General features: G+C 40.6%; 53 protein-coding genes and 5 pseudogenes (2 of these 58 cut by a window edge). 37 read left to right on the top strand and 21 right to left on the bottom strand.

Features of this window, described 5'->3' with window-relative positions:
* The 4 genes from VTAP4600_RS10460 to VTAP4600_RS10475 form a co-directional block, all read left to right on the top strand.
* A protein-coding gene (locus VTAP4600_RS10460) for a site-specific integrase (RefSeq protein ID WP_102522749.1) crosses the window boundary here: on the top strand, nucleotides 1-298 show its final stretch. The gene continues 929 nt to the left of window position 1, outside the view; 298 of the gene's 1,227 nt are visible here — the last part of the coding sequence; its start codon lies off the left edge, out of view; its stop codon occupies nucleotides 296-298.
* Nucleotides 288-1,160, top strand: coding sequence for a hypothetical protein (locus tag VTAP4600_RS10465; RefSeq protein WP_102522750.1), 873 nt, complete (start codon nucleotides 288-290; stop codon nucleotides 1,158-1,160). Before VTAP4600_RS10460 ends, VTAP4600_RS10465 begins: the two co-directional genes overlap by 11 nt.
* A gap of 149 nt (nucleotides 1,161-1,309) precedes the next feature.
* Entirely contained in the window at nucleotides 1,310-2,590 is a 1,281-nt protein-coding gene (locus VTAP4600_RS10470; RefSeq protein WP_102522751.1) for a hypothetical protein, read from the top strand.
* A gap of 17 nt (nucleotides 2,591-2,607) precedes the next feature.
* Nucleotides 2,608-4,431, top strand: a complete 1,824-nt coding sequence (locus VTAP4600_RS10475) for a hypothetical protein (RefSeq protein WP_197708642.1) — start codon at nucleotides 2,608-2,610, stop codon at nucleotides 4,429-4,431.
* Between the two features lie 8 nt (nucleotides 4,432-4,439).
* Here the strand turns inward: VTAP4600_RS10475 and istB (VTAP4600_RS10480) are convergent, their stop codons facing one another.
* On the bottom strand, nucleotides 4,440-5,189 hold the full coding sequence (gene istB, locus VTAP4600_RS10480; protein WP_102522752.1) for an IS21-like element helper ATPase IstB: 750 nt from the start codon (nucleotides 5,187-5,189) through the stop codon (nucleotides 4,440-4,442).
* Entirely contained in the window at nucleotides 5,189-6,679 is a 1,491-nt protein-coding gene (istA, locus tag VTAP4600_RS10485) for an IS21 family transposase (RefSeq protein ID WP_102522753.1), read from the bottom strand. The genes istB (VTAP4600_RS10480) and istA (VTAP4600_RS10485) overlap by 1 nt, the downstream gene beginning before the upstream one ends.
* Nucleotides 6,680-6,811: 132 nt before the next feature.
* On the opposite strand from istA (VTAP4600_RS10485), the gene VTAP4600_RS10490 reads away from it, so the two are divergent.
* Together VTAP4600_RS10490 and VTAP4600_RS10495 are read left to right on the top strand one after the other, a co-directional pair.
* On the top strand, nucleotides 6,812-7,798 hold the full coding sequence (locus tag VTAP4600_RS10490; RefSeq protein ID WP_231897786.1) for a hypothetical protein: 987 nt from the start codon (nucleotides 6,812-6,814) through the stop codon (nucleotides 7,796-7,798).
* The gene (locus tag VTAP4600_RS10495) at nucleotides 7,779-8,336 is read left to right on the top strand and encodes a hypothetical protein (RefSeq protein ID WP_102522754.1); all 558 of its coding nucleotides are present in this window, start codon (nucleotides 7,779-7,781) and stop codon (nucleotides 8,334-8,336) included. The genes VTAP4600_RS10490 and VTAP4600_RS10495 overlap by 20 nt, the downstream gene beginning before the upstream one ends.
* A gap of 212 nt (nucleotides 8,337-8,548) precedes the next feature.
* On the opposite strand, the gene VTAP4600_RS10500 is transcribed toward VTAP4600_RS10495, so the two are convergent.
* The 3 genes from VTAP4600_RS10500 to VTAP4600_RS10510 form a co-directional block, all read right to left on the bottom strand.
* Complete coding sequence (locus VTAP4600_RS10500; protein WP_231897787.1) at nucleotides 8,549-9,025, bottom strand: hypothetical protein; 477 nt, start codon at nucleotides 9,023-9,025, stop codon at nucleotides 8,549-8,551.
* Nucleotides 9,026-9,275: 250 nt separating this feature from the next.
* Nucleotides 9,276-9,482, bottom strand: a complete 207-nt coding sequence (locus VTAP4600_RS10505) for an antitoxin Xre/MbcA/ParS toxin-binding domain-containing protein (RefSeq protein ID WP_102522755.1) — start codon at nucleotides 9,480-9,482, stop codon at nucleotides 9,276-9,278.
* Between the two features lie 297 nt (nucleotides 9,483-9,779).
* Nucleotides 9,780-9,992: a helix-turn-helix domain-containing protein gene (locus VTAP4600_RS10510; protein WP_004735221.1), complete on the bottom strand. Its 213-nt coding sequence runs from the start codon at nucleotides 9,990-9,992 to the stop codon at nucleotides 9,780-9,782.
* Nucleotides 9,993-10,093: 101 nt separating this feature from the next.
* Here VTAP4600_RS10510 and VTAP4600_RS10515 point away from each other — a divergent pair, with 101 nt between their 5' ends.
* The 3 genes and pseudogenes from VTAP4600_RS10515 to VTAP4600_RS26235 form a co-directional block, all read left to right on the top strand.
* A complete protein-coding gene (locus VTAP4600_RS10515; protein WP_004735222.1) occupies nucleotides 10,094-10,627 on the top strand; it encodes a VspR family transcription factor in 534 nt (177 codons plus the stop codon).
* Complete coding sequence (locus VTAP4600_RS10520) at nucleotides 10,624-12,036, top strand: DEAD/DEAH box helicase (protein ID WP_004735223.1); 1,413 nt, start codon at nucleotides 10,624-10,626, stop codon at nucleotides 12,034-12,036. Before VTAP4600_RS10515 ends, VTAP4600_RS10520 begins: the two co-directional genes overlap by 4 nt.
* Before the next feature lie 459 nt (nucleotides 12,037-12,495).
* Nucleotides 12,496-12,792, top strand: a pseudogene (locus VTAP4600_RS26235) (regulator); the annotation flags it as partial.
* 29 nt (nucleotides 12,793-12,821) lie between these two features.
* On the opposite strand, the gene VTAP4600_RS10530 reads toward VTAP4600_RS26235, so the two are convergent.
* From VTAP4600_RS10530 to VTAP4600_RS10540, 3 genes are all read right to left on the bottom strand, one after another.
* Nucleotides 12,822-14,033 carry an IS256 family transposase gene (locus VTAP4600_RS10530; protein ID WP_102521929.1) on the bottom strand — a complete coding sequence of 404 codons (1,212 nt, stop codon included), beginning with the start codon at nucleotides 14,031-14,033 and terminating at the stop codon, nucleotides 12,822-12,824.
* 180 nt (nucleotides 14,034-14,213) lie between these two features.
* On the bottom strand, nucleotides 14,214-15,656 hold the full coding sequence (locus VTAP4600_RS10535) for a TIR domain-containing protein (RefSeq protein WP_172443116.1): 1,443 nt from the start codon (nucleotides 15,654-15,656) through the stop codon (nucleotides 14,214-14,216).
* Between the two features lie 417 nt (nucleotides 15,657-16,073).
* Nucleotides 16,074-16,973, bottom strand: a complete 900-nt coding sequence (locus VTAP4600_RS10540) for a DUF6236 family protein (protein ID WP_145958576.1) — start codon at nucleotides 16,971-16,973, stop codon at nucleotides 16,074-16,076.
* 635 nt (nucleotides 16,974-17,608) lie between these two features.
* Between VTAP4600_RS10540 and VTAP4600_RS10545 the strand changes: the two genes are divergently transcribed.
* The 4 genes from VTAP4600_RS10545 (at nucleotide 17,609) to VTAP4600_RS10560 (ending at nucleotide 21,640) form a co-directional block, all read left to right on the top strand.
* Nucleotides 17,609-18,550, top strand: a complete 942-nt coding sequence (locus VTAP4600_RS10545) for a retron St85 family RNA-directed DNA polymerase (RefSeq protein WP_102522759.1) — start codon at nucleotides 17,609-17,611, stop codon at nucleotides 18,548-18,550.
* On the top strand, nucleotides 18,543-20,225 hold the full coding sequence (gene ptuA / locus VTAP4600_RS10550; RefSeq protein WP_102522760.1) for a retron Ec78 anti-phage system effector ATPase PtuA: 1,683 nt from the start codon (nucleotides 18,543-18,545) through the stop codon (nucleotides 20,223-20,225). Before VTAP4600_RS10545 ends, ptuA begins: the two co-directional genes overlap by 8 nt.
* The gene (gene ptuB, locus VTAP4600_RS10555; protein ID WP_102522761.1) at nucleotides 20,222-20,866 is read left to right on the top strand and encodes a retron Ec78 anti-phage system effector HNH endonuclease PtuB; all 645 of its coding nucleotides are present in this window, start codon (nucleotides 20,222-20,224) and stop codon (nucleotides 20,864-20,866) included. The genes ptuA and ptuB overlap by 4 nt, the downstream gene beginning before the upstream one ends.
* Nucleotides 20,867-21,265: 399 nt before the next feature.
* Nucleotides 21,266-21,640 (top strand): regulator, encoded by a 375-nt coding sequence (locus VTAP4600_RS10560; RefSeq protein WP_102523962.1) that lies wholly within the window; start codon nucleotides 21,266-21,268, stop codon nucleotides 21,638-21,640.
* Between the two features lie 95 nt (nucleotides 21,641-21,735).
* On the opposite strand, the gene VTAP4600_RS26695 is transcribed toward VTAP4600_RS10560, so the two are convergent.
* Nucleotides 21,736-21,966 carry an HNH endonuclease signature motif containing protein gene (locus VTAP4600_RS26695; RefSeq protein ID WP_102522762.1) on the bottom strand — a complete coding sequence of 77 codons (231 nt, stop codon included), beginning with the start codon at nucleotides 21,964-21,966 and terminating at the stop codon, nucleotides 21,736-21,738.
* Between the two features lie 199 nt (nucleotides 21,967-22,165).
* Between VTAP4600_RS26695 and istA (VTAP4600_RS10570) the strand changes: the two genes are divergently transcribed.
* The gene (istA, locus tag VTAP4600_RS10570; RefSeq protein WP_102521770.1) at nucleotides 22,166-23,698 is read left to right on the top strand and encodes an IS21 family transposase; all 1,533 of its coding nucleotides are present in this window, start codon (nucleotides 22,166-22,168) and stop codon (nucleotides 23,696-23,698) included.
* 9 nt (nucleotides 23,699-23,707) lie between these two features.
* A complete protein-coding gene (gene istB / locus VTAP4600_RS10575; RefSeq protein WP_012397030.1) occupies nucleotides 23,708-24,448 on the top strand; it encodes an IS21-like element helper ATPase IstB in 741 nt (246 codons plus the stop codon).
* A gap of 2 nt (nucleotides 24,449-24,450) precedes the next feature.
* On the opposite strand, the gene VTAP4600_RS10580 is transcribed toward istB (VTAP4600_RS10575), so the two are convergent.
* From VTAP4600_RS10580 to VTAP4600_RS10590, 4 genes are all read right to left on the bottom strand, one after another.
* Nucleotides 24,451-24,654, bottom strand: a complete 204-nt coding sequence (locus VTAP4600_RS10580) for a hypothetical protein (RefSeq protein WP_102522763.1) — start codon at nucleotides 24,652-24,654, stop codon at nucleotides 24,451-24,453.
* A gap of 407 nt (nucleotides 24,655-25,061) precedes the next feature.
* Nucleotides 25,062-25,571 carry a group II intron maturase-specific domain-containing protein gene (locus VTAP4600_RS26240; RefSeq protein WP_231897788.1) on the bottom strand — a complete coding sequence of 170 codons (510 nt, stop codon included), beginning with the start codon at nucleotides 25,569-25,571 and terminating at the stop codon, nucleotides 25,062-25,064.
* A gap of 2 nt (nucleotides 25,572-25,573) precedes the next feature.
* Nucleotides 25,574-26,275, bottom strand: a complete 702-nt coding sequence (ltrA, locus tag VTAP4600_RS26245) for a group II intron reverse transcriptase/maturase (protein ID WP_231897789.1) — start codon at nucleotides 26,273-26,275, stop codon at nucleotides 25,574-25,576.
* A gap of 887 nt (nucleotides 26,276-27,162) precedes the next feature.
* Entirely contained in the window at nucleotides 27,163-28,317 is a 1,155-nt protein-coding gene (locus VTAP4600_RS10590; protein WP_102522764.1) for an HNH endonuclease, read from the bottom strand.
* Between the two features lie 522 nt (nucleotides 28,318-28,839).
* Here VTAP4600_RS10590 and dinB point away from each other — a divergent pair.
* A pseudogene (dinB, locus tag VTAP4600_RS10600) lies at nucleotides 28,840-29,908 on the top strand (DNA polymerase IV).
* A gap of 165 nt (nucleotides 29,909-30,073) precedes the next feature.
* On the opposite strand, the pseudogene VTAP4600_RS10605 reads toward dinB, so the two are convergent.
* From VTAP4600_RS10605 to VTAP4600_RS10620, 4 genes and pseudogenes are all read right to left on the bottom strand, one after another.
* Nucleotides 30,074-30,925, bottom strand: a pseudogene (locus VTAP4600_RS10605) (flagellin); the annotation flags it as partial.
* Between the two features lie 392 nt (nucleotides 30,926-31,317).
* Nucleotides 31,318-32,451, bottom strand: a complete 1,134-nt coding sequence (locus VTAP4600_RS10610) for a flagellin (RefSeq protein WP_102522767.1) — start codon at nucleotides 32,449-32,451, stop codon at nucleotides 31,318-31,320.
* Between the two features lie 137 nt (nucleotides 32,452-32,588).
* Nucleotides 32,589-33,488: a Dyp-type peroxidase gene (locus tag VTAP4600_RS10615; protein WP_102522768.1), complete on the bottom strand. Its 900-nt coding sequence runs from the start codon at nucleotides 33,486-33,488 to the stop codon at nucleotides 32,589-32,591.
* 82 nt (nucleotides 33,489-33,570) lie between these two features.
* Nucleotides 33,571-34,029, bottom strand: coding sequence for a DUF2919 domain-containing protein (locus VTAP4600_RS10620; RefSeq protein ID WP_102522769.1), 459 nt, complete (start codon nucleotides 34,027-34,029; stop codon nucleotides 33,571-33,573).
* A 63-nt stretch (nucleotides 34,030-34,092) separates the two neighbouring features.
* Between VTAP4600_RS10620 and VTAP4600_RS10625 the strand changes: the two genes are divergently transcribed.
* Both VTAP4600_RS10625 and VTAP4600_RS10630 read left to right on the top strand, forming a co-directional pair.
* The gene (locus VTAP4600_RS10625; RefSeq protein ID WP_102522770.1) at nucleotides 34,093-34,443 is read left to right on the top strand and encodes a DUF2956 domain-containing protein; all 351 of its coding nucleotides are present in this window, start codon (nucleotides 34,093-34,095) and stop codon (nucleotides 34,441-34,443) included.
* Nucleotides 34,443-34,772, top strand: a complete 330-nt coding sequence (locus tag VTAP4600_RS10630; protein ID WP_102522771.1) for a DUF4156 domain-containing protein — start codon at nucleotides 34,443-34,445, stop codon at nucleotides 34,770-34,772. Before VTAP4600_RS10625 ends, VTAP4600_RS10630 begins: the two co-directional genes overlap by 1 nt.
* Nucleotides 34,773-34,870: 98 nt before the next feature.
* Here the strand turns inward: VTAP4600_RS10630 and VTAP4600_RS10635 are convergent, their stop codons facing one another.
* A complete protein-coding gene (locus VTAP4600_RS10635; RefSeq protein ID WP_102522772.1) occupies nucleotides 34,871-35,152 on the bottom strand; it encodes a winged helix-turn-helix domain-containing protein in 282 nt (93 codons plus the stop codon).
* A 332-nt stretch (nucleotides 35,153-35,484) separates the two neighbouring features.
* On the opposite strand from VTAP4600_RS10635, the gene VTAP4600_RS10640 reads away from it, so the two are divergent.
* The 4 genes from VTAP4600_RS10640 to VTAP4600_RS10655 are packed head-to-tail and all read left to right on the top strand — an operon-like array spanning nucleotide 35,485 to nucleotide 37,886.
* Complete coding sequence (locus tag VTAP4600_RS10640) at nucleotides 35,485-35,832, top strand: ArsC family reductase (protein WP_102522773.1); 348 nt, start codon at nucleotides 35,485-35,487, stop codon at nucleotides 35,830-35,832.
* Nucleotides 35,833-35,847: 15 nt separating this feature from the next.
* Nucleotides 35,848-36,984, top strand: a complete 1,137-nt coding sequence (gene dapE / locus VTAP4600_RS10645; RefSeq protein ID WP_102522774.1) for a succinyl-diaminopimelate desuccinylase — start codon at nucleotides 35,848-35,850, stop codon at nucleotides 36,982-36,984.
* A 33-nt stretch (nucleotides 36,985-37,017) separates the two neighbouring features.
* Nucleotides 37,018-37,695, top strand: coding sequence for a M15 family metallopeptidase (locus VTAP4600_RS10650; RefSeq protein WP_102522775.1), 678 nt, complete (start codon nucleotides 37,018-37,020; stop codon nucleotides 37,693-37,695).
* The gene (locus VTAP4600_RS10655; RefSeq protein ID WP_102522776.1) at nucleotides 37,695-37,886 is read left to right on the top strand and encodes a DUF2897 family protein; all 192 of its coding nucleotides are present in this window, start codon (nucleotides 37,695-37,697) and stop codon (nucleotides 37,884-37,886) included. The genes VTAP4600_RS10650 and VTAP4600_RS10655 overlap by 1 nt, the downstream gene beginning before the upstream one ends.
* Before the next feature lie 56 nt (nucleotides 37,887-37,942).
* On the opposite strand, the gene bamC is transcribed toward VTAP4600_RS10655, so the two are convergent.
* On the bottom strand, nucleotides 37,943-38,971 hold the full coding sequence (bamC, locus tag VTAP4600_RS10660) for an outer membrane protein assembly factor BamC (RefSeq protein WP_102522777.1): 1,029 nt from the start codon (nucleotides 38,969-38,971) through the stop codon (nucleotides 37,943-37,945).
* 51 nt (nucleotides 38,972-39,022) lie between these two features.
* A complete protein-coding gene (dapA, locus tag VTAP4600_RS10665; protein ID WP_102522778.1) occupies nucleotides 39,023-39,901 on the bottom strand; it encodes a 4-hydroxy-tetrahydrodipicolinate synthase in 879 nt (292 codons plus the stop codon).
* Between the two features lie 235 nt (nucleotides 39,902-40,136).
* Between dapA and VTAP4600_RS10670 the strand changes: the two genes are divergently transcribed.
* The 15 genes and pseudogenes from VTAP4600_RS10670 to VTAP4600_RS10740 all read left to right on the top strand — a co-directional run.
* Complete coding sequence (locus VTAP4600_RS10670) at nucleotides 40,137-40,679, top strand: glycine cleavage system transcriptional repressor (RefSeq protein ID WP_102522779.1); 543 nt, start codon at nucleotides 40,137-40,139, stop codon at nucleotides 40,677-40,679.
* Between the two features lie 24 nt (nucleotides 40,680-40,703).
* Nucleotides 40,704-41,030 (top strand): annotated as a pseudogene (gene bcp / locus VTAP4600_RS10675) (thioredoxin-dependent thiol peroxidase); the annotation flags it as partial.
* A gap of 96 nt (nucleotides 41,031-41,126) precedes the next feature.
* The gene (locus tag VTAP4600_RS10680) at nucleotides 41,127-42,527 is read left to right on the top strand and encodes a tyrosine-type recombinase/integrase (protein WP_102522780.1); all 1,401 of its coding nucleotides are present in this window, start codon (nucleotides 41,127-41,129) and stop codon (nucleotides 42,525-42,527) included.
* Between the two features lies 1 nt (nucleotide 42,528).
* A complete protein-coding gene (locus VTAP4600_RS10685) occupies nucleotides 42,529-44,883 on the top strand; it encodes a hypothetical protein (RefSeq protein WP_102522781.1) in 2,355 nt (784 codons plus the stop codon).
* A 13-nt stretch (nucleotides 44,884-44,896) separates the two neighbouring features.
* Complete coding sequence (locus tag VTAP4600_RS10690) at nucleotides 44,897-47,092, top strand: tyrosine-type recombinase/integrase (protein WP_102522782.1); 2,196 nt, start codon at nucleotides 44,897-44,899, stop codon at nucleotides 47,090-47,092.
* Entirely contained in the window at nucleotides 47,092-47,577 is a 486-nt protein-coding gene (locus VTAP4600_RS10695) for a bacterioferritin comigratory protein (protein ID WP_102522783.1), read from the top strand. Before VTAP4600_RS10690 ends, VTAP4600_RS10695 begins: the two co-directional genes overlap by 1 nt.
* Nucleotides 47,578-47,723: 146 nt before the next feature.
* Nucleotides 47,724-48,188 (top strand): thioredoxin-dependent thiol peroxidase, encoded by a 465-nt coding sequence (gene bcp / locus VTAP4600_RS10700; protein ID WP_102522784.1) that lies wholly within the window; start codon nucleotides 47,724-47,726, stop codon nucleotides 48,186-48,188.
* Nucleotides 48,189-48,227: 39 nt separating this feature from the next.
* The gene (locus VTAP4600_RS10705; RefSeq protein ID WP_102522785.1) at nucleotides 48,228-48,890 is read left to right on the top strand and encodes a recombinase family protein; all 663 of its coding nucleotides are present in this window, start codon (nucleotides 48,228-48,230) and stop codon (nucleotides 48,888-48,890) included.
* 564 nt (nucleotides 48,891-49,454) lie between these two features.
* On the top strand, nucleotides 49,455-50,576 hold the full coding sequence (locus tag VTAP4600_RS10710) for a hypothetical protein (RefSeq protein ID WP_102522786.1): 1,122 nt from the start codon (nucleotides 49,455-49,457) through the stop codon (nucleotides 50,574-50,576).
* Nucleotides 50,576-52,342 (top strand): hypothetical protein, encoded by a 1,767-nt coding sequence (locus VTAP4600_RS10715; RefSeq protein WP_102522787.1) that lies wholly within the window; start codon nucleotides 50,576-50,578, stop codon nucleotides 52,340-52,342. Before VTAP4600_RS10710 ends, VTAP4600_RS10715 begins: the two co-directional genes overlap by 1 nt.
* Before the next feature lie 314 nt (nucleotides 52,343-52,656).
* The gene (locus tag VTAP4600_RS10720) at nucleotides 52,657-53,574 is read left to right on the top strand and encodes an enolase-like domain-containing protein (RefSeq protein WP_102522788.1); all 918 of its coding nucleotides are present in this window, start codon (nucleotides 52,657-52,659) and stop codon (nucleotides 53,572-53,574) included.
* A 137-nt stretch (nucleotides 53,575-53,711) separates the two neighbouring features.
* The gene (locus VTAP4600_RS10725) at nucleotides 53,712-54,245 is read left to right on the top strand and encodes a KwaA family protein (RefSeq protein WP_197708643.1); all 534 of its coding nucleotides are present in this window, start codon (nucleotides 53,712-53,714) and stop codon (nucleotides 54,243-54,245) included.
* Nucleotides 54,245-55,159, top strand: a complete 915-nt coding sequence (locus VTAP4600_RS10730; RefSeq protein ID WP_102522790.1) for a DUF4868 domain-containing protein — start codon at nucleotides 54,245-54,247, stop codon at nucleotides 55,157-55,159. The genes VTAP4600_RS10725 and VTAP4600_RS10730 overlap by 1 nt, the downstream gene beginning before the upstream one ends.
* A gap of 44 nt (nucleotides 55,160-55,203) precedes the next feature.
* Nucleotides 55,204-55,680, top strand: a complete 477-nt coding sequence (locus VTAP4600_RS10735) for a hypothetical protein (protein ID WP_102522791.1) — start codon at nucleotides 55,204-55,206, stop codon at nucleotides 55,678-55,680.
* A gap of 753 nt (nucleotides 55,681-56,433) precedes the next feature.
* Nucleotides 56,434-56,574: pseudogene (locus VTAP4600_RS10740) on the top strand (thioredoxin-dependent thiol peroxidase); the annotation flags it as partial.
* 82 nt (nucleotides 56,575-56,656) lie between these two features.
* Here the strand turns inward: VTAP4600_RS10740 and VTAP4600_RS10745 are convergent.
* Nucleotides 56,657-57,671, bottom strand: the 3' portion of a protein-coding gene (locus VTAP4600_RS10745) for an AI-2E family transporter (RefSeq protein WP_102522792.1). The gene runs 68 nt beyond the window's last position; only the last 1,015 of its 1,083 coding nucleotides appear in the window; its start codon lies off the right edge, out of view; its stop codon occupies nucleotides 56,657-56,659.

Genomic DNA, 57,671 nt, shown 5'->3' on the forward strand with positions numbered 1-57,671 from the left:
CGAAATGATTAAAGATATGAAAGATAAGCCCTATATGTATCGGGGATTTCAAACTCTTGAGAAAGGTGCTGTTTACCATCATTTACTGCACTCCTTTGGAACAGACATTTTTTACGAAGAGTGTAGGAAAAGGGGGAAGATTTATGATTCAATTACTACTGAATCTGCAGTTTATATTGAGACAGCAAGGCTCATGGGACATAAAGTAGATGCTAAATATGGTAACCAAACGACTAAAACCTACATACATTCGTGTGGGCATATAGATAGTTTATTAAAGGCGACCAATGAGGGATAAGAGGGTTGGCAACCCAAACCCAAACCCTGAGCGTGATGCCCCACGAGACAGTGATTATTACGAACAAAAGCTGCAAGCTGAGCTTCGTAGTAATCAGTCTATCAGAGAATCAATATACCCACTTAGCACGAGAACATTGATCATTAGATCTCGCAGTAGGCAAAAATTTTCTCCGCTAAAAATAATTATGACTGATAGCAAAAGCCCAGAGAAAGAAGCTTTATATAAGCTAGTTATTGCGGCGTATAATTATTCATTTTATGATAAATCAGCAGCTATATCGTCAGTCGATGTATTCTGTTCGGCAGTTCCTCGATTTATTGATTGGTTAAACGAGACAGAAATAGATAACCGTTATGATGTATTAAAGAATTATGAAGCATATCATTTCGATTTATTTGATAATCATGGCGGGTCTAGTGCCTTGCTCTCTATAAAAACTATATTTACACATGCATTAGATCGCTCAATAGAACTTTATGAGTATTTGACCTCAGAAGAGTTGCGGTACCTTCACGATTTGAGGAAGACGAGAGTTAGCCCGAATTTGAATAAGTCGCATAAGTCTTTAGCAACTTATTTTGGGGGGATCGATTGGTTAAGGCGGAGTGATGTAGGAATTGGAAGTGATTTATATAGTATATTAGCCTCTCCGAAACTTACGGTTCAATCGTTGAGTTTGAGTGCATCCAATATTATTCTTGAATTGTACAAGAGCAAGCTTGAATTACATAATTTTTCCAAACTTTTTGATTTTAAAGTTTCGGAATTTACTCTCCCTAAAGATTTATCTCATACAAAAAAAGGGAGTTTGTTGGACTCTTACTATATAAAATTATTTCATTTTATCACAAATCAATAAACCCAAATCCAAGGTTATATGGTGCGTTAGAAATTGTTTTATTATCAACTGCAAATAGCTTTAAGTCATTTGAAAGAATTAAATGTTCTTTAATTTCTCAAGAATATTGTAATGATCTTTTTCTTAATAAGAATCGAGATAAAAAAAAGGTGAGTATTAGCTTTTGTGCAGATAACTTTTCACAAGTAGAGTCAGGTAACCTTTTTAGTTTGGAGGTACTGAGGGAGCTTAGTAAAAATGACTTCTCTTGTCCAACTACTGCTCTCGATGAGTTAATGTTTTCATGGCTGATGGCTTCTTTAACAGTCCAACCATATGATATCCCAAAACTAACCCATAACTCATTCCGCATGTTAAAAGTCGGTGGGGCAATAAGAGAAATTGAATGCAAGTACTTTAAGAGTCGAGCTAAAGTGTATTGTACTATTCGCTCATTATCGACTAAAACCCTTGAAGGTAAAGCTCTTGTTACTTATCTATCAATGAAAAAAGAAGGAAGCCCTCTGTGTGTAAGAAAGGCTCAATCCTCTATTTTGATGGGATTAAACTCATTAAATGGTAGCCTCTATGGTTTGCTAACAACGAATTCCATACAAGCTAGCCTAATTAAACAACATTTAAAGCTAGATAATTTACCACTGGTCATTCCCAGAGCATTGGAAAAGTTACTTGGGAACGGGAAGTACATTTATAATGCTATATCTAATCCAGTTAGCACTTCAAATCGAGAAAGAACTCAGATAGTTAATAAATTTGGAACAACTTGTCCATCGGTGATTTTTGGTCTAAAAATGATAAAAAACAGTGCCGTACACGCATATAGTGATCCTTATACGCTCAATTACTTGGTAAATAGAAACTCCCACACTAATAGAACTGAAAAAGAAAATTACTTAAATAGTGAAAATAAGGCGTGGATAAATTCGTCAGGTCGTATTACCAGAGAGGTAATGTTAGATCTTATAAATAATGTTTTCGATTTGAATTTTGACAAATTGCCTCCGAAAAATAGAGAAGAGGTAGTCGAGGAGTTTAATAGCGAGTTTATGGTCGTAACGGAAAATATTTCTTACCGATCCGAAGAGATGTTAGCAAGGCTTAAAGTCGTTACCGGTAAGAAGAAAGGGGAAATGAATGAAGTTGGTGTGTTTGTACACCAAGGTACTGATGATAATACTGGTTTCTCCCATTTGTATGTTATAGATAGCCCAATAACAGCATGGAAGATGAATAATTATTTACATGAATTTAAGAAAGATTATAAGAAGCTACTATCTAAAAAACCAGAATACTTCTATAAAACAGTATTACCTACAGTAGAGTGGATAGAGCATACTTTAAGTCAATTATCGAAAGATAGTCAAAAAATTGGATTGATAATGTTTGAAAAGTCTCTCAGGAACGGTGTGGTGGTGAGTGTATTTGGCTGATTATAAGGGGATTTATTATGGAGGTGAAGAAGCTTGATAGTCGTTATTGTGATTTTTGGGAAAGTGAAAATAAAAAACTGATAGCACATCCTGATTTTTTTGTTGGGAAAGGAACTCTTTTTGATGATGCAGTTTATTTTAATCATAAGACTGTTAAATCTGTAACTAAGATTGATTTTTCAATTTTAGACTGTCCTCATGTAAATCGTGATGTGGCAGCTACATTATGCCTTGATGGGCTCCGATATTCGCTTTCAGCGAAGGAGTACGGCAAGCTGTTTTTTGTTGCAGCTCTGCCCGAAAAAAATATCTATGGCGCTACAGCTATTCCGCAAATGATAGAGCATATTTTTGCTTTTCTAAATGCTTCACAGTACCAAATGATTGATTCAAGTAATATAGATGCATTCTGGGAGTCTTACTTAATCCAATCGGTAAATGAAAATGGTTTTTACAACCGGTTGTCACCCCCATCTTATAACGGGGCTATCAAGTTTTTGCCTCTAGCTAAAATTCGCAATCACCTTAAATCGTTAGGTGTTATTGGGGTTATTGATGAAAGCCTCACACAGAAAAAAATTGAGTCCAAACTTGATGATGTGTGCCGTTCTACTCTCAATATTACATTAAATGAATATCGAAAGGGAGGCAGCTTCAATTTCTTGGGATTAGAGCTTGGTCAATACTACATTGACTACCTCAGGCAGAATTATCAGCAAGATTATCTCTACACAATCATTTATAAAAAGACCCTTACCTTCTTTATTTCAAAGTACGGCCTAACTAGAGAAAGAGATATAGGCTTATACTCAAGACTCCTAGGTGTGATTGTATCTGCGATGAGCAGTTATGATTTACAAAGTAACACCATGATTACTAGAGGCGTTCGTCACAATGACCTTTTTAAGGAAGTAAAAGAATTTATCTATTCTCAGTATTTAGCTGAATTTGATAAAGCTATGTCACTGAATGAAAAATGCATAGAAGAATTGGCCTTGAAATTAGGTTTGGGGATGCGATTTGATGTCGTTGAAGTTATACGGATTTTAATGCTCCAGAAGTTCTATGATTTAGGCTGTCATAAATCACCGGAGGAAGTGTGGACAGGGTATATATCTTCGCTCGAAAAGAGTTTTCTAGACATTCGAAACCTGACAGAAGTGCATGTTGATGAAGTGTATTCACAAATGGATGATATAACGGAGACCCAAAAACTAAGTAAAATAGATTTTTTGAGAGATATAGTAGATTTTGGTAGTAGGATTCTAGAAAGAGGTACTAGACCTAATTATAGATCCTTTAGGGCTGAATTGAACAGAGTGTTTCACTCAATGCTTACGCTTGTTGCTGCTTGGTTAGGTTACAGAAAAAGTGAATTTGGCTTCCCACTTGAAGCCATTCATATAGAAAGAAATCAAGATATTCTTGATAATTCGTATATTCCTTTTCGCTTTAAACTGAAATGGATTGTACCTAAAACTAATAAATCAACAAAAATCAACAGGGAAATCACTTCTCAATGTTACCAAATCGCCGTTCAACTTAATGACGCATTTTCCCCTGTAGAAGGTGCCCCATGCCTGTACGAGCCTACATTCGTTAAGGAAAGAAAAAACGAATCAGGGATGTTTATTGAAATGAGAGTGAAGTCCAACTGGGAATTTTTCGTATTAAATTATCAGCCTTTTATTGATGCAATACAGCTAGATTCATTGCATAAAAAAGATACGCTTGATGAGCGTGACATACAAGATTTAGAACAATTGAGTGCGCGTTATAGGGTTGGGTATGTAGCGTCAACTAACTTGGCCGATCCAGCGTCAATTAGCCTGGCCGGTTGAAGTCCTGTTTAAGTTAGGTTTCGTTGTGCTTCTTTTCTCCTATAACTTTCACCTTTGCATTGTAAGATCTTCGCATGATGGATCAGCCTATCTATTGCCGCTACTGTCATCACTGTATTGTCGAACAGTTCATCCCACTCCTCGAACGATTGATTTGATGTGATGATTAAGCTGTATCGTTCATAGCGATGCGCTATCAACTCGAACAACACACTCGTCTCCTCACTCGTTTTTTGTACATAACCTATGTCATCTAAGATAAGCACATTGTACTTATCGAGCTTCATCAAGGCATCTGACAGTCTCAACTCCTCTTTGGCGAGTTGAAGCTGCTGTACGAGCAAGTTGGCACTCATGAACTTCACACGGTGGCCATGCTCTATCAACTTAAAGCCCAGTCCGGCAGCTAAATGCGTTTTACCTAACCCACTCGCTCCGAACAGTAAGATATTATCGCCTGTTTTTACCCACTCTCGGTGGTTAGCCAAGTGCCACACTTGGGCTTTATTTATGCCACTCACCGCTGCGAAGTCGTAACCATCAAGATATTTCCCTGCTGGAAGGTTAGATTCTTTTAAGTGCCGCTGTAGCCGTTTTTCCTCACGGCTATCTAGCTCTAGGCGACATAACTCTGCAAGATATCGCTCTGCTGACCAGCTTTGCTCACGCGCTTTTTCTGCCATGGGCTCCCATTGGGAGACAAGCCGACTAAGTCGTAAAGATTTGAGGAGGAGAGGAAGAACATGCTGCTCTGACATTATTTCACCCCTTCCAAGATTTGCTGATAGCTCGATAAGGTGTGCTGCTCTACTTTAGGGCTATCCGTCCAGATTTCATCTTGTAAGAACCTATCTTCGCAGTCGAACAAAGTGGGTAGGCGACCCACACGGATACCGTCTAGAACGAACCGCCCAACCGCCTCCTCCCTTTCTGACTTATTGGCCATATTCAACAGCTTCACCATATAGAAGCTTGCCTCGTCCATTGTGAGTTGAGCGTCGACGTACTGCCAGATTTGACGATAATCGTCGCTAGGTAACATTTCGTCTCGCCATTGACAGCGTCTGAAGGCTCTCGGCTTTTTCATTAAAGACCCAATGATGTGCCTATAATTAATTTGATGACCTCGACGGCATGAGCGCGTATGAACTCTGTCTAGGGTTAAGGTATGTTCATCATGACAATAGACTTCTAGCGTTTTGTCGTAGAGGTGGACACGAACCGTCCCCCCAATAAGGCGTGACGGGACTGAGTAAGTGACCCTCTTGAGTTGGACGGTACTTGTTGTCGACACCTTCAGTACATGAACGGTGTAATTGACGCAGTCGTATTTAGGAAGCGGTTGTAATTGTCGCTGCTCGTCAACTAGAAGCGGCTTTGTGCGACGATTACGTCGCTCAACGAGTTGCTCAACGAACAACTCGTACTCCTTTTTTGTTTCGAAGTCATGGGAGCCTCGGATGGCCAATGCCTGGCGAATTTGGTTCTTCAGGTGGTTATTCGAGCTTTCTATCGCGCCATTTTCATGAGCTATACCGGTATTATTTCTCGTTGGTTGGAAGCCATAATGTGTGGCGAGTTGTTGAAAGCTCTCCGTGAATTCACGTTCAGAGGTGTTATTTTTATACGCGGCGCTTAAGCTGTCCGTTCTCACTTCAAGAGGCACCCCTTCTGAGCACTCAAAAGCCCCTTTTAGCCCTGTAGCAACCGCTGTAAAGCTTTCCCCACCGTAAACCACTTGTGCATGACTCCAGCTACTGGCGGGCAAACGATAATTAAACAGTCTATGTTCAAGTTTTTCACCTTGGATCGTCACGATGAAGTCAGCCCATGTAAAGTCCATGATCCCTTGTTTACCAAACTCCTTTTCTTGACGGAAGATGACCTCTTTATCTTCTCCGTGTAGTAGGCGCCACTGACGGATTCGACGTTCTAGTGTGCGTCGATGGTTCGGTAAAAAACTCTCGCCATGCTCCTCACAGAGATGATCAAAAACACCAACGGGGGTAATTGACGCTGAGCGTTCAAGGAGTGGAAGAACAACCGAGTTCCAAACCGGTTCGAGGGGGTCAGTTCTTGTACGATAAACTCTAGCCTTAATTGAGCCTAATTGTCGCTGTCCTGATTCAATACGACGAGCAGAACGCTCAGAGAAGCCAGCTTTAGCGGCGGAGGTGGTTTGTGCTTTATCTTTTCGATTAGCCATGTATAGCCTTATTTGTTGATCTGTAATTCGTTTCCCTGGCACAAAGCTTTCCGGTAGAGAGTTTGTCCAGAATGTAGCAGATCAACCGGCCAATCTAATTGTCGCTGAACCGGTCAGGGTAATTGTCGCTCAATAGTTGGGAGTGCTAGATACACGCATCTACTAACAACAGCTGTGAAAGTAAGGCAAGACTGGGATGAAAGGTTACGTTTTACATCTTTTAAGTCCCCAAAAGCTCAACGAGAGCTGAAAGCGTCACTTGAATCTTATATTCAAACTGGTGAAGCTATTGATGCACAACATCAGAATTTGTTTGAAACTTATCTGTCAGATGTTACTAAGTCACTGCTTCGTTCTCGTTCCGTGGTACTAGACACAAAATCTATTTCAGATCTTATGAATGAGTTACTTGAAGGAGTTCGTTACCCATCCTGTCATTCTTTACGGCATGTATGGGCCGAGGCCGTATTAACTCGCTATCAAGGAGATGTCGGAGCTGTTATTCAGCATCAATTTTGTCATCTAGATAACTCTTTTTTTATGGCTTACCTTAGAGATAAGGATGCACGTGGTCTAATTAAGGTAGCAAGGCAGCGTTATCTTAATTCTATAGTTGAAATGCTACTGCTTGATGCCGATAAGATTGGAGAAGAGTATCTTGGAGGTTTTGCAAGATACGTAAAAAAAGCCAAGAGTTTAACAAGAGCGATTTCTGAAAGTGAAGTTAAAGCGTTAAGAGAAACGATTAACAGTCGTATTATTACCATTGAGCCAAGTCCTTTTGCTATTTGTGTCCCTAGGGAAGGTAGTGAGAAGCGTGCGAAATGTGCCAAGTTTGGTAGCATAAACCCGCAGGACGCTAAGCCAGAGTTTTGTCTCCATTGTGTAAATTCAGTTATTACAAAAGGTCATATTCGCGGGATTTGGGAAGCAATTCAACCGATGGTCAAAGAGGCTCTCAATAAGGATGCATTGGGATTTATGTTAGAAAATCACCTTCCAACACTCCGTTCCGGCTACAAGAGAATTAGAGAGTTGCAGTCAACTTCTCCAAATAAAGAACAAGTGGGACAGATATTGAGTGCTATTGAAAATTCGATAAGTGCTATTGAGTTTAAATTGGAACAAGATAGGTTGAATTATGGATCAGACAGACTTTGATTTAGATGAACTGATGAGTGAGGAATTTCTTAATGACCTTGATAATGTTAGTGCTCGGACTGAGGTTCTAATTAAACCCGACTGGGTTGTCGGTAATGAGAGTCATACAAGTTATAGGTCCTGGGAAATGATCTTGGAACTTAAAAAAGAAAAAGAAAAGAACATTAAAAACTATGGAAAGATCGCCAATGAAAAAACTCCTAAATCACTATATCAAATAACAAAATCTGAAGTGGCTAGAAGTTTGGGAGTCAGTGCACAAAGCATTTTTAGAATGTCAAAATTTAGCCCTATGATTCTGGGCTTTTTTGATGAAACCAATTCTGATTTGTTAAAGTCTTATGGAAAAGAGCAGTTAAAACAAAGACGCAGACAAATGAACACAGGTATTAGAGCTAAGAAAAAAGACTTAATCATTAAGATTCATCAAGATATCGATAAAGAACTGAGTGAGTTGAAAGCTAAAACGACAAAAGATGTTCTTGATTTAGCTGTTGATAAAATACCTTTGGATTTGAAAGTGAAGCTTGGGTTGTAACTTCCTATTTAGCTAAGTTAACTTTATTTTAATGCGCCCATCAACGTTACGTTATCAAGCGAGGTGGTCAAGGAAATAGACTTCAAAAGCCCTATAAGCATGTCTTGTACTGACATCGTACATGCAAATGAAGTGCTGAAATTCTACTTCAGAGAGTATTTTTCCGGAAAGTTAAAAGTAAGACACGTTTTTATGATAAGTGAGCTGCAAAGCTAGCAACCATAGCCAGTCAACCTAAAGTGACTTTGGTAAAAAGGGGCTTCGCGATCTGCAAACATCTTTAATAATGATGCTTTAGTTGTTATGAATACTGATTGTGTGTTGCTTCCATACCTAGTCGTCAAAATGGTTCTGAGAGAGTACGTAACATCAACATTTAAAGGAGCCAGTGATCCGCAATTAACAAACCATAACAAAGTTTTTTTGCTTCCATTTTCGATAGCTTCAAGAAATCTTGAATTTTCTTTTGCGGAGAATGCTGCAGCTGCTGAGTCATATTCTGAAAAATCTAAATAGTGAACACCGATACCTTTTTGCTCGGCGAGTAATGAGGTATGTTTAATGAAATCAGAGTGAAGTACTGATGAGTCAGCAGTAGAGATTCTAAAGTCCATCTCCCAAGCATGATGCACAAAATTTTCAGGAGTAATGTGATGTTCGGGTAAGTTGCATTTTTTATTTTTATTCAATCTAAACTCAGCGTCGTTGTTCTAGTTACTTCTTCGGGTAGAGTAAATCATGACTCATCAATGTACTACTTTCATACCAACATTCTAAATCAAACTTGTACTTATGCGTTCGTTATATTTTTCGGTGGACAATAAATTTTGATCATGAGTAAAGTGTTAGACTTTTAAGGTTCTGGACAGAGGCGAGTTACGACACTCGCTGAAACGTCTCTGGACACTTTCGAGCTAGAAAGTACCACGGATAAAAATCTCACGAAAACACTCCATGCTCTAAACGGCCGATAAAATCGATTACAACCTTAGTGTCTTCGGCTGTCGAAAGCATATCAATTGGTCGTTTGTTACCCAGTCCTCGAACTGGGTTCTTGAACCAATGATTAGCGGCTTCTTCACTTCCAAAGAGTGTTAGCGCAGTCAGAAATGCTTTGTCATAATTCTTTTTGGTTTCTTTATTCACTTTAAACTCCGCCTAAGTTTATGTGATAGGTCTTATACACCATACCTACATTAAGAAAAATAGGCCAAATAATGATTCACAAACTGATAGATAGTAATGATCTCAACAAGAATGAGGTAAAACAGAGCTAGTGCTATTGAACTAACTCATAACTATTCTGTGATCGTTAGCCAACTAAGCATTCCGTACATCACAGAGACCGATCGATAATTATAGATTTCAATAAACAGTGTATACAAGATGCTTAATGGGAATCTCTGAGCTTCTTGAATGCGATGACCGACCATATTCCTGTAATTAAGCCGCTGGCAGTAACTCAGTAACATTGCACTTTAATGCTTGCGCTAAACAATAGACTTTATCTAGCGTAATGTTCACTTCTCCACGTTCAATACGGCCAACATAGCTTCTATCAATGTCGGCAATTAGTGCGAGCTTGTCTTGAGATATGCCATTTTTTTTGCGCACTTCACGTAATTTCATACCAAATTTGACCGCTAAGTCTTTCATTTTTAGTCCAAGTAAAAATGAAAACTATCCTTAGTTGCGGCATACTAATCCACGGACTATAATCCGCATTTAAACTTTAATTCTAAATTCTGGTCAAAAAAATGCCAAGCAAGCCAATCACCTTAATTCAGCCGCTCTATCAAATACTCGTTGATGAGCAACTTGATGATTTTTCTGTGTTAGAACTTAGAGATCGCTTCATGGAACTTGCAGATCCGGAACTTGATAAAGCAACAGCAAGACGATTTGTATATCAACACATCTTACGCTTAGTGAAGAAACAACTACTCACCAAAGTGTTCGTAGATGAGTCTCAGAAAGCTACCTACCAAAAGACAATCCTATTTTCCGGAACATCATGGGACATCACAGGGAATAATCAAACTATTTACCCAAACGAAACACCTTGTGGAAATAGACTAGTGTTTCCTAAAGTCGTACTTCAAGAAAGACTAGAACAGTGTGAAAGTGACTTCTTGTCATGCTTACATGAATTTGAAACCTATCAGGACCTTAGTTCTGAGTTTCCACACCTCAAAGAAAGTCTATGTGATGTAAGGCATCAAACTAAAATACAGAGCTCAAAACTTGTAGGGGAAATACGAGCCATCAAAATGGCATTAACCCTCTCATGATGCTTTTGCGCCAATGGCAATCTGAGTGTGCAGAGCTAGCTATAAATCGTTACCAAAAAGGCCAACGTCACTTTCTTTGCCTCGCTACACCAGGGGCAGGAAAATCAGTCATGGCTGCAGAAGTCGCATCCCGACTATTTGAAAAAGATAAAATTGATTTTGTACTCTGTTTTTCGCCCTCATCCGCCATATCAAAAGGGTTGGCACGCACATTTAAGTCTCGTCTTAATTGTCGCTTTGATGGTGTGATTGGCGCTCTAGGATCCTCGTATACCTATCAGTGTTTACCATTCTTTGATGAGTCCTTTTGGACACTACTGCGCAACCATCGTGTACTGGTGGTATTTGATGAAATTCACCACTGTGCAGGGCTAAGCATTGTGGAAGCAAATGCATGGGGTAAAGCGATTATTGAACATATCCAATATCATGCCCGATACACGCTTTCACTAACCGGTACGCCATGGCGTTCGGATAAAGCACCAATTAGCTTGTCGACCTATAACACCGTCAATCCAGAAATTGCATGCGATTATATATACGGGTTAGACCAAGCCGTTAAAGATGGCGTCTGCCGCCTACCCAATATTGTTTTAGTGGATAACGACCAGATTACAGCTAGGTATAGCGAATTCGAAGCGCGCCATTTCTCATCTATTAGTAACTATCTCGATGAACCTTGTGCTCGCTATCAAAATATTATCACCGATGATACCTGTATGAAGTACCTAATCAAATCGGGCATTACAACACTCGAGGTTATTCAAGAAGAGAAGTCGAATGCAGCAGGGTTAGTAGTTGCCTCATCCATCGAACATGCAATTAGAGTACACGAGATTCTTTCTGGGGAGTTTAAAAAGAAAGCGGCCATTGTTTCTTATAAGCATGATGCCCCATTAAGCATTATTGATGATTTCAGAAGCAATGATACTGATTGGATCGTTAGCGTGGGAATGATCAGCGAAGGAACCGACATTCCAAGGCTTCAAGTCTGTTGCCACCTAAGCAACGTCAAAACAGAGCTTTATTTCAGGCAGGTATTAGGCCGCATATTGAGAATAAACCAAGGGCGAAACCAAGAAGCTTGGTTGTACACCTTCGCTGAGCCCAACTTAGTGAAATATGCACACCGAGTTGATGAAGAAATCCCTAAACACAAGGTCGTGTTCCGAGAGCACATAGATGCAAGTGACTCGATGATCCAAAAAAAGCATGAGCCTCAATCATTAACCGATACTCGCCAATATGATTCACTTGATATGAATAGATGGGAAGCACTACGAACGATTCAAAAAGAGCAAAAAGCAGGGAATATAAAGAGTCAAAATCCGGAATCTAACAACCACTATTTTGATATCGTTGGTGACTTTAGGCAGCAAATTGTTGATGTATTTCGTTATCAAGATTAATCCGTCGATAGTCCAATAAATAAGCAGGTTATATTATTAATCGCAAAGCCACTAGCGTAATAACCGACTCTAAAATATACATTTTTGAGCGGAAACAGACCAACACGTCATAGACGTAAGTCGTGATACAAGACCGCTAATTCATGTTCCATTCGGGCAGTAACATTCATAGCTACTAAGCCCAAGCTTTTCTTTATAGCATGATAAAACTCGGCGAATTTCAACCGACACTGTTTAGGTTGAAATTCGCCACATATCACAGAATAAGCTATGAGTTAGCTCAAAGATGGACATAAATTGAGTTTCAGGGATTCTAATATTAGTGATTCATGAATAACTTTTTATAAGGCCAGTTTGCCAATTAATATGCCTTTGTACAGTGCGCACTTTGTCTCATTATGTTTAACGCCCCTTACATAGCCCTCAATATACAACCTCTTGTTTATAGGGCTTTTTATCGTGAAGTACCGCGAAATGAGTAAGAATTACATTTTTCGAGAGTTAGAGTGCCAAATGACCAAGGAAGAGGTCGCTGAACTGTGTTTTAAAACTGTGAGGACAGTCACGGGTTGGGATGAAGGAAAACAAATACCTCCCGAGTGTAAAAGGCTTATGAGGATGACAAAGGGACGTGAACTAAGTATGTGTGAGGAGTGGCAACAATTCAAAATGTTGTATAACAGGATGGAGTTACCAACCGGACAAGTGGTGAGGCCACAGCAAATATTAGCAGGAATTGCGCTATTGGGGATTCGAGGCTGTAACAGATTCTGTGTAACTGCCATTTAGTTAACGTGTTTATCGAGACGTTCCTCGAACTCGATAATAAACCGACTCATAGCCTGACGCCAGTTTTGAATGGGCATCGTCCATTTCTTGCTGGCGTCTTTGATTGCTAAGTACACCATTTTGGTTGCGGCCTCATCGTTAGGGAAGATCTTCCGCTTTTTTAGTGCTTTACGGATCACGCTATTGAGAGACTCAATAGCATTGGTTGTGTAGATGGCTCTACGGATATCTTCTGGGTAGTTGAAGAGCGTGTTGAGGTTCTGCCAGTGATTGCGCCAGGACTTAGATATTTGCGGATATTGCCCATCCCAGACTTCGCCAAAGCGCTCCAGTTCGAGTAGAGCCTCATCTTCTGTAGTAGAGCGATACACTCGTTTCAGGTCGGCAGTCACCGCCTTATAGTCTTTCCAAGACACATACTTCAATGAGTTCCGCACCATATGGACGATACAAAGCTGAATATGCGTTTGGGGGAAGACAGTATTGATAGCGTCAGGAAAGCCCTTCAATCCATCTACACACGCAATAAGGATATCTTCAACACCACGTTGATTGAGTTCAGTTAGAACACTCAGCCAAAACTTAGCCCCCTCGTTTTCGGCTATCCACATGCCCATTAGCTCTTTCTGACCATCGGTGTTAATACCTAAAGCAAGGAAAATCGACTTATTGATGATACGCTTGTCTTGACGGATCTTGACCACAATACAATCGAGATAAACGATAGGATAAATGGCATCGAGTGGCCTTGATTGCCACTCCACTATTTCTTCTATCACCGCATTTGTGACGCGCGATACGAGGCTGGGTGATATCTCCGCACCGTACCACTCATCGAAAGCGTTTACGATGTCGCGCGTACTCATTCCTTGGGCGTAGAGCCACAAGATTTTGTCATCCATAGAGGTAAATCGTGATTGGTGTTTTTTGACTAGCTTGGGGTCAAACGAGCCAAGGCGATCCCGAGGTGTATCGAGTTCAAACTCGCCATCTTCGGTTTTTACGCGTTTGCTACTCTTTCCATTGCGGCTATTATTCGATCTAGAGGGTTGGTGTTTTTCATAGCCAAGATGCTCATCCATTTCCGCATTGAGTGCGGCCTCAACCGTAATTTTTTTCAGCATTTGGCTGAACTCAGTTAAGTCCTCAGGGGTTTTAATTCCTTTTGCTGCTTCCTTGGCGAAAGCTTCAAGCTCTTTCTTGTTCATATTGCCTATCCTTAGCCTTTAAGGCTTAGTTTAGGCAATTACACAGAAATTGAGACAGTCTCGGGGATTCAGTCAGAACTAGAAATAAAGACATCGACTTATCTACTTAAAACCGCAAGAGCACTTTCAAAAATAAGGTAATCTAGAAGAAAGACCCGCGTATGAGCGGGTCAATATTATTTAAACTGGGTTGCTTGGTTTCAGATATTTATTCCTGATTAAAGTCCTACCTTCTTTGCAATACGCTTTAAACTTATTACTTTCAGTTGTACGATTGCTCACTGCACTAGATAGCCGCTTATGACCGTATTCAGAGGAGCTATCTAATTTAAGACCTTTGTTCAGCCATTCAATTGAATCTGTATAAAAACCTTTATTATTGAGCATGTTTCCAACGTTAAGCGAAACCCAAGCGGCGTTTTCTTTAGATAGCTCTAAAGCCGTTTTAGAAGTTACCATTGCCGTATCGTATAGATCTAGCCTCAAACATGAATTGCTCAAAGAGCCTTGATATTCAATGTTATCGGGCTCTTGGATAGTTAAGTAATTGAATAAGTAAATGGCTTCTTTATGTTCTTCAGCGTCCTGCAGTAGCCTCGCGTATCTGTAAACAACTTTTTGGTTTGCAGGATACTCTCGATAAGCGTAATGAATAGTCTTTAACGCTTCTTCTGAGTTGTCAGAGCCTTCATAAAGTTCACTTAACTTAATAGCAAGACTAGGGTGTGAAATGGCGGCAGGTACTAAGAAGTCAATCGCATCCTGAGTTTCTCCCAATAGGTTTAAACAATCAGCCTTTAAAATCTGTATATCATACTCAGTAGGTGAATCACCAAATAACTCTTTAATTAAATCTAAAGTGACATCTTCATATTTTTCCCACATCAGCATTTGTAGGCCAAGGACTTGGAGGCTAAGGATATCTTGGCTTTTGATTTTATCTAATAATGGTTGTAGGCCTTTGAAATCATTTTCTTTAAAGTCGAGATATTTTCCCCAGAGTTTATGCTTCTCTAACTCATCCCCTGACATGCCTTTCATTAGGGTATCTAATTTAGTTTTAGCTGAGACAAATTTACTATCAAATAAATCAGATAGCCATTCGTGAGCGGGTTCATTTTTGGGAGAATCTACTTCAGAAGACTCATTGTTATCTTCTATAGGATTAATTAGACCAAGTTTTTTCATGGACTGTCTTATCTGATTACATGCTGCACCTGTTGCAGCTTGCAATCGGCCATCTTCACGATTTGACTGATATTTACCTGGTGTTACTCCTAAAAGATCTGTTGGTATATGCGCTTCACTACCTTCAGGTAGAACGAAAAACACGCGCTCTCTTCCGAGTTTGCCAATAAACAGGCCAAATTCAAAAATAACATTGTCTCTCACGGTCTGGTGTTTTTTATCACGCATAATTGTTATGTCATCAGGGCTGAAAACGAAAACCCCAAAGTCAGAAGTATCTAGAGTCTTTTCCAAAGAAACAATTGATATGTCGGATAAATCAAAGACGCCCTGATCCCACACAGTGGCTTCAGTATCGTGTGTTAAATTCTGTTGTATAGCATATGCAACACTAAGTCCTTCAACAGACGAACCGATAAATAATTTTGGCTTCACCTTAGCTCCAATACTTATAAGTGATCTAACTATTTAGAGAGATTATAATCTTAAATGATTACTCGTTAGGAATTAGTGACAAAAATCATGTGGTTAACTTGTTGTGCTATTTTAAAAGCAATGATGGGTCTTCTATATGTTGATAGTTTGGTCGAATTTACCCCCGTGATACAACACGGGGATTCACGACGAACGGCATTTGAAGAATGGATAACTTCTAGTAGGACAAAACCCCATGAACAGGATATGAATGAGTAAAAGGTGGGGCATAAACCATTTAGATCAAATGTTCTAAACTGGTTTTGAACAAAGCCTTCTTAGAGTAATCACGTAAAATAGAAAAACTCGGATAACTTTTGCTATCGGAAAGTCGCTCAGTGAGGTGTCCAGTTCTGCTAGTTCAGATCACTACAAGCCTTAAATCGTGATTATTCCAACTTCTGATGCTTTAGACAGGTACATTAATGGGTTGTTGGTGGGCTCTTTCAATGCTTGGCTTCTTGACACAGAAACTTCTAAACCAGACACAAATCCAGCAAGAGCACCAACCGCAGTTGCCATAGTAAAAGAATAACCTGTGAACATATCGATTCCAAAAGCCGGTAATGCTGCCCCCCCGAGGTTAGCCAAACCTGTTGTTTGAATTAGGTCTTTCCCAGAAAGTTTGTATTGAACGTCAATATCAAACTTATTGAAAATACGGAATCTTTCCTTTGATACTTGGTCAAGGTTATTGATCGAGTTTTGAAATCTAGTTATTGCTTGTTTGCCCTCAAGAGTTTGATCGGGTGCAGATAACACTTCTTTATACATTTCATTTATGCAGTTATGTAAATCACCTAGCTCGTCACTTCGGTAATCTTTGAATTCAAGTATCTCGTTAATATTCACCGAACGATCAGGAACAGGAAGCACGTTAGTCAAGCCAAAACGAATATGATCGTTTTGCTCGGACAACTCAGGAGGTAAGTAGAACTGATTACAATCAGATTGATGAATAAGCCAATCAACATTAGGATCTTTGTTGAACATTTTAGCTAGTTCAGCTTGCTCTAATAGCATTGCATCAGCAATATCTTGGCTAGAGTATCGTCCATTGCCAAAGCTCAATTTAGGTCTCAGAACTTTTCCTGTTGCGACGAGGTCTTCTTGGTCGGGAATACCGAAAGATATGAGGTTGTTGTCGGGAACAATCATCTTGTCCCAGTACAACATATAGTACCTAACCATCTCAGGAGTTAGTTTCGAACTGAATGACAAACCTGTCATGTTGTACTGAATGTTCATCGGTAACGCAATAACACCTCTTTCCATCATATTCCCCATAACCATATAGATAAAAGGACATTGTAACCCCTAAGCAATTAGTTGCAAAAGCTGCTTGAGTCTACATATTAAAATTTGCGCTCGGCGAAGGCATCTGTGCTTAAGCTTATCAATAATCGAGATTAAAAAAGGGGCAGATCTGAGCTAGTGGTGCTTTGAGAGAAAAGTGCCACGAGTAAAACTTCAGATCTATGAAGCCTCTGGACAATTCCGTGCTAGTAACTTTACTAAATTTGCATATCAAAAATAACTACAGGTATAGGAAAGTCGCTTAGCTTGGTAGCCTGTATTGATGGTGCAGGGCACTTAATAACTGGAGCTACAACTTTTATGCAAATGCATGAGTTTAGGCCTATATCCACTTCGCCTACTAACAAGCATTGTTAAATATAAAGGGTTGGAGTAACATTAAAGAGCTCTTTAGCTTAAGACGAATTACGTCTAGTCGGGTGATTAGCCAGACTCTAACTTATTGAACGGGATTGGTTGCGAAATGTACTTACTTCTTCGCGATCCAAACTCGTTCCTCCTTTAGACCGCGAAGAAGTAAGTACATTTCGCTGTCTCTAGTAAAGAGCTAAGCCCAAGAGTATTAGTACTTTTGGGCTTTTTTTGTTGAGAGGTTTATGAACTTAGTAAAGCAACTAGCAAGGCACCTAAGAAAAAGTGAGTCTGAAGTCATACGTTTTTTGGTAGATGCCCCAAGTAAATATCGTGTGTACAAGATCCCAAAAAGGTCACACGGACATAGAGTTATAGCCCAGCCATCTAAAGAACTCAAAGAGTACCAGAGGGCCTTTCTGGCTATATATACATTCCCTGTGCATCCTACAGCTATGGCATATTGTGAAGGAAAGAGCATCAGAGAAAATGCTCTTGCTCATGTTCAGAACAATTATCTACTGAAAACGGACTTTGAGAATTTTTTCAACTCTATAACCCCTGCCATCTTTTGGCAAAGTGTAGGGAGTTGTACAGTTGACACACCAATGTTTACCACTCAGGAAAAGAGGCTTGTTGAAAAGCTTATCTTTTGGTGTCCGAGCAAGACGGAGCTAGGTAAGCTTGTATTGAGTGTCGGCGCTCCTACTTCACCAAGCATATCTAACTTCTGTCTCTATGAATTTGACCGTTTTATGACTAATGTCTGCAGCGATCAAAAAATCACTTATACAAGATATGCTGATGATTTGACATTCTCAACCAACGAAAAGAATACGCTCAACACTATAGTTCCTGTTATCCAACAACTATTAGTCGAGTTCTTCTCGTACAGCCTTAAGCTCAACCACAGTAAAACAGCTTTTTCATCGCGTGCGCACAACCGACATGTTACAGGCATTACACTTAGCAATGAAAGTAGACTCTCTTTAGGAAGGGAACGTAAGCGATACATCAAACATCTAATAAATCAATTTAAGTACAATTTATTAGATGGCTCGGATATCAGACACTTACAAGGACTATTAGCATTCGCTCAACATATTGAGCCAGTTTTCATAAGCCGATTAAAAACTAAATATACGAGTGAGTTAATTCAACGAATCTACGAGGCAAGTCATGACTAGCAAAACAAAAAATATCAAAGAGCTAGAGCGAAGAGCTAGGAAAAATGAGCTACTCCCAGCCTTTCAGCTTTATCAGAACTATGCTCATGGTCTAGATGGTCTTGCTATAGATGAGGAGCTAGCTAATCATTACCTATTACAATGTGCTAGGTACATTGAGAGCAATAGTTCAGATATTCCTGACATCTTTGTACCCCAAAATAAGCTACATTTAGCAAACCTTGAACTATTCGATTTTCGTCGATTTAAAAACTTACGTATGTCCTTCGAACCGGATCTAACTGTGATAATCGGGAATAATGGGCAAGGTAAAACCACAATCCTTAACGCCATATCCAAAACGTTAAGTTGGATTAATGCCAATATTCTTAAAGAAGAAGGTGCTGGTCAGCGATTGAGTGAACTATATGATATTAGAAGAGGCTCCGATAACTCTTACTGTGATGTATTAACAGAATTTGAATATGGTTCTGGGTTAAAGCGACTACCTGCACGTCTATCAAGAGCAAGTCTTGGAGCTTCCGAAAGGCGAGATAGCGATGTAAAGAACCTTCGAGAGCTTTCTAATGTATTCCGCGTTGCAAATAAAAATAATGCAGTAAACCTCCCTTTGTGCGCCTTTTATTCCGTAGAGCGCTCTCACCCATTATCTCGCTTAAGTAAGGACAATGTGTCACTTAGAGAGGAACGTTTTGACGCGTACAATTCTGCTCTTACTGGTTCAGGCAAGTTCGAGCATTTTGTAGAATGGTTTGTAGCTCTGCATAAAAAGTCAGTAAATGATAAATCTAACGAAATTGAAGCACTAAAGCAGCAAGTCAAAGATCTAGAGTCCTCTGTTGACAGTGGAATCATGTCATTAGAACCTATTCTTAAAAAAACAAGGGATCAACTGAATGATGCTTTATCTACACTGAAGTCCGCTATCACTAATCAGGTACTAACAGATGCACAAACAAAAAAAATAGTCGTCCAAGCTATCTGTAGTGTCATTCCAAGCGTTAGTGATATGTGGGTTGATACAAGTACTGGCTCTGACGTCGTTTTAGTAAAAAATGACTCCATTGATATCAATATTGAACAACTTTCAGATGGGCAGCGCACTTTCTTAGGGCTAGTTTCCGACCTAGTTCGTCGCTTAGTAATGTTAAACCCTAAACTCAATAACCCTCTTGAAGGGCAAGGAATTGTCTTAATCGATGAAGTCGAGTTGCATTTGCATCCTAAATGGCAGCAGGACGTTTTGTTAGACCTTCAAACTTGTTTTCCTAACATTCAATTCATTGTTACAACACATAGTCCATTAGTGCTATCTACCGTAGATAAAGATAACATCAGAGTTTTTGAAGGCACAGATGCAAAAGGTAGAACTCTCATAGATGCTCCCGACTTCCAAACTAAGGGGATCCTCAACTCGGACGTTTTGGAGCAGCTAATGGATACTTTTGCCGCTCCTCAACGCATAGAAGAAACTCATTGGCTAGCTAAATTTGAAGCTCTCTTAATCGGTGAACATTACGATGATAATTCGGAAGCGCAAGCTCTGTATGAAGGCATACGTAAACACTTCGGTAAGAATAGCTCTGAGATAAAAAAATGCGATAGCTTAATCAGAATTCAGAAAATGAAACTCAAGGCTAAAAACGCCATTGAGAAGAAGAGAGTTGGTGAATGAAAAAATTGCATCGCCATCCTTCAAATTGTTTAGTTGGTCTAGTCGCAGGACAAAACGACTGGATGAAAGAAGCCCCTAAAGATGAAATCTGGATTGAGTTAGACAAAATGCAAAGTGGGTATTGCGCATATTGTGAGTGCCACTTAAAACGAAAACACATTGAGCATTTTAAAACCAGAACAGCCCACCCTAGAGAGACATTTAGTTGGGGCAATGTATTTGGCTCTTGCGGCGATAGTTCAAAGGCTGGGGGGTGGGGGCGCTGTGGGATCTATAAAGATGCAGATGCAGGTAAATACAATATTGCAGAACTAGTCAAACCAGACGTAGATGATCCTAATGATTATTTTCTCTTTCTAATTTCGGGCATAGTGATTGCTCGCCCGAGTCTAACAGGGTCTGCGTTGCGCAAAGCCGAGGAAACAATTAGGGTTTTCAATCTAAATGAAGATAGTGCTCTTTTCAACAGCAGACGAAAAGCGATACTAGCCATACAACAAGAAATAGATGAGTTATATCAGATGCAGGAAGAGTTAGGTGATCTCTGGGAATCTTTTCTGGACGAAGCATTAACAGATGTTTGTGGACAGGAGTTTCAAACGGCTTTGGAACACTCTTGGCGTCACAACCTCTCATACTAAGAAACTGAAGCCATATTTATTAATCCATTAACTGATTTTGCATATGTTAGTTATGCCCTGGCCTTTGAGAGGTAATGATGTGAAACCCCTCTCAAAAAACAGTCGTGCCTACCATTCTCGCTATATAGTCGTTGATTTATTGAGTTAAAAAACAAGAGGGTACTTTCGAATTAGAAAGTGCCACGGGTAAAAATTCACAACGGGTAAAAATTCAGCCTGTGAAGGTTTTGAACAAAAATGAGTCTCAGGAATTCTAATATTAGTGATTCATGAATAACTTTTTATAAGGCAAATTTGCCAATTAATACGCCTTTGTACGGTGTGCACTTTGTCTGCGTGTGTTTAATGCTGCATATCTTGTTATTGCAGTGCAACTTCTTGTATTTAGATGTTTTATCTGTGAAGTATCGCGAAATGAGTAAGAATTACATTTTTCGAGAGTTAGAGTGCCAAATGACCAAGGAAGAGGTTGCTGAACTGTGCTTTAAAACTGTGAGAACTGTCACAAGTTGGGGTGGTGGAAATCCAATCCCTCCTGAGTGCAAAAGACTCATGAGAATGGCGAAAGTTCGGGAACTAAGCGTTAGTAAAGATTGGGAACAGTTCAAAATGTTGTACGACAGTATGGAGCTACCGACTGGCCAAGTGGTGAGGCCACAACAAATATTGGCGGGAATAGCGCGACTAGGGATTCAGTCTGAATTAGAGATTAAGACTTCAACTCACTTATTGAACCTTGCTAGAGCCATAGAAAACATTAAAAGAAAAATGTGATTATCGTATAACCGCTACTTCAGTGAAAAGAAAACCAACGACGGAATTAAAAACTCCGAGAAGTTGGTTTTCTACTTGTATTCTACATCGATTAGCTAAACTTTAAGTTCTTTACCTGTTTCTGCATCGATATTTTTAATCCCATCTCGGTAGACTGCTTTAGTCAAACGGTCATCTTGTCGAGATGCATTGTTTTTCCAATGCAAAGGTCGAAGATTACTTAGATTGTCACTACCACCTTTTGAAGCTGGAGTAATATGATCAATTTCCCATCCATATACTGAATCACGTTTACCTGCGTATTTCGGAGCATTGCGATCACCTATTTCGGCATTATCCGATCACCTGTTTCGGTTTAAACCGATCGCTCATTCCGCAATAATCCGATCACTTTAGCCCAAACTCCGAAATGGGCGATCGGAATAGCGAAATCACTGATCGGATACTCCGAAACCCTCCCTTTTTCTCTTTTAAATCAACCAGTCGCTATCCTTGTTAGTAGTCGTATACAACTAGGAAGTGATGATGCCAAAAAAGAGAACACCAATGACAAAAATCAAAGAGGTTTTACGCCTTAAATTCGAGTGCGGATTGTCACACAGAAATATCGCTTCCTGTCTGAAAATTGGTTGTGCGACCGTATCTGAAATCATCAGTCGTTTTAATCAAAGCCAAATAGGTTGGCCGCTCCCTGATAGTTGTTCAGATACAGAGTTAACCAATGCGCTTTATCACCCAAAAGGAGCGAATAAAGCCAAAGCGATGCCAAACTTCGCTAACTGTTGTACGGAACTAAAAAGAAAAGGCATGACGAAACTGCTGTTGTGGGAAGAATATTACGAGCAATATCAGGAGCGAGCCTACGCTTATACTCAGTTCTGTGAACATTACATGCGTTGGTTAAAGAAGCAGAAGCGTAGCATGCGACAGACCCACATCGCAGGTGACAAGCTGTTCATTGATTACTGTGGCCCAACGATCCCAGTCGTTAACCCTGACACGGGAGAGATCCGTCATGCCCAGGTTTTTGTTGCCACTCTTGGTGCATCCAATTATACCTACGTGGAAGCAAGTGAGAGTCAAAAACTAGAACACTGGCTGGAAGCCCATGCCAATGCCTTCGAACACTTCGGCGGGGTTCCAAGGTTGTTAGTCCCTGATAACCTGCGTTCGGCTGTCACTAAACATGACCGCTATGAACCTCAGCTCAACGATAGTTACCAGAAACTATCTAACCATTACCAGACGGCTGTCATGCCTGCTCGACCATACAAACCTAAAGACAAAGCAAAAGCTGAAAATGCAGTGCTCATTGTTGAGCGTTGGATAATGATGCGACTACGACACAATACCTTCCACACGTTCAAAGAGTTAAACCTAGCCATCCGTGAGCTAATGAATGATTTGAACCAAAGGGAAATGAAACAGCTAGGAGCCAGCCGTCAGGCACTGTTCGAGCAGTTAGATAAACCAGCATTGAGACCACTTCCAATCCAACGCTACATCTATACCGAAACTAAGCGGGCGAAAGTTGGGCCTGACTACCACATAGAGTACAGAAAACATTACTACTCTGTGCCTCACCAGTTAGTGGGACAACATGTTGAACTTGAAGCCACTTCCCGCTTGATACGCATTTATTATCAAGGAAACCTAGTCTCACAACATCCATGTAGCCCAAAAGAACGAGGGATAAGCACTTACCCCGAACACATGCCCAGCAACCATCGGTATCAGAAATGGTCTCCTGAACGATTATTGCGCTGGGGAGAACATATTGGCGCTGCAACTCGTGAAATGGTGAATGTTCAATTGATGAAAAAGGCACACCCTGAACAAGCTTATCGTAGCTGTCTTGGCTTATTGAACCTGAGTAAAAAATACGGTGATGTTCGTCTAGAGCAAGCCTGTAAGGATGCGCTTCTAATCAATAAACCCTATCTTAAGTTCGTCAAAAACTTGTTAGTAAACCATCGGGAAGGCCAACTCTCATCAGAAACTCAAACCACACCCAACATAGAGCACAGCAATGTTCGTGGCCCTGACTTTTACCACTAGGAGTACGTAATGAACCAGATAAATGAACAACTAAAAGCACTTCGCCTTGGTCATGCAGCACAAGCTTTAGAGCAGCAACGTGAGCAGCTATCCACTTACGCAGAGCTAGCGTTCGAAGAAAGGTTAAGCTTACTTCTAGAGAGTGAGTTGCTTAACCGAAACCAAACTAAGATCCAAAGGCTCAAGCGACAAGCCAAGCTCAGAGTAGATGCGCAGGCAAGCCAAATTATTTACAAAGAAGGGCGAGGTCTAATGCGGAGTCAGATGAGTGAACTTCTGACAGGAATCTATCTGCACAAACATCAAAATATCTTGATCACTGGCCCTACAGGAGCAGGAAAAACCTATATCGCTTGCGCTTTATCGGCTCAGGCTTGCGAGCAGCAACATAGCGTTCGATATTACCGTTTGAGTCGCTTACTGGATGATCTAAGTTCAGGCCGTCTTGACGGCACATATCAAAAACAGCTACTGGCACTATCGAAAAAAGGCTTACTCGTCCTAGATGACTGGGGAATGGAAAAGCTCACTCAGGATCATGCAGGTCATTTACTGGAGTTACTTGAAGACAGATATCAGGTCAGCAGCACGATGATGATAAGCCAACTTCCTGTAAAAGAATGGTACAACATGATAGGTAACGCCACGGTTGCTGATGCTGTTTTAGACCGATTAATCCATAACAGCCACCGATTAGAACTAGGAGGGGAATCAATGAGAAAACTGGCGCAATCCGATCAGTTAGAGTAAAACTAGAGGTAGAGAAAAACGGCAGGGTCAGGTGATCGGATTAAACCGAAACGCCCGATCGGAATCGCCGAAATACGCATACCATAAGCGTTTCGCTTTATCCAAGCTGTACACTGGTCATTGCGATAACCCATTTCCTCATTTTTATCACTAGAAAACTGAGCTTTTGCCCATACATCATCTATTTGTTTTTGAGTCCAAGACATTTCTAACTACTCCATAATGGTTAACCACAATATATATGGGGATAATAAACAATAATTCAATAACACACATTGAAATTAATTGCTTAAGTGTTAGGTATTAGATGTGAGGTTCCTATATTTAAACGCCGAGTTTTCCTGTCTAGTTCTTTGTTACTACAATTTATCTTTGAATTTACACAGAGACGGTTGTGTGAGTGCTGATAGATAGGTTGAATTTACCCCCGTGATACAACACGGGGATTCACAACTAACAGCATTAGAAGAATGGATAACTTTTAGTAGGGCAAAAGCTCGTGAACAGGATGTGAATGAGTCAAAGGTCTAAGCAACTTTGGGGCATCGAGTAGGGTGAGGCGTCTCCGCCTCATCCCTCTCACAGAACCGTACGTACGGACCTCGTATACGGCTCATGCACATTTCCATTCAGCATAATGGCTGAACACATATCCTGTCCTAACGTGTTCAAGATTCACTAATCCAAGGTCGTTAAACCATTGATTTGGCATCGAGTAACTGGCTAATGGACTCGCAGCATTTCTCCAACTATCCATACAGATATACCTGAATGACCCTTCGTAACCTAGCTGTCTTAGCCTGCGGTGGAGTCGGGTCGGTTTTTTCCATAATCGTAATTGGACGCTGCGAAGTCTTCGCCTTAACCACGCGGCCAGTTTCTTAAACTCCCTGTTGGCATTCGCTATTCGAAAGTACTGGCTGAACCCTCTCAGAAGTGGATTCAGTTGTTTAATGACTTCTAACAATGGCTTACCGCCATTGCGTCTTGTCACTCGCTTCAACTTTCCTTTGAACGTCGACATTTTCTTTGGCTGAATACGGCTATAATGGCTACCGATTTCTATTCCAAGGAATTTCACACCTTCGCCGCTGTGCGCTATGTGTGATTTGGTTTCGTTCACCGTTACTTGAGCTGTTTTTCCAGGACCTTCGTTGCCTGTACTTGCGCATCTTCTGCACCTTTACGGCTGCGACAGAAGATCAGTATGTCGTCGGCATAACGGACTATTCGATGTCCTCGCTTTCGCATCTCTTGATCAAACGCATCCAGATAGATGTTCGCTATCAGTGGGCTTATTACTCCACCTTGCGGACTACCTATCTCGGTATGCTGCCACTCTCCATCAACCATTACGCCACTTTTCAGGAACTGTTTGATGAGCTCCAGTACGCTACTGTCTGTGACTCGTTTCTTAATGCTTTTTAGAATAAGCTCGTGGTCGAGCTTATCGAAGCACTTCGATAAGTCCATATCTACGACGTGTTGCATTCCGTATCGACGGATGAACATCGTCGCTTTGTTTATAGCATCGTGACAACTTCGATTCGGTCTATACCCAAAGCTGGATGGGTGAAACTGCTCTTCGAAGATTGGGGTTAATAGATCATTTAGAGCTTGTTGGACAACTCTATCCCGTACTGTTGGGATCCCAAGTAATCGCACCCCACCATCATCTTTCGGTATTTCTACCCGTCTGACGGGTTGAGGGGTGTATCGCTTGGTTTTGAGTTCCAGAAGAAGTTGATCTAGGTTATCACTCAGATTTTGGGCGTAGTCGCTTAGGCTCTGCCTATCTATTCCGGCCGCGCCTTTCGCTTTCCACACTTTTTTAATCCTTTATAGAGTCGCTCTTTGTGGAGCAAGTGACCATATACACTGTAGTAAACTCTCAACTTTTTCCTTTAGATTGTGTGCCGTGTGGGGACAAATGCTCTCTCACAGTGTTGGTGTATTTCACTCCACTCTCTAGCCTTCTAGCTCAATGGCAATTTACTAGAGTGAGTCAGAGTTACTCCCTTGTACGGTTTCTCGCTTCAGTGCTTTGCTTTCACAAAGACCGAGACGGAATACCTCGATAGCTAATCAACTTGTATACCACTGAAAAAAAAACATCTGCTCATCACAGACTTAAAATGTACTTCATCCCTTCGCAACACCAGATTGCTTTTGGCAAAATGTTGTCCCATCAGACGTGTTACTGATGGTCAGCTCAGTTTTATCCTCCACACCATTACTGGGCTTCACCGGCCGAGCTTTACTCACTACTACGGATTCATCTGCCACCTCGCACCAACATAGATCTTGGCTCTCGCCTTGAGTTTATGCTTCCGACGTTTGCTCGGATGTGGTGTCAGGCTTCCCCAGTTACTGCACTGGCTCCCTGTTAACAATGCCACCCTCAAGCACAATCTAGGTCTGATTGAGTATCGGGCTTCACGCTATTTTGCACGCTTACCCACCTAAATTGCCGAATCAGGTTCACTTTCGTTGTGTACTGTTAACTTCCTATCGCTTCCTTCAAACCCTGCCGTTGGCCAGCAACGCCCTTGCGATTCGGATTATCTTCCCCTCAATCAGGGTGATTTAGGCTTCTTTCAGCCTAATGGGTTTGCCAGCTTCGCTGGGCAAACAAAAGAGAGCTAGAGACGAAGCTCTAACTCAATTCGCGGGTATTAGAAAAGTATCTTAAAGCCATAATCGTTTGTTGTACTTTATAGATTGATAAAGAAATCTCGATGTGCATCAACTTTATTCTTAATCTCTACAAGATCACTATTGAATGTAGAACCACCATTGAAAGCCAAAAGATCTTCCAAATTGAGCTCCAAAACTCTATTTAGCGGCTTAATTAACAAGAAGCATTTACCAAGTCCCAGTGAATCAACTAGATTTGGAGCGATGCGCTCGATTTCTGCGCAACTTATCACCCAATTTAACTGCCTATTAATATTAAGGTTCAATGCTATATGACCATTCGATGGGATCAGTGAAATAGTGGTGCCAAAATCAATACCGCATTGTTGCTTTAAAAAAAGATCGTTTTGATTGTAAGCCCCTGCCCCTTTTATCTTAGGTTTTTCATCGTTAGGCTTAAACCACAAAGCCTTATACAACTCGTCAGCAGCTGAGCCAACAATGGCACTTTCTCCAAAACAGACATATGAAATACCAATTGCTAGTTTAGCTAAAAAGCGAATATCAAAGTCCATATACATGGATACTCTATTTTTACGCTCTTGACCATTTGAACAATTGGATCGAAAGTAATTAATGCGCTCTAAGTCCAGTTCACTTGGTTCACTAAACCCAATACTTTTAGGATCTGCACCTTCAACAGTAGTACACAGTATTTTTTCTACTTTTTTACCTACAAACGCATCCTTAAATGCATTCCATGATATCTCTGGAGCTTTATTAGATCTGGTGGAAAAAAGAAAATATGCTCTAGACCTTATTTTCTTAACAGCTCGTGGGTTGCCTCCCGAATACCAGTACTTCTGCTCATCGTGTGGTCGCACCCAAAATACTTGCTCTCCTAGCGGGCCTAACCAAAGTTCACAGACTTCATCCGATTTAATATTTGGTGGCAAAAGATCACACACTCCCATACATCGAAGAGGTAAACCATTGTTTAGTTTTGGATCAAACAAAGAATAAGAAACTTCATTTAACTGGTTAAAAACCATGAAATCCTTCTCAAACGCAGCATCAACAAACAGACCAAGATTATTATTGCAAGTAATACAAACATCTCTGGTTTTTAATCGGTCAGGAGCCTGTGAACCACCTAAGAACTGCGGAATGACATGTTCTAACCCAAATTTTTCATCCTCTTTTTTCTGTCGACAGTAAATGCAAGTTTTCATATATCCTCGAAAAAATCACTTTATAGATGGATTTATTGTGTATCTACATTCCGTATATATTGCTGTTATTCATTATGAAACTCAACAGGTATCAATCTGTTGTGTGAATAGATAAAAAGTTACCGTATAAGTGCCTAAAGTATGGATTAGATTAATTTGGTCAATTTGTAGTACTAGCTAGGTAATCAGTTCGTTGGGGCTAAGAAGGTTTGGGGCAAAAGTGACTCACATCTTTACAGTATCTATGACCCAGAAAGACGTAGGGTAAAGTCTTGGCTCTTAGCGAGGTTTTTACTATTGGTCGTAAAATTAGTGACTTAGCCGAAAATTCTGTGATGGTAAGCATCCTTACTCCCACCGGCAAATTTTCTTTGTAGATACACTTCTCGATAGCTGGTTGGGTATACAGTATAATAATGAGGATATTTGTGGAGCTCAGTTTGTTTGTAATGAGCTTTTGGGTAACATAAAGCTAATGGTGACTTTAAGTACTTGGTTGCCTGTGTTTTGGGTGTAATGAAAATGCTGAAAAAAATCATACACATAGACCTTGACTGTTACTATGCCGCAGTTGAAATGAGAGATTATCCTGAGTTAAGGGATATACCATTGGCGATTGGCGATTGGTGGCTCCCAGAATCAGCGTGGTGTGATCTCAACATGTAACTATATTGCTCGAAAATATGGTGTTCGCTCTGCAATGGCGACCGCTCATGCTCTGAAACTATGCCCAAATCTAATGGTTATAGGTGGAGATATGGAAAAGTATAAGGCTTTATCCAAGCAGATCCATGCAATCTTTGCTCGTTATACCGACCTTATTGAGCCTATATCGCTTGATGAGGCTTACCTTGATGTGACAGATTCTCAACTATTTAGGGGGTCGGCAACATTAATCGCAGAGGATATTCGAAAGGCCATTGAATCAGAATTAAACCTTACGGCCAGTGCCGGAATAGCCCCTATCAAATTTGTTGCAAAGGTCGCTTCCGATATTAATAAACCAAATGGAATTTGTGTCGTAACTCCAGATGAAATAGACAGATTTGTTGACGATCTAGAATTAGGCTTAATTCCCGGTGTTGGTAAGGTAACACTGGAGAAGCTGCATAACCTTGGTTTGTACCAAGGTATTGATGTTAAAAATTACGACCAACACATGTTACTCAAACATTTTGGTAAGTTTGGCAGTTCCCTATGGGAGCGCTGCCATGGAATTGATCGTCGTGAGGTAACACCAACAAGAATTAGAAAATCCCTTGGTGTTGAACGGACATTTGCTCAAGATATTCTGACTGAATCAGAATGCCTAGAAGTTATTGAATCACTATATGATGAACTAGTGAGACGATTCAGTAAGGTTTCTCATGATAAAAGAATAATCCGTCAGGGTCTTAAACTTAAATTCGATGACTTCCAGCAAACAACGGTTGAACATAAACAAATCAGTCTTGATAAAGCTTTTTTCTCTGCTTTATTAAAAAAAGCTTGGGCGCGAGCTAATGGCCGAGGAATTCGTCTTATTGGATTAAGTGTAGGGTTAGAACCTCAGGAAGGTCAGTCCAACACCCAGATGACCCTCAAGTGGTGAAAATGTAAGTGTAAATGAAGCGTTTACGAGGCATTTATCTTACGAATCTCGTGAATTTTCTGTAAGTGGATTATGTAAGTATATTTTTTAGTTTAACTATATATTTTTAACAATTATTTGCTCATTATCTCACTAAAATTTACATTTTTTACCCGATAGTCTTTCTACAGAGGTTACATCAATACTATCAACCGTTACATTGCCACTCTTAGCAAGGCCTAGGTCTGACGTTAGTGAACCACTGAACTCTACATCGCCCGCAACTTTGTTGTTACCAGCAAATACTTGTAGCTTACCTTCTTCCGTTACTGACGCTTTTACCATGTCAGTTTGACCATTGATGTAGGTTGCCAACTCTTCTACATCATCGCCTTCTTTAGCGGTGATTGAAAACGTCTGCTCGACACCCGCGTTGTCTGTCAGCTTAACATCCAATTGGTTCTTGCCTGCTTCTACTGTCCAGTCTTTGTCTTTTGCATTTGCTGCCTGGTAGCTAGAGCCACCCATTTGACCGTTATCACTGCGCATGTCTTTCAACGTTAGCATGACAGCTTCACCGTTATCAGCACCAATTTGGAATGACGCAGTGCCGTATGTGCCATTAAGAAGCTTGTTACCACCGAATGAGGTGGTTTCTGCGATACGGTTTAATTCATCATTAAGTGCCGTTACTTCTTCTTGAATCGCTACACGCTCTGATTTAGAGTTCGAGCCGTTTGATGATTGCAATGAAAGATCACGCATACGCTGTAGAATGTTCGTCGTTTCATTCATTGCACCTTCTGCAGTTTGTGCAATTGAAATACCGTCGTTGGCGTTACGAACAGCAACATCAAGACCACGGCTTTGAACATTTAAGCGGTTAGAGATTTGCAGACCCGCTGCATCATCTTTTGCACTGTTGATTTTTGAGCCAGATGACAGTCTTTCCATTGATGTCGTTAAATCATTCGATGCGTTGTTTAAGTGACGCTGCGCGGTCATCGCTGATACGTTGGTGTTTACTGTCATGCCCATGATGAATTCTCCAATTGATTTTTCGTACTGCGGCTTTCGCCGTCGCGAAAAACCAAGTTGATTTATTTAAGTTGTTCTTAGTAACGACACCAAAGCTAATTCCTTTAGCCGTTTTCCCAAATAAATTCACTTTAATGGTTTAAGTGGCCATTTTTTCATCAAACGGTTATTTTTACGCATTTTCCTCTAAAGTGTTTTACTTTACCGCCGATAAAGATTTCTTTTTTGTCTTATAAAGCCTTTAAAATAAAGGGATAAAAGCCAATATAAACAAACGATATGAGGGAAAAGGCAAATACATTCGACGCTTATTATTTACCCACAATAAGCAACAAGATACAGATTAATCATCATTTATGGCCTGTTAGCCGTGAAAAATATAAAGAAAAGAGTTAACCGAGTAACGTAAGAGCCATATTGGGCGTTTGCTTCGCTTGAGCAAGAATGCTGGTGCTGACTTGTTGTAGGATTTGCTGCTTGATCATATTGACCGATTCTTTGGCAAAATCGGTGTCTTTTATACGGCTGTTAGAAGCGGCTAGATTCTCATTGATGTTATCCAGGTTATTGATGGCATGGTCAAAACGGTTTTGGAATGCCCCTAACTCTGCTCTATGACTATCAACAAAACCAAGCGCACTATCAATGATAGACACGGCACGTTGTGCGCCACCAACATCGGTAATTTGAATATCATTTACCGTTTCTAGTTTGGGCCCTGACATACTCAGTTCTGCGGCCAGTTCTCCTGAAAAGCTTAAGCCACTGGCAACTTCGTTACTGCTAGCAAAAACTTGCAGTTGCCCTTTCTCATTAACCGAGGCAGAGATCTCATCTGTTTGGCCGTTGATGTAAGTGGCCAGTTCTTCAATATCATCGCCAACTTTGGCGCTGATGTTTAAAGACACGGCCTGACCACTAAAATCTGTAAAACCAATATTAAACTGGTTATTACCTTCGCTAACCGTCCATGACTTATCCGCCATACCTTGAGCTATGTAGCTCACGCCGCCCATCGCTAAGGTATCAGAGCGCATATTCTTGATGCCAACCATGACAGATTCACCCGCGCTGGCGCCGATCTGAAATGATGCATCACCGTATGTTCCATTCAGTAACTTCTGACCGCCAAAAGACGTCGTTTCTGCGATACGATTTAGCTCATCATTTAAGGCAGACATTTCTTCTTGAAGCGCGGTCCGTTCAGCCCCACTGTTTGAACCATTGGAAGACTGTAACGACAAATCTCTCATCCGTTGTAAGATATTTGTGGTTTCTTTCATCGCCCCTTCGGCAGTCTGCATGATGGATATCCCATCATTGGCATTGCGTACCGCGACATCCAATCCTCGCATCTGAGTTTCTAGTCGATTCGATATTTGCAGGCCTGCGGCGTCATCCTTCGCCCCATTAATACGACTCCCTGAAGCGAGTCGCTCCAAGGATTGGTTCAATGCACTGGTCGCTTGGCCTAAATTTCTTTGGGCCACCAGGGCTGGAACATTGGTATTAACAGTAACTGTCATCGTGCTCGCTTAAGTAAAGGCGTATCAAGTAAAAAAATGGTGATCATCTTAATAACGGCTGATTACTCGAATACTTAACTGGAAAGCAAAAAAAACCTCACTTAATGAAGTGAGGTTTTTTAAATATGAAGCTGATATTAGATCGTAGTGGCTTCTAGCATCTCAGGAGAAGGCGAAAAGAAATACGCACCGGTTACTGCTTTGGTAAAGCGCAATAGTTGATCAGATTGACCATCAGTTACGCCATACATGCTTTCAAGCATTGCTGTGAAATTATGTACCGTGTTGCAATAGGCGATGAACAATAGACCATGATCACCAGACACACTGCCATAAGGCAAACTGTGGCGAACGATTTTCAGGCCCTTGCCTTTTTCTTTAATATCCACTCTGCCCACATGGGATGCGGCAGGCACATCATCCAACTCAATCGAATCTGGCTTAGTGCGACCAATAATTTTTTCTTGAGCTTGAACAGACATATTGTTCCAAGCTGGAAGTGTATGAATGAAACGCTGTACCATCACGTAACTGCCACCAACGAAATCGCCATCGTTGATGTACGCCACTTCTGCTCGCTGTTCACCTTTTGGATTTTCAGTACCATCGACAAAATCGGTCATATCTCGGCTATCCAAATAACGGTAACCGTAAGTTTCATCCACCACGTTAACGTAAGCGTCGACGTCAGTGAGCAGTTTTCGTAGTACATAAAAGTGCAAATCATGACGGTTGGAGTGGCAATGAAGTAAAACGTCTACGTCTGTACTTGGGGCGTGAATGTCACCCTCGCCTAGTTCTGGAAATTCAACCAATTCACTTGGCATCGCTTGATTGGTTTTAGCCCAAAACCCATGACCGAATGCTAAATCTAATTTTAAGTTTGCGTCTGGCTGCTGTTGATTTAACTCGGCCACTAATGAAGGCAATGTTTTTAATTGCTCTAGCACTTGGCTATGAGAAGACGTAACTTTTAGCTGTACGTACAATGCAAATGGCCCGGCTTCTGCTGTAATCGCAGACAGTGAATTCGACATAACACCCTCACTTTTTTGGTGATGCTTAAGATAGCGTCACCATTTATTATATGAATAGATTTTTGTTTATCATGAGCTATTATCAATCCAGATGCTTTGCTCGTAAACAAGTTTTCACCCGCTTACTTTGCAAAAGAAACAAGATAAACCATACAAGTGTTACCGCTGAAATGGAGTGTGCCCAACTAAAACGGTGACCACTTAAGATGATCTGGTAAATCACTAACCCCAATTGACTGACAGTGATGATCAAAGAATACTCTCGGCCATAGGTCATAATGCGGTTGATCATGGGCCGTTTTTCGTCTCGCAGACCAATCAACCACATCATAATGATAGAGGGCAACCCCATAGCCAAACCAATATAGAGCGTTTCCCTAACTGGGTAGATAATTTCTAGTAACTTTCCGCCCGATTCACGGCTCACACCAGCAACGACAAATACAACCCAGGCTTTGGCTAAAAATACCCAGCCTAACCATAGCCATACGGGTACCTTCAAAAAGCCGTGTTTGTCATAGTGCTCAATAGGATAACGCACCCTTACCTCTTCAATTGGAAAAATGATAAGCTGTCATCAAAGCACACTAAGACAAGACACGCAATGAATCAGAAAAAAGTGATACCGTCGGAACAAACTCAAGCTGAAGCCATGAAAGTCGCCAAAGCGACTCAAAAACAAGGACAAACAAAAGAGCAAACGAAACTGGTGGCTCAGGGTATTGAAAAAGGCATTGCGCTGTACAAGAAACAGCAAAAAGAAAAACAACGTCAAGCCGACCGAGCGAAGAAAAAAGAACGTAAACACAAACAGAATGAATCTCACGAAGAGAATTCAGATACTCTCAGCACTCCAGACAGTAACCCACAACAAACAAGTAAGTGGCTACCTTGGGGCTTATTAGTCATTAGCTGGATTGGCTTTATCGTATACACAACGCTAGGTGTTCAGTAATGAAATCCTTCCTCACTATTGCTTTGCTAGCTTTGCTCACTGGGTGTACCTCACCACGTAACCTGCTTAATGATGAGGCTCGCTTAGTAGAGATACATAAAAGCAATCAAAATATGATTGATCAATGTGAATACTTGGGTGAAGTTATTGGCAGTGAAGGACACTGGTATAGCTTTTTTCTATTTGGCAATGATGCCTTAATGCAAGGTGCCATTAACAGCCTAAAGAATAAGGCACACCTGATGAGCGCTAACACCATCCTTCTATCAGAGCCACAAACATTCGCCACATCCGTCACGTTATTGGGAACGGCATATAAATGCGAGTAATGATAAATAAGCATGGTAAATCAAAGACGAAAAGAGCCAGTAATGACTGGCTCTACGGTACATCAATTACGCTAAATTGATTTCTATATGGGCGTCTCTTAAAACCCTAACGTGGTCGCTATATCACCTCGGCGATCCAGTACCCACTGACAGTCAAACGGCCCCCAATCTGAAAGCTGATAATACCCATCATTATGACGTCTACCATCTTGAATAAACATCAGTTCAATCCCTAATCCGGGTAATGCCTTCAACACATCCTGAATGGTTCTACGTGGCCATCCCGTTTTCTCAATAAGTTTCGGGACGTTTGGTCTTTCAAGACTTTCAACCAAAAGGGCTAAATACAAGCGCCTTGCAAACACAGGATTCAATTCCATTGATACCTCCTAAAGCTGTGCGTCTCCATTATTTCTGTTCTAGCACATAACATGTTGCGTTTGATCAACTTTGTTCTATTTGCACCATAAATAACCGACTTATTACGGCTAGAATACCAAATTAGCGTAATATATTGATATTTAGTTACAAAACATGGCCAATATTTTTCGAGTAAATACCCCATTTATGCAGGTACAACACGGCGTCTAATCCACTTTCGAGCTCACTAAGAGAAAGTACGTCATCTGATGCCTCTGCCTTCATACCTTTCCCCTTGCTCCCGACGCCTAACCTGTTAGGATTTAACCTTCAGTTTTTAAAAGGAACACCCATGACTATCACCATGTATGGTATCCCCAACTGCGACACAATAAAAAAAGCCAAAAAATGGCTACAAGCAGAAGAAATCGCATTTGAATTTCACGATTACCGCAAACAAGGCATCGACAAATCATTGGTCGAGACTTTCTGTCAAAAGTTAGGTTGGGAGTTAGTTCTCAACAAACGCGGCACCACCTACCGTGCTTTGAGCCAAGAACAAAAAGACACGCTCAACGAAGAAACTGCCATCACATTGCTGGTTGAGCATTCAGCCATGATAAAGCGCCCTATTTTAGTGGTAGATGGTCACTATCATCTTGGATTTAAAGCTGATCAATACTCAGCCATTTTTAGCTAACAAGGAACATCAAGGATGACAGATAGCCCGGTATTGGCACTTGCCAAAGATCTTATTAGCCGCCGCTCGGTAACACCGGAAGACGCAGGTTGCCAAGAATTAATGATCAAACGATTAGAAGCGATTGGCTTTAAAATCGAAGTCATGGAATTTGAAGACACACTCAACTTTTGGGCGCGTCGTGGTACAGAATCCCCATTGTTTGCTTTTGCAGGCCATACAGACGTTGTGCCCGCAGGTAACGAAGATCACTGGCATACCAAACCATTCGAACCAACCATCATAGAAGATCACCTTCATGGACGTGGCGCAGCCGACATGAAAGGATCTTTAGCTTGTATCATTGTCGCTCTGGAGCGCTTCATTGCTGAGCACCCTGATCATCAAGGTTCTATCGGCATGTTAATCACCTCGGATGAAGAAGGTCCATTTATCAATGGTACGACTCGAGTAGTCGATACGTTGATGGCGCGTGGTGAAAATATCGATATGTGCATCGTAGGCGAACCTTCGAGTACTCATCACGTTGGTGATGTAGTGAAAAATGGCCGTCGAGGCTCCATCACCGGTGATCTTAAAGTGAAAGGTGTACAAGGTCATGTTGCTTACCCACATATTGCGATAAACCCTGTTCACTTATCTCTATCTGCACTGGCTGAACTTGCCTCTACCAAATGGGATGACGGCAACGAGTTTTTCCCGCCGACGAGCTTTCAAATCCCGAACCTACACGCAGGCACTGGTGCATCTAATGTGATCCCTGGCGAATTCAATGTTCAATTTAACTTCCGTTTTAGTACGGAACTGACCGACAGTGAAATCCAACGCCGCGTACATTCCATTCTCGACTCTTATGGATTTGAGTATGACCTAAAGTGGACGTTAAGCGGCCAACCTTTCTTAACCGGAACGGGTAAATTACTTGAAGCGGTAGTGGAAGCGGTAGCGGAAGTGAATCATCAAAAACCAGAACTGCTGACCACTGGCGGCACATCCGATGGTCGTTTTATCGCGAAAATGGGTGGGCAAGTCATAGAGCTTGGGCCAGTCAACGCCACAATTCACAAAGTAAACGAATGCGTAAGCGTAGCAGATTTAGAAAAGCTGACTGACATGTACCAAAAAACCGTCGAAAAGCTGCTCACTAAATAATGCAGTAAAAAGCCAAATAAACCGAGAAACAAGATGAATCCCGAACAACTGACCGGCAAATCTATGGGGCATTTGATAGAAGTATCGACCCATACTCAAACTTTATTACTTCACCATCAAATGAAGCAAGCTTGGCTGTCACTCTACAAAAAAGCCAAACAAGACGGGTTTGAATTGACCATTGCCAGTGGTTTTCGGGATTTTTCGCGTCAGCGTGCAATTTGGAACGGAAAATTTAGCGGTGACAGAGCAATTCTCGATGGTCATGGCCTGCCACTCGATACCGAAAAGCTCAACGATGATGAAAAAATCTCTGCCATTTTAAGATGGTCGGCACTACCTGGTGCCAGTCGTCACCATTGGGGCTGCGATATTGATGTTTATGCCAAAAATCGGCTTCCTAATAACACCCAGCTTATGCTCGAACCATGGGAATACGATAGCGGCCACCAGCACGAGTTTAAAGCTTGGATGGAGCACTCATTACCTGAGTTTGATTTTTTCTTCCCTTACGATGTATTCAGAGGTGGCGTCGCCGCAGAGCCTTGGCACATCAGTTACGCACCGGTTTCAGTAACAGCCATCGAATTATTAACGCCTGAAATCATTGAGGCGGCATTAATGTCTGATCCCATTTTAGGTCAACAAAGCGTGCTAAGCTGTTTAAATGAGATCTACCGAACCTACGTCACTAACATAGGAGACGCATAATGGAATTCTTAACCAATCCTTGGGTCATCACGATTATCGTACTGGCCGTGATTATCGGTAACATTATGGTGCTCAAAAACACTGCCAATATGAAATTTGATAAACCAACTCGATCATCACAAGATCTCGATCGTTTAAATGAACTCGATAAGCAAAGACACGAAGACGAAGAAGAAGAGCAAAAAAAATAGGACACCCAAAAGGTATCCTATTTCTCTATACAACTCGCCAGATATACTATCAGCGTTTATTTTTCAGCGTTGCGGTCAATCAATGTCGCAATCACCGGAACCATCTCAGCAAGTACTTCTTCATTAACAGGTTTACCTGATGAATTGGTAATATTCACCGATGTACGGTTGTCTAAATCCCCCATTAGGAACTCAAACTTACTGCCACCCATGTCAAATGGTTTCACACCAACACTCTGCCAGAATTCATCATTTGGCTCTGCGTATTTAACCTTAATAACACCTTGAGATTGATTTCGCTCTTCAACCTCAAAACCCATTTTCGGTAAAATATCAGGCATCAAGCGCCACAATACATCGTAAGGTGTGCGAGCAATAATCACGGGTAAACCGCTGCGATCTTTACCCATAGAAATCGGGATATGCTTCACGAGTTCTTCTGCGCGTTTTTCCGCTTCAAAACGAAGGTTTTGATCATAGGCAGACATCACTAAGTTGGTCATAAGCGTGTTGTAGCGAGCACGGTTTGCCGTTGATACAGGCACAACTTTGTTGCCTTCACGCCAATCGATCAATTCGATTTTATAACCAAAACGACGATTGGCTTCAAAGCGTTCGATCTTATAACGAGAACCAAGTTCAACATCTTCATCTTCTGAGTTCCAAGTAACCCAGTCTGTTTCGATCAGTGAATCTGTTTGAGTGCGAACCCCAGTGTTATGATGATCAATCATAGCCAGAGTGGTTTGCCACACTTTGTCACTCTCTTCTTTTTTCACCAACCAAAGCGTGATCAAGCCATCTTTTAGTTCAGTACGCGCACCAGGAATGAGTGACAGCACTTGTTGAGGAGGACGGATATCAACCGCTTTACCTAATTCACCATGAAAATCGCCAGAGGGGATATCAAAGTCTGGGTAAAATTGTGGGGTCGCCTCTTCAGGAAGCACCATCTGTTGAAGTGATGGCGTTTCAAGATAAGAGAAATCATCTTTGGCTTGTCGGCGATCCGATGGATCACTCGAGCAAGCGCTTAGAACAAAAACAGCCAGTGAACCTGTCACTAGCTGAGCAGAAAGCTTCATCAGTACTCCTAATGCTTTCAAGGGAGCAAGCCGCCCCCCTATTCAATATATTTAGATAATGCCAGCATCGGCCATTGCTTGGCGAACCACTTGTTGAGCTTCTTCAGTTAGCTCTACTAATGGTAAACGTAAACCACCATGGGCAATTAAACCAAGTTGTAGTGTCACCCACTTAACTGGAATTGGGCTCGCTTCTACAAACAAGTTTTTATGCAACGTCATAATGCGTTGATTGATGATTTCCGCTTCATCAAAGTTGCCTTCAGCCGCCAACTTAAACATGGTTGCCATATCAGCAGCTGCAACATTTGACGTCACAGAGATAACACCTTGACCACCCTGTTTAACAAACTCTAGGCCTGTTGCATCATCACCACTTAGTAAGATGAAATCTTTGCCACAAAGTTCATGATGTTTTTCAATTCGTGACAGATCTCCCGTTGCATCCTTAAGAGCAACGATTTTATCAAGCTTTGAAAGGCGAGCGACCGTATCAGGAAGTAGGTCTACTGCAGTACGCCCTGGTACGTTATAAAGAATGATAGGCACATCACTGACTTCAGCAATGGCTTTATAGTGTTGATACAAGCCTTCTTGCGTCGGCTTATTGTAGTACGGCGTTACGCTAAGTACGGCAACAATGCCCGAACCTTGCAATAATCGGCTGAACGTCACCGACTCATGAGTTGCATTTGCACCCGTGCCCGCGATAACAGGAATACGGCCATCAGCATACTCAACTGTCTTTTGGACGACTTTGACATGCTCTTCAATAGTAAGTGTTGCCGATTCACCTGTTGTTCCCACAGCTACAAGTCCGTCTGTGCCGGCAGCAACGTGATATTCCACTAGTTTCTTCAGGCTATCGTAATCGACTTCGCCTTCTTCATTAAATGGGGTAACTAGCGCAACTAAGCTTCCTGAAAACATGTCCATCTCCTTTTCAAATTCATTCTTCATGGTACTGTAACATCCCAAAGAAACACAAGCGTTCATGAGCTGTTAGATGACAAACTCACGTCAATATTTGGCGTTAATACCATTTCCTTGAACTATCTCGCCCGAAAACACCGCTTTAAGTAGATAATTATTCAAGCGCCTTAACTACCTACGCTAATTTCCTGTGCTACCATGCAAAATAACATCCACAAAAAATCTGCATATCATGCCACAACATTTAGTGATTACCGCCGTTGGCGAAGACCGTCCAGGTATTAGCAATTGCATCACCCACCTCGTAACAGAAGCGGGATGCAATATCATCGATAGCCGCATTGCACTGTTTGGCAATGAGTTCACCCTGATTATGCTACTTTCTGGCAACAACAACAGTATCGCTCGGGTAGAAACGAGTTTGCCACTCATCAGCCAGCAGCACGACCTAATCACTATTGTGAAGCGCACATCGCCTCATACGCAGAGCGACAATGTATATCGCGTAGAAGTGTTTGTTGAATCTGAAGATAAATTAGGGCTCACTGAAAAGTTCACAGAGTTCTTTGCCGAGCGTGGCATTGGTATTTCGACTTTAAGTGCACAAACGATCAGCAAATTAAAGCTAGACACTAAACAAGACCAGTTTCATATTACTCTTGTGGCTGAAGTAAATAATGACTGCAATCTCATGCAGCTTGAAGAAGAATTTCAAAGCTTATGCAGCGAATTAACGGTGCAAGGCTCACTTAATTTTATAAAAAACAGTCAATAAGCATAATAAAGAAAGGAAAGCTCAATGAATACCTTAACCGCAGGCACCCCAGCTCCTGCCTTTTCACTTTTAGACCAAGATGGCAATACCGTTTCTCTCGCAGATTTCGCAGGTAAAAAAGTCCTCTTTTATTTCTACCCGAAAGCAATGACACCAGGTTGTACTGTTCAAGCTCAAGGGCTTCGTGACACCAAAGCGGAATTAGACGCCCACAATGTTGTGGTACTTGGCGTAAGCATTGATCCAGTAAAACGTTTGGGCAAATTCATTGAACGTGACCAACTCAACTTCACCCTGTTATCTGATGAAGATCACGCAGCAGCAGATCAGTTCGGTGTTTGGGGGAAAAGAGATTCACCCCTGAATAATTTTAATGACAGAAAACCTTGACTATTTTTTATGACAAATCTATCTTTGATATGTAGGTAACATATTGAGGGTTGTTTTGTGATAGAAACACATGAGGAAAAACATTCTGATATTTATGACGACTTCCGTTTACTATCCATTGAGGTAGATACGTTAGCAAAACTAAAAGTATCAGAGAGTGTCAGTATTGAAACTGGAATGGTGACTTATTCCCCTTACCTTTCCCCTTCTAATCTAGAATCACGCCTAAAGAAAACAGATATTATCATTGCGCCCGATGGGAAGGTTGTTTACCCACAATCTCTTTACCTTGTATCTAAACTACGTGGTGAAGAGGCAATCAAGGATACTGACTCAATTGCAAAGGGCTTACTGGCTTTTACTCGTTACTTAGATTCCACCCATCAGCCCCAACTTGACGAAAACGATAATCAAATACAACCTGAATATTTAACTTATAAAACATTATCGAAGTATGAAGAAGAAGGTGCACCTTGGCGCTTTGCTGAACACCTTTTAGCTAACTGTCGCTCTAAAAAAAATGCAACTGGTAACGAAGCGTATTCGCTTAACTCTGCAAAAAGCTATATGGGTGCTGTCATTGGTTTTTATAAGTGGATGCAAAAATACGGTTACATCAAGAATGACAATGATCATATATTGACACACTTTAGCAAAGTGGAAGGTTACGAAGGTATCAATCAACACGACGTGCTTGGTCATACCAAGTTTGGCGCAAAGCGACTCTATGAAGTATCAAACATCATGAAGATGTTTCCCAAAAGCGATCAAACACCTACGTATAAAAAGTTGAAACCTATGCCGTTCGATCATAAGGAGCTGTTCTATCAACATCTAGATATATTACCAAAGACTATTTCCTTGATGCTTAAATTATGCGTGGAGACAGGAGCAAGAGTTGATGAAGCTACCCATTTCCCTGCTCGTAATATTGGTGACAAGGATTGCAGTGGACTAGAGGTGGTGCCAGTACACATCACACACACCAAAGGTAGTAAGCCACGCACCATTGAAATCCCTATCGCACTATATGAAGAATTAGAGCAATACAAAGAAAGTAACCAGCGGCAAAAGAACCTAATTCGACGAAAAGAGCTGATTGATTCTAAAAAAGAACAAGATACTACTGAGTACCTTTTTGTCTCCAACAAAGGGCGACCATATACAGAAAATACTCTAGAAGTGCATTTTGGGGTGCTGAGACAGCACATTCGAGCAATAGAGACGAGCTGGTACTATCGAATCCATGACTTGCGTTCGACTTACGCCACACATTGGCTTTGGAATGAGTCTCAGAAACGACAGGTTGTTTATGATTCTTTGATGGGTGAATTAGCAGATCTAATGGGACATGAAAGCACATCAACTACAGAAAAATACATTAAGTTCATGAATAAATTCGACATCCAATTAAGAGTCGCAAGGAATAAAAACCGCAAGATAAACGGAGGGTGGTAGCATGGCAAAAAGCCCACTTTCTAAAAACTCAAAGACAGTAAAGCATATTAGAAATAACAAAAATGTCACTGCGTTACACCTTACTATTCCCTATAAGGGTTCCAAAAGCAGGACAGTAACCGACTTTGATGTATCACACTTATTACACGTTGGTGCAAATAGTTATAATGACAAAATCAAAAGCCGTACCTCTTATTTGAGAAGCTTTTGCAAACAAGCCCATAAGTATTTTGATAATGGAAAGTCTGCAAGAACCGTCACTGGAAATTACGAGACATTACGAGCTTACATTGCCTTTTGCGACGCTTTAAGCGTTGACCCTTTTAGCGAAGTTGGCTATTTGAAATACGCGGGAAATGATGGTGAATTAAGAAATCGCATTAAAATGTACCACCCATCAAAAAAGCTCTGGGAAATGAGTCACGGTGATAGGTTAGGCATCAAAGAAGTCTCAGCATCGATTATCACTTCATCTCTTCGCACATCACTTGTATGGTGCGGACTCCCCTCAGAATTATGGGCAACCCAGCACAGAGGGTTTACTGGCGAAAGAACGCCATACAAAGGCTACTCAAGTTTTGAAGAAAAAACACTTGTAACACGGTTGAGTGAGTTATTTTTCACCTTAGCTCCGCAGCTCATTGCAGCTAAAGAAAAAAATCTAGCCCTGCCTGACGAACTTCCTGTCGTTATTGATTTCGAGGGACACCAAGAAGTAATTTCAATTCAAACCGCTTTAAAAACTCAAACACATGGTCAAAGCAAAAATGGGGCGTCTGTAAAACCTTCCGCTGCGTTTAATCTAACGATGGGAGCGGCCTATCACTTGATATGTTTTTTTACCTCATTGAACGATAGCGACGTACAAAGCATTGCCCATCCAGTTACGATTCAGACTAGTGAGCGGGATAAAAGCTTACAGGTGGTCAAAGTGTCGAGCTTTAAAGCACGAGCAAACAAAGAGGTAGACGCTGTTTTTACCAATGAGAGCTTCGATGTTGATAAGCGTGATGGAGTAAAATTCATTAAAACCCTTGAGGCACTTTCAGCACTATACGGCGGTGACGCAGAAGGTTCAGAGTTACTATTCACTCTTAATAACCAAGGAGAGAAAAACGGCTCCTTTCATGTAAACGAAATAAACAAACATCTAGTAGTGGAGTTAAACCTGCTCTCACCCACTCGGAAATCCTGCCTTCCTTGGTTTAAAGAGCTATTTTATAGCTATCGAAACCAACATGTTATCGAGTTAACCAAAGAAACTAATGAACTTGGTAGAGTCAGTATAAGTAAAGTAGCTCGCCCTTGCTCAAAAGCAAGCTCAACACATGGCGCAACTAATGCCGCCTATTGCATTTTATCGTGCTACACAGACTTGTCACTCAAGGGCATTTTACTACCACTTATTTATTCAGAGAAAAATTCCGATGGCAAAATCCTTGTTTCGTTCAATTACCGAAATGGTGACAGTAATAGCTTCTCTATTTCTACTGCGAATAAGCGTGTTATCCAAGATATTGAACAGTTCGCCACAGAGTTGGCAGATAAGCAAAAATCTAAAAATCATGAGCGATTGTTGCTCAAACGAGGCAATAGCAAACAAGCTCCTAGGGACTGGGATGGAGTTACCCCTATTTCGTCCAACCTAATGAATACGTGGTCAGTTGAATCAGGTGAATACTTCATTTCACTCCAATCGAGCCGCTGGCGAGAAATGACCAGTAACCAAGTATATTCCAACAGCGGTAAAAGTGGGGTTCAGAGTGTCCTTCAAAACCTGCTTTCGACCATTGACAAACATTATGTTAATGGTGATCCGACTCTCAACAAAATAATCATCTCACAAGCTATACAAGTCATAGAACATTTAAATGACAACTCGACCTTAGAGCAAGCTAAATCTGCGATTGCAGCCAAGCTTGGTATTACCATGCTTGCGCATGAAGAATGGGAAAAGAAACAAGAAGAAAAATCAAAAACCAACCCAAATGGCATTTATTGTAATGGTGAGCAAAGTATTGAAGGGCGCAAAAGTACGCAGCGAAAAACCAATAATGCAATGAAATTACCATTGCCATGCACTGAATACGATATGTGCCATAAATGCCAATCGGCCAAAGCCGTCGATGAGGTTCAATCTATCTATAAACTTATTTCTTTCATTGACGTGTTGAAAGAATCCTTAAACCAGTACCCCAATGCGAAAGAGGAAGTCCACGAAAAAATCAAAGCTTTTGAGTTCACTCTGGACGGAGCAAGTAAGAAGGTATACGAAGGTGCCATGGCATTATTTTTGAAAAACGGGCGTCACCCTAGAGTATCAACTGACCATGCTATTTTAGGTTTATACCGATAATGAGGAGCTAGCCATGATAAAGCTACCTAACGTAGACAGACAAAGTGCCATTGTAAAGGCGCAAAACAATGTTGGTATCTACACTAATTACCTGAATGACGTATTAAGGCCTGCAATAAAGAGGGGGAAGTTGGATGAGCTTGAAGTGCTAGATATTGGATTTAGCGTCACTGGCGAATCGCTGGGTAAAATTGGGGACAATGCCGCATGGCGAAAACTTCAAGACTTCTTTGAGCCAAATGCTACCCAAACATCCACTATAGACTTCACGCTTAATGGAAAAGTGATGGAGCGTAACCTCAGGATTCAATTGATAGCGCTTGCTTTAAAGATGATGTGGTTATCGTCCAAGGATTACTCCTTTCTTTCCATCTACAAGACTGTCGTTATCTTAAAGAAATTCGTTCCCGCTCTTTTAAGTGAAGGTTACAACAGCTTTGAATTTTTAAGTTTTGACCTATTAGAGTCTTGGGTGTTGAGCGACTTCACTGATATCGACTTCGAGCGAGATACAACCTATATAGCTCTCAACAAGCTGCGATCTGAGGCCAAAGGCCTATCGTTTGAGATTAACTTTGAAAAGAAATTAGCGGCATCCGATTTTGGTTTAGCCCTTAAAGAAACTGAACAATATACAGTTATGCCGCAGAGATTATATTGTTTAGGACTTCAAAAATCAGAAGCATTAGTTAACGAGTTATACCCAATTCGCGATCAACTAAGCAAGCTAGCCGATTACATTACTACCTATTATGACAAAGCCTATCTAGAGTATGCAAAGTACCTTATCAGCGATGAGGCAATATTAAAAAATGGCGGGCTTAAGTGGTATTTAACTAAGACAGATAAAGGTAATAAAGAAAGAACAACTGACTTTCAATCTGCTTTTCTCGCACTAAGTAATCCGACACAAGCAACGACCCTTGAATTACTATACAGGCACAAGCCCGTAATACGCCTTGAATACGCTGACAACTTCCATCCAGATAGAACATTGAAGGTTGGTAACAGAGTAGTTATAGGCCTTAAAGAGGCACGATCATTATTTAAACAACTCAACGGCGTTTGCCTATGGGCGTTAATGTCTAGAACGGGAATGCGTATTGATGAAATCTTTCACCTACATACGACAAATGGGTGCTCAGAAGAAACCATATCCAAGCAAATCATTCATATTATTCATGCAGACCTGTCAAAAACGGCCAAAGGCTCCCAATCAAAGCAAGATGAGTTTGTGACTACAGAGGTCGGAAAAAAGGCTTACGAGATTCTACAAGCGCTACATTCACCACTTAGAAAGCGTCATTCTGATAGCAAAACGTTTTTCCATAAGGTAACGGAGGACTATGCAGCTATTACTAAAGACCAACTTGGAAAGCATATTGCGAGTTGGTTTGAAGGCACATTGGCAGAAAAACTTGTGTTAACCAATGACGATATAATTGACTTGAAGATTTCCGACCCTAACCTTTCATTTAATGTGGGTGACGACTACGAGTTCTCAGGACACCAGCTTCGCCGTTCGTTTGCTTACTACCTTATCGGCTTCGAGCTTTGCGCGTTTCCACAACTCAAGCAACAGTTCAGCCACGTATCAATGGCAATGACAAGGCATTACGCTAAGAATGCCAGTAAATTCCAGAAAATCAGAAAGCAAAAACAAAGCTTGGCTTGCGCTATTGATGATGAAAGGGTTGATAAAAAAGCGCAGATCTACCTAAAAATCTATAAGAAGCTGGCGAATAAAGAACGCGTTGCTGGAGGTAAAGGTAAAGAGTTCACCAAAAACATGATGAAGGCTGAACGCAACCTGTTCAAAGATAAAGTCGATGACGACATGCTATCGCTCAATTACTGGAAAAAACAAATCCGAGATCAGAAACGTCACATCCATGCTGTAGCCCCTGGCGTTTACTGCACTTCAACAAGTTGCAGCCTGCGCACACAGGTCAACCTTTTAGAATGTGTAGACTGTAAAAACGACTACATTGTAGATGCTGTTTTTGCGGAGGCTAAACGCAAAGAGGCTGAAATCAATATGTTATGGGATATTGAGCATGATGAGTTAACGCCTCAAACAGCAAGTGAAGCATATATCAAAATCACCGCTGCCGAGCGAATTATGAATGACTTAGATATAACTTATGAACCTGTTGAAATGCCACTTGAAGTAAAGGAACTTCTAATACCTTTCGGAGTAACTGCGTAATGACACAAGCTACTAAAAACAAGCTAATAAGAGCCCTAGAACGACTGTTAGAGAGTAAACCTGAAAATCGCGAGCTAAGAAAAAAAAGCCGAGAAGGCAAACTAAAAATCAACAATAGCACCGTCGAGAAAGAAGCAGGGCTTTCTGTTGGATCACTGCGCAGGCATGAGGATGTTCAAGCTATGGTGAAGAGTAAATCACTCGAAGCTCGCGTGGCTCAGGATGACTCAAACCAATCACCTATTGATGTATTACAAGCGGAAGTGAAACAACTGAAAAACGATAAAACTCAAGCAAATAAAAAGAAAAAAGAGTATCTAGATCTCGCTAGATGCCATGAGCAAGCATTAGCTATACAAGCTGCTAGTCACTTAAAGATGGTTGAAGAGCTTATGGATATGTTACATGAAAGTGAGCGCGAAAAAGCGATGGACAAGGTAGTTAAAGCAAGGCCAGATAATCTTATCAAAGGTGATTTTAGATAAAAACATCCTGTATAGTGTAATCACTAGACAGGACAGATAGTTATTGATAAAAATGAACACTCTAACGAAACAAAAATGCACTAAAAAGGACAGAGTGAAGAACTCAACGACACATAACATTAATTTAGAAAGTAAGGATTAAACCGATGATAATCGAAGCTGGACAAACTGCACCAGATTTTACTCTGAATGACCAAGACAATAACCCAGTGACGCTCTCTGAGCTTCAAGGAAAGAAGGTACTGCTCTACTTCTACCCACGAGCTTCAACTCCTGGATGCACAATTCAGGCTCAAGGACTGCGTGACACTAAAGCTGAATTAGACGCCCACAACGTTGTTGTGCTTGGTTTAAGCCCAGACACCCCGAAAAAACTGACGAACTTTATCAACAAGCAAGAGCTAAACTTCACTCTGTTAGCCGATGAAGAACACAAAGTATGTGAGAAGTACGGTGTTTGGCAACTCAAAAAGTTCATGGGGCGCGAAAATATGGGCGTTGTAAGAACAAGTTTCCTGATTGATGAGTCAGGCAACCTTGAGCATGTATTTAACAAGTTCAAGACCAAAGATCACCATGAGGTCGTGTTGGACTACCTAAACAGCAAATAACCTTCTATGAGCTACTAACTATCTACTTTGGGAGCAGACATGATTGGCTACATTCGAGTATCAGATTCACGAAAAGCAGATGGCGAATCTCAAAGAGAAGCTATCAAGGCATACGCTAATAAACGTGGCATATTCATATCTGACTGGATTGAAGAGCATGTATCTGCTTCCAAGACAGAACTGAGTGATAGAAAACTATCTTCACTTATAGCTTCACAACAAAGCATCATCGTATCAGACATCACTCGACTTGGGCGCAGTAAAGTTATGGAACTAGTCGGCGCTATCGGCCAGATAGCCTCATACGGTGAACTACATTTGGCATACAACGACACCCTCATAAACGCAAAGAACGCCGACAATGCAGAAATCATTTTTACCGTTATAGGGGAATCTTTTGCTAGTGCTGTAGAGGCTCAGAAGCGCTCTGAGAGGGCTAAAGCAGGCCACGCTAAACGTAAGGCTAAAGGCTTACCATCTGGTCGTCAGAAGGGGCAGAAAGTTAAATCAAAACTTGATGAACACACCGCCTATATATTGAACCTTATTGATAACAATACCTCCAAAGCTGGAATTCTAAGAAAGCTTAAAGAGCGTGGCGTATCGATTTCCAGAAGTCGATTTTACTCTTGGTTAGAAGCTCGTGGGCTTCATAATAAGAAAGCTGAATTTCAGACTGATATGTTCTTAGAGCAAGTATAGATTACTTTAAGCACCCCACTATCTGCCCCATTTCGTTTAATTATGCTTTCCCCGCTGGCTTCCTTATTCTGACGTTTTTCCCGATTGGGTGTTTTATTCTGACGTTTTTCCCAATTGGGCGTTTTATTCTGACGTTTTTCTCAATTTCGAACTGAGAACTTACAGTGAGACAGAAGTGGCTTAGAGCCAATATTCTAAAACGTTTGTATCCAGAGACGGGCCAGATCGATCACCACTAGTACCGCCTTTGCCCTAAAAGTTGGAGTAAAGTTACGCTTAACATCTCATTATCGATGCTTGCCATAATAAAGCTAATGTATAGGCGAATGGCAAGACCTGCCCCTCACTTTAAGTAGCTAATCTTTGACTTAAAACAACTGAATATGAGCGCGGTGGGATATGCGTTTTACCTAAAGTATGCAAAAATGTTTTTCTATACAGGAATATAGAAGCAAAATCTGTTCCTCCATACTGAGCAACTTTAGTGGCAATATGTCACAAAGTTTAAAGGTGAACAGCATTGTCTGATGAAGTTGCTATGAGGGTTTTGATTAAGGTGAAGCTTTGAGTAAAAGAAAAAAATCAGCTAACTCGGGTATTGATGCTTTATTGGGGTTCGAGTTTCAGCGCAATTGTGCGCTGTACATACTCCTGAACGAATATAATCGATTCAAAGGAAGAGAGTTCTTTCTGAGTATTGAACATCATGACGACTTCCTATTCTGCTACAGAACAGACTGCCGCAGCAATATCGAAGAAGTGCATTCTTATCAGGCCAAAAAGCTTTCAGGCAAGGTCTGGACGATAAATGAGCGTTTCTCTGAAGTGATAGCTAAGATGCTTGAAGTTGGAAACGACCTCAGAAACGACCCAGCGCCTAAATGTCAAAGCTATACTCATGAGCTAACGTTTGTATCCAACTCCGACATCGAGCTTAAATACACGCCGAATAAGCAAGAAAAGGATGATGGAAAAAAGGAATTATCAAGCCTCCTTAACGAGCAGAACTGTAAGTGTAAATACGATTCCTTTCCTGAAGATATCAAAGACAAAATCACCAAGAAAGTAGACAGTTTCTGTAGCAAGGAAAAACTTACTTACCACAAACCTGAACTCGATAATCTACATATCCAATGGGTAGATTTTCCACGGACAAAGAGTGCACAAAAAGATTGCCTAGTCGGGCTAATGAGTAGGAAGTTTCCACATGTATCAGATTCTTTCGCTGCCGTTGAGTTGCTTCTTAGCCTGTTTAGGGAAGTTGAAGTCATTTACAACCAAGACAAAGTTATTACCTTACTTGACAGTTCTAAGAGGGTTGAGGGCGATGAAATCAAGAAAGCGATTGATATCATTGAAACAGACCAAAAGACATTCCAGCTATGGAGAGAGCACTCAACAGAATTAGCCCGTAAGTTTCGAGTTCCTATAGGTATCCAAAATAGTCATGAAAACTATATTAGGAACACATTTGAACTTTTAAAGGACATGATGAATAACGAACATCAGATAATCAAAAGCTTTGTTAAGGACAATGACTACTCTATGGACTACTACAGCCATGAAGAAATGTTTGAGGCATACGTTTCTGATATTAAAAGTAAAAATAGCATCAATCTAAGAGATATTGATATTTTCTTCTGTACTTTATGCGCATTTGTAGAGCAACACGGTGAGGCCTTGTAATGAACACAACAATTACGTTCAACAGATTATTTGTCAGCTCAGAATCACATAATTCTTGTTTCAGTAAAGAGTTTTCACCTGGTGTAAACATAATTAGTGGACGCAACACATCAGGTAAAAGCTCTTTGATCCAGAGCCTATTGTATGCGTTTGGTGTGAATGACGTTAGAGAAAATTTAGATGAAATTCTCTCATATCAGCCGACTTTCAGAGTAGACCTTACTAAGAAAATAGGTGGTATTGAGGAATCTTATACCATAGTAAGAGACTCAAAATCCATCTATGTCAAAGAGCCAAATGGGAAAATAGTTCCTTTCCATGGAATAGATGCTGATAACAGTGTTGAGCACGTTAGACTAAAGGACTACATAAGAGATTTAGTTGGATTTTCACTTATTCTTGAGCAAAAAGGCGAACTAAAATCAGCTCCACTCGAAAGCATGTTTTTGCCATATTATATTTCTCAGTCTGTCGGCTGGGTATATTTGCGCGAGTCATTCTCTAATCTTCAATATTACAAGGGATTTAAAGACGACTATTTAGACTATTACCTGGGTATAAGTAATAGCTTTGATCGCGTAGAGCATAGAAGGTTAACAAAGGAAAGAGATCGATTATCTGCTGATATAAACAATCTCAAACGATACAGTAAGAAAGCAGAGTTCCAATTTTCTAACTTGGTCGACGAAGCGTTTGGCGAGCAAGCAGAAGCCTATATTGAAAATTACGTTGTAAAGTCAAATTCATTAGAGGAGGAAAGAAACCAGTACATAAAGCTTTGTAATGAACTTTCTCTATTGCAGAATCACCATAAAATCCTAAAAAGAACCAAGAGAAATATCAAGAAACAGAATTACAACGATATTGATCGCTGTCCAGCCTGCACGCAGGTTCTGTCATACTCTCTTGAAGGATTGTACAGCCATTATCAAAAATATAATGATACTGTCGAACTTGAGTCTCACATTACAGATAAGCTAATCGATAAAAAATCCAAGATAAACTCGTCTAAGAAGAAAATGACGACTATCGATAATGAAATTTTTAATGATTATGGCGTACTTTTGGACAAAAACGTAGACGGAGTTACTTTTGAACAATGGGTGACAAATAAAGCAAATATTACGCTATACAAGCAAATGCAAGCAGATATTGAGCACTCGGAGAGCGAGTTAGAAGGCGTTAAACACTCTCTAGGTTCTATGGTCACAGAACAAGAGACAATCTTCTCACGAATTAGGAAGGAAAAGGCATTCGAGAAGATATTTACAGAGTACACATCACAGTTAGAGCTGAAACCTTTAACCGACTCTCGGTATCTGGATTTGTATAAAATTCATTCTTTCCCTCGTCAAGGTGTTGAACTTCACAAAACCGTCATGGCTTATCACTTTGCTTTAAACGCTATGATAATGAAATCGAAAACAGCCCATAGACTACCATTCTTGCTTGACGCTATTCTCAAGGAGGATATTGATGATACTAACTTGGCGACTATTCTGTCATTTGTTGGGAAGAATCTGCCAAGTGATACTCAGACGTTTGTGTCAATATCAGAGCATGTTAAAGGCTCTAGCCCTGAAGAAGGTGAAGAAATTAAACCTATCGAAAAAGTTAGAGTTAAAGAAGTTCAAAACGCATACTTCCCGACTAACTCTAAGCTGTTCTACGTAGGCGATGGAAAGATAGAGCGTGGTTTTCTTTCTCAATCACTAAAAAATCATCAAGAACTTCATGAAGATACCATCGATATAACTGTCATCTAAACAAACAACTGAGATGTAGTTCTCCACGGAAGACAATGGGACAGTTGGCACTTCGCAACTCGGAACTGCCCCAAACTTTTATAGAGCGTCCGAACCGACTCTCACGAATGCTCTAGAACAGACCAAATTAATCTAATCCATGTGGTGGGGTGGAGAGCTATACGGAAATGTTCCGTCGCTTTTTCCCGAAATTTTCTTTCGATTCACACAACAGGTTTATACTGGTTGAGTTTCATAATGAATGACAGCAATATGGAAAAAATCAGTCTATAAAGCATTAGGTTTTTGAGTTTAGCAGGAGTTAGGTAACATAAATGAAATCAATTTATTTAGACTGGAATGTCTTTCAAGACTTGTTTCAAACACGCAGAGGTCAAGAGTTTAATAGCGCTATACAGTCTGTAAAAAGAAAGTATAAAACCCCATTCTCATGCGCTCATATGCGTGACTTGTCGCGTTGTCGTAGCGAAGAATATGTAAATAAGGATCTTGCTGAGACACAGAGGGTTTCTGATGGTTACTGTGTAGGTTTGTCTCAGAACAATGAAGATGTTTTAATTGAAAGGGTTCCAATTAAGCAAGTTTTTGATGCAGTAAAAGAAGACTCTACTATTGCAGGTCAAAGTGTCGCTAGCTTTTTACCTTTCGATGAGTATGAAGTAGCTGTAGATGAACTGTCATCTGATAATATTGTTGTTCCTTATCTAGACAAAAATGGAAGGAAAATGTCCCCGAAGCTTTTAATGGATTTTGTAGAAGCTTTGAGAGTTGACATACTAAATGATCATAGAATTCAAAAAAAATTTAGAGCTTCACTGAAAGAAGTCATGGCTTTAGGTAATCCTGCATTTGCAGCCATAGAAAATATGCCACTTTATAAGTATTGGTTATCTACAAAGGAAGAAATAACAGAGAACTTTGAAAGTATCGTGAATTCTTTTCTTTCAATTACAGGGAAAAGTACCGATACGATTCCTTTTGGTGAAAAAATTACTACCTCATATAACATTTTAGTTTTCTTTCCAGCATATTGGGAAACCATCGATAGAAGAAACAATACAAATAATGTAACGACAGATGCTGAACATGTTCTTCTGGCATCAAGTTCTAGGTATTTTGTCTGTGGAGACGAAAAAATGGTTGAAAAGGCTTCAATTGTATACACAACATTTGGCATAAAGACCAAAGTCATGACGCCAGATATGTTCATGAGGACAGTGAAAGTAGAGTAAACCTAACAAACGCCTCAAGAGGAGTTAGGCGCTTTGGCACGGTGTGTGCCTCATACATTTTCTCAAGGATATCGAAATGGTCTTAATATATGCAGTTTAAACTTACGTCTGGATTTATAATTTTTTTAGGATCGTATTTGCCACTAGCATTAATTCTAGCAGTGCAAGACATACCTATATCATGGTGGAGTAATTCATTTTGCGATTTTTCTGACATAGACAATTGCTTATTTAATCCGTTTCAACATCCATATTTTTCAATTATCTTCATTGTTATTAGCATCATTTCGGTAATCATTTCAAACATATCTTTGAAAAAAATCTCCTACCCTTTTGATGGCGAAGTTAAAAGCTCAAAAACAATTCCGAATGACATTATTAATTACGTATTTCCTTACGTAGTTTCATTTATGGGGATAAGTTATGACGCTCCTGAGAAAATGTTAGGGTTCGTGGTGTTTTTACTGTGGATGTTTGCAATTACTTATAAGTCAGGGCAAATAATAATGAACCCGATTTTATTAATGTTTGGTTGGAAATTATATGAAGCAAAAATTGTAATAAATGATGAAGAAAGGGACGTTCGAGTATTGAAGAAAGGATCTCTAACCCCTGGTAATTATAAGTTTCAATCAATTCAAGACTTTTACATTTCAAAGGATACAAACTAATGGATGCTGAATTTCAATTATTAAGAGCATTTGACTTTGCCAATGCAACACCACATTTATGGGTTTTTAAAAATAGTAGGTCACAGGAAAAATTTAGAACCTTTTATGTTCAAACGGAAACTGATCTTAATCGGCAATTTAAAACATTTGTAAATACGGAAATAGAGAGAATTACAGAACATTCTCCATATTCTTATATTGCTCAGACAAATGAAAACAGTTGTCTAACTCTAGATTCTACAACAACAAATTTTTCAAATTTGAAGGCACTAGTTGATCGTTTAGAACCAGAGCATCGAATAAATGATAGCAATGATTTAAAAGGTTCTAATGGCTACGTAGTTAAATACATAGCAAATGGTGTGACCGTATATGCAGTGAAAAGATCTACCTCGACTTGGAAAACTTCATATCCTAATAAGTATATTAATATGGTGTTTACAAATGGCGAACTATCAGGTGTAGTAGATAATAGTTTCTCGATTGAAAAGAACTTTGATTTTTATGTTATTAATAATGTTGCATTTATTGCGAATAAGCGCGGTTTCGAATCATCTATGAAATATCGTGAGGCATACTCACAGGCATTTACGCAACTACAACAAAATCCTTCATTTAGTAATTTATTCTCTGATTTACAGCCTATCGTTGAATATGTTGGTACTAATTCAATGCAGTTACGCCGAATGGGAGTTATTGAAGATAAAAAGGTCTACACGAGCCCCAACTTTATAACAAAATTAATGGCTATAAATACAGCTAGAGGTTGGGGGCTTAACTTTGATTTAGCAAATAACACTATTGTCCCTTGTGCTGAAACAACAAGTACTATCCTTCAAGTTCTCTTAGATCACCGCTTAATGAGTGAAATAACCGCAAATATTTACGATGTGCCAGATGCCGTTCAAGTGTAAGTGTTGTTAGTGACAAAGTTCAAATTTCTATTCAAGCTAGGACAATGCTAGAAGCAAAAGGAATGCTTAAAGGTGTAGCCAGAAAGCACCCAAATGCCGACATTAATTCCTTTCTAGAAAATGCTCAGGTTAAATCTACATATAGCCCTGAGATGATGAAATTTAAGCTAAGTTTTGGTGGTACTGACGCAGGGCGTTCTATAGTAAAGTCTGCGTTAGCAGTGGTTAGTGATGCCAATCAATCTACGGGAATGTGTCAAAATGCAATTTCATATTTGACAGCCAAAAATGCCGAGGCTTGTTTTGGCTATTACTATGTTAGAGACCTAATATCTAACCGCCCTACAGGGGTTCCATTACACTGTTTAGCGGTGCGAGGTGATCAGAAAACAGGCTTAATCTTTTTTTATGCAGAATACTTTGGCATGCAACGAGTTGTTGGTTGTCTAGGTCAAGGAGAGTCATTCTCACCAATATGCAATAGATCCTGTTTCTGGGACAGAACTAGAATTAAGAGTTGACCTAGATCTTTCTCTTACTGAAATACAAGATGCTTATGATTATAAAGCTATACCTGAACAATCTATTGAAAATGTAATAGCTTCAATTGTCCCTAGTCACTTGCAGTTGCACTCTGAGCAAGAAAGAACACTAGTAATTAATGTCGCCTTACAAAAAGCATTTGAGGAAATAGGGCTAAAGGAAGGGGGATCAGATATTACCTGAACATATAGGTAAATTGTCGTCTGTTGTCGCTGAAGAAGTTCTGCCTCTCATGATACATCAATTAGGTATAGGCCAGCAGTAGGACGTATAGAGCAAACGACTATCATACCTTTGCCTTACCCACACTAATCCGCTAATTGCTAAATTAGCAAGAACACAACACGGAAATGTCCAGAGACGTTACACCAAAACACGTTTCCATCGGCTCCTAAGCGTAGTTTTGAATTGCATCGATTGGTTCATGAGTTAAGCTCATGGGGAGTTTCTTACCAATTCTTAGTGAATTTAAGAATTCTTAAAAGGAAGAGTATTAGCGTCCAATGATGTGGCGACTATTCACACCAAATATTGATAATCTTGTAGTATTAACTAAATTTTTATGACAGATTTTCACTTGAATAATCGTCAAAACAGCCCAATTTACAAAAAATTATGACAACTGTTATAATTAGAGTTAAAAAATAAAATCAACCAACTTAACTTACTGTTAAATATAGATTTTTTAAATAATCGTCAAAAATAAGGTCTTAGAATATTTCCAAGGGTAGAAATTCATGGGCAAAGTGTACGATGGCCTTCACCGTATCAGCTTCCTAATCAATGAAGAAGGCGTGATCGAACATGTCTTCAATAAGTTTAAAACCAAAACTCACCATGAAGTGGTTTTGGATTACTTAAACCAAGCTTAAGCTTCGATAACCAAAGTTTAAAACCAAAAACACCTCGCACTTGGCGAGGTGTTTTTGTTTCAACAGTCTTCCAACAAGAAAGCTACTCTTGCGGCAGGTTTTCTTTGTCTGGCTTCACGCCACCGTCTGGCAGTGCGTTAATAACCGCTTTGACGAGCGTCGCCAATGGAATGGCAAAGAACACGCCCCAGAAGCCCCATAGTCCGCCAAATACCAGTACGGCCACAATGATGGCGACTGGGTGCAGATTTACCGCTTCAGAAAACAGTACTGGCACTAATACGTTACCATCAAGTGCTTGGATAATACCGTATGCGATCAGTAAGTAATAAAATGGAGGCGTTAAACCCCATTGGAACAAACCGACAATGGTAACCGGTACGGTAACCGCTGCAGCACCTATGTATGGGATCAAAACAGACAAACCCACAGCAACGGCAAGAAGCACGGAATAGCGCAAATCTAGAATCGCGAACGTGAGGTAACTTACGCTACCCACGATGAGGATCTCCATCACTTTACCGCGAATGTAGTTCGAGATTTGAGTGTTCATCTCACGCCATACTTTGGTCGCAAGACGGCGATTTTGAGGCAGGAAACCACTTAGGATGTCCAACATTTCTTCTTTGTCTTTCAAGAGGAAAAACACCAGAAGAGGCACAAGAATTAGGTAAATCGCGAGCGCGGCAATGCTGACTAACGAAGCCAGTGAACCTTTAACGACACTTTCGCCCATTCCCAACGCTTTGGTTTTTGCTTTCTCAAAGATGGTCTCAACAATGTGCATATTCGCCAATTCAGGGTAATGCTCTGGCAACGTTGAGATGAATTTTTGCAATCCGTTATACATATTTGGGATATCGTTAACTAAGTTCCCGACTTGTGTCCAAATGGTTGGTACTAAACCAAACACGGCTAACAAAGCCAGCCCGAGGAAAACCAATACCACAATAGGAACGGCAAAACTGCGAGACACACCAAAACGGCTTAACTGATTAACAGGCCATTCTAACAAGTAGGCTAAAACGATCGCCACCAATAAAGGCGTAATCAAACCACCGAAGAAATAAATCGTGGCAAAACCAAACAGCAGAATT

The sequence above is a fragment of the Vibrio tapetis subsp. tapetis genome, from assembly GCF_900233005.1.
GTDB classification, from domain to species: Bacteria; Pseudomonadota; Gammaproteobacteria; order Enterobacterales; family Vibrionaceae; genus Vibrio; species Vibrio tapetis.

What these genes read in the sequence shown, in the direction of transcription:
- VTAP4600_RS10495 (WP_102522754.1), top strand. Translation starts at nt 7,779, where the DNA reads ATGGATCAGACAGACTTTGATTTAGATGAACTGATGAGTGAGGAATTT.
- VTAP4600_RS10545 (WP_102522759.1), top strand. Translation starts at nt 17,609, where the DNA reads ATGAACTTAGTAAAGCAACTAGCAAGGCACCTAAGAAAAAGTGAGTCT.
- dapE (WP_102522774.1), top strand. Translation starts at nt 35,848, where the DNA reads ATGACAGATAGCCCGGTATTGGCACTTGCCAAAGATCTTATTAGCCGC.
- VTAP4600_RS10690 (WP_102522782.1), top strand. Translation starts at nt 44,897, where the DNA reads ATGATAAAGCTACCTAACGTAGACAGACAAAGTGCCATTGTAAAGGCG.
- VTAP4600_RS10515 (WP_004735222.1), top strand. Translation starts at nt 10,094, where the DNA reads ATGCCAAGCAAGCCAATCACCTTAATTCAGCCGCTCTATCAAATACTC.
- VTAP4600_RS10510 (WP_004735221.1), bottom strand. Translation starts at nt 9,992, where the DNA reads ATGAAAGACTTAGCGGTCAAATTTGGTATGAAATTACGTGAAGTGCGC.
- VTAP4600_RS10465 (WP_102522750.1), top strand. Translation starts at nt 288, where the DNA reads ATGAGGGATAAGAGGGTTGGCAACCCAAACCCAAACCCTGAGCGTGAT.
- VTAP4600_RS10625 (WP_102522770.1), top strand. Translation starts at nt 34,093, where the DNA reads ATGAATCAGAAAAAAGTGATACCGTCGGAACAAACTCAAGCTGAAGCC.
- VTAP4600_RS10520 (WP_004735223.1), top strand. Translation starts at nt 10,624, where the DNA reads ATGATGCTTTTGCGCCAATGGCAATCTGAGTGTGCAGAGCTAGCTATA.
- VTAP4600_RS10590 (WP_102522764.1), bottom strand. Translation starts at nt 28,317, where the DNA reads ATGAAAACTTGCATTTACTGTCGACAGAAAAAAGAGGATGAAAAATTT.
- VTAP4600_RS10685 (WP_102522781.1), top strand. Translation starts at nt 42,529, where the DNA reads ATGGCAAAAAGCCCACTTTCTAAAAACTCAAAGACAGTAAAGCATATT.
- istA (WP_102521770.1), top strand. Translation starts at nt 22,166, where the DNA reads ATGCCAAAAAAGAGAACACCAATGACAAAAATCAAAGAGGTTTTACGC.
- VTAP4600_RS10705 (WP_102522785.1), top strand. Translation starts at nt 48,228, where the DNA reads ATGATTGGCTACATTCGAGTATCAGATTCACGAAAAGCAGATGGCGAA.
- istB (WP_102522752.1), bottom strand. Translation starts at nt 5,189, where the DNA reads ATGTCAGAGCAGCATGTTCTTCCTCTCCTCCTCAAATCTTTACGACTT.
- VTAP4600_RS10530 (WP_102521929.1), bottom strand. Translation starts at nt 14,033, where the DNA reads ATGAACAAGAAAGAGCTTGAAGCTTTCGCCAAGGAAGCAGCAAAAGGA.
- VTAP4600_RS10655 (WP_102522776.1), top strand. Translation starts at nt 37,695, where the DNA reads ATGGAATTCTTAACCAATCCTTGGGTCATCACGATTATCGTACTGGCC.
- dapA (WP_102522778.1), bottom strand. Translation starts at nt 39,901, where the DNA reads ATGTTTTCAGGAAGCTTAGTTGCGCTAGTTACCCCATTTAATGAAGAA.
- VTAP4600_RS10650 (WP_102522775.1), top strand. Translation starts at nt 37,018, where the DNA reads ATGAATCCCGAACAACTGACCGGCAAATCTATGGGGCATTTGATAGAA.
- VTAP4600_RS10610 (WP_102522767.1), bottom strand. Translation starts at nt 32,451, where the DNA reads ATGACAGTTACTGTTAATACCAATGTTCCAGCCCTGGTGGCCCAAAGA.
- VTAP4600_RS10730 (WP_102522790.1), top strand. Translation starts at nt 54,245, where the DNA reads ATGGATGCTGAATTTCAATTATTAAGAGCATTTGACTTTGCCAATGCA.
- VTAP4600_RS10540 (WP_145958576.1), bottom strand. Translation starts at nt 16,973, where the DNA reads ATGATGGAAAGAGGTGTTATTGCGTTACCGATGAACATTCAGTACAAC.
- ptuA (WP_102522760.1), top strand. Translation starts at nt 18,543, where the DNA reads ATGACTAGCAAAACAAAAAATATCAAAGAGCTAGAGCGAAGAGCTAGG.
- bcp (WP_102522784.1), top strand. Translation starts at nt 47,724, where the DNA reads ATGATAATCGAAGCTGGACAAACTGCACCAGATTTTACTCTGAATGAC.
- ptuB (WP_102522761.1), top strand. Translation starts at nt 20,222, where the DNA reads ATGAAAAAATTGCATCGCCATCCTTCAAATTGTTTAGTTGGTCTAGTC.
- VTAP4600_RS10580 (WP_102522763.1), bottom strand. Translation starts at nt 24,654, where the DNA reads ATGTCTTGGACTCAAAAACAAATAGATGATGTATGGGCAAAAGCTCAG.
- VTAP4600_RS10635 (WP_102522772.1), bottom strand. Translation starts at nt 35,152, where the DNA reads ATGGAATTGAATCCTGTGTTTGCAAGGCGCTTGTATTTAGCCCTTTTG.
- VTAP4600_RS10615 (WP_102522768.1), bottom strand. Translation starts at nt 33,488, where the DNA reads ATGTCGAATTCACTGTCTGCGATTACAGCAGAAGCCGGGCCATTTGCA.
- VTAP4600_RS10720 (WP_102522788.1), top strand. Translation starts at nt 52,657, where the DNA reads ATGAAATCAATTTATTTAGACTGGAATGTCTTTCAAGACTTGTTTCAA.
- VTAP4600_RS10715 (WP_102522787.1), top strand. Translation starts at nt 50,576, where the DNA reads ATGAACACAACAATTACGTTCAACAGATTATTTGTCAGCTCAGAATCA.
- VTAP4600_RS10475 (WP_197708642.1), top strand. Translation starts at nt 2,608, where the DNA reads ATGGAGGTGAAGAAGCTTGATAGTCGTTATTGTGATTTTTGGGAAAGT.
- istB (WP_012397030.1), top strand. Translation starts at nt 23,708, where the DNA reads ATGAACCAGATAAATGAACAACTAAAAGCACTTCGCCTTGGTCATGCA.
- VTAP4600_RS10735 (WP_102522791.1), top strand. Translation starts at nt 55,204, where the DNA reads ATGCTAGAAGCAAAAGGAATGCTTAAAGGTGTAGCCAGAAAGCACCCA.
- VTAP4600_RS10640 (WP_102522773.1), top strand. Translation starts at nt 35,485, where the DNA reads ATGACTATCACCATGTATGGTATCCCCAACTGCGACACAATAAAAAAA.
- VTAP4600_RS10695 (WP_102522783.1), top strand. Translation starts at nt 47,092, where the DNA reads ATGACACAAGCTACTAAAAACAAGCTAATAAGAGCCCTAGAACGACTG.
- VTAP4600_RS10630 (WP_102522771.1), top strand. Translation starts at nt 34,443, where the DNA reads ATGAAATCCTTCCTCACTATTGCTTTGCTAGCTTTGCTCACTGGGTGT.
- VTAP4600_RS10670 (WP_102522779.1), top strand. Translation starts at nt 40,137, where the DNA reads ATGCCACAACATTTAGTGATTACCGCCGTTGGCGAAGACCGTCCAGGT.
- bamC (WP_102522777.1), bottom strand. Translation starts at nt 38,971, where the DNA reads ATGAAGCTTTCTGCTCAGCTAGTGACAGGTTCACTGGCTGTTTTTGTT.